Below are 56,673 nucleotides of genomic sequence, written 5' to 3'. Positions count from 1 at the left end.
CGGAGCGGCGCGCCGCGGTTCCAGCTCGCGTCGAACTCCTCGCCGGTGGAGAAGGCCACGCCCACGTAGTGGACGGCCACGGTGTCCCCGGCCTTCGCGACCGGGCCGTCGCCCTCCCAGATGTCCTTGATCTCCAGCTCGGCCGGCGGCTCGCCGCCCGGGAAGTCGACCTCGGGCTTGTCGATGCTCACGTACATGCTCCTTGTGCTGGTGCGGGCAACCCGCACAGTCTTACAGAACCGCCAGGATGTCCAAGGTGAAGACCAGCGTGGAGTTGGCCGGGATGCCGCCCTGGGCCTGGCTGCCGTAGGCCAGATCGGGCGGCGTCACCAGCATCACGCGGCTGCCGACCTTCTTGCCGGCCAGGCCCTGCTGCCAGCCCTTGATGAGCTGCGCCAGCGGGAAGGCGGCGAGCTGGCCGTTCTTGTAGGTGGAGTCGAACTCCTTGCCGCCGTCCCACAGCACGCCCTTGTACTGCAGCAGCAGGGTGTCGGTGGCCTTGACCGCGGCGCCGTCGCCCTCCAGCACGTAGGCGGAGACGAGCTTGGTGGGCGGCTTGACGCCCTTGGGCACGGTGACCGAGGGGGCGCTGCCGTCGGTGTTGACGCCGACCTTGGGGAGGTTGGCGTCGTTCTGCGGGACGGCCTTGCCGTTGGCGGAGCTCTTGATGTTGAAGCGGTTCAGGATGTCCACCACGAACACCAGGGTGTCGGTGCCCTTGATGCCCGCCTGGGCGTTGCCCGAGCTGCCGTAGCCGAGGGACGGCGGGATGGCCAGCTCCACCCGGCTGTGCACCTTCTGGCCGACCAGGCCCTGGTCCCAGCCCGGGATGACCTTCCCCTCGCCGATCACGTTGGTGTACGGGCCGCGGCCGAAGGAGGTGTCGAAGACCTTGGCGGTGTCCCAGATCTGGCCGAGGTAGTTCACCTGGACGTAGTCGCCGGCCGCGATCGCCGGGCCGTCGCCCTGGATGACCGTCTTGACGGCAAGATCCTTCGAAGGAGTGACGGTGCCCTTGGCCACGGTGGGCTTCTCGTTGAACTTCGTGCCCGCGGTGATGGCCGGGACGGGCCCGCTGACGATCGTCGGCTTGGGCGTCGCGGAGGACGTGGGCGTGGCGCCGGACGGCGAGGGGGACGACGCCGAGTCGCTCTTCTTGTCACTGCTGCCGCAGCCTGCGGCGGTCAGCATGAGCGCGGGCACGGCGAGCAGTACGGAGCGTCGGCGCACGGTGTTCCTCAGGGGTTCGTCGGGTGTGGGGCTGGCGGGTCGGGAGTGCCGCCCCACACCCTACGGTGTGCCGTACGCCGCCCCGGTCACATCCCGGCGATCAGCTTCTCCACGCGGTCGTCCACCGAGCGGAACGGGTCCTTGCACAGAACGGTGCGCTGTGCCTGGTCGTTGAGCTTGAGGTGCACCCAGTCGACGGTGAAGTCACGCCGCTGCTCCTGGGCCCGCCGGATGAAGTCCCCGCGCAGCCGCGCCCTGGTGGTCTGCGGCGGCACGGACTTGGCCTCGAAGATCTTCAGGTCGCTGCAGATCCGCTTGGCCTGGCCCTTGCGCTCCAGCAGGTAGTACAGCCCGCGGCGGCGGTGGATGTCGTGGTAGGCGAGGTCGATCTGGGCGACCCGCGGGTGGGACATGGTGATGTTGTCCCGGTTGCGGTAGCGCTCGATGAGCTGGTACTTCATCACCCAGTCGATCTCGGTGCCGATCTTGTCCAGGTCGCCGCTGCCGATGGCCTCGAGGCTGCGGCCCCACAGCTCCAGCACCTGGTCGATGACGCCGCTGCGGATGCCGCGGCGCTCACAGAACTCCACCGCCTTGGTGTAGTACTCCTCCTGGATCTCCAGGGCGGAGGCCTCACGGCCCGAGGCCAGCCGGACCTTGCGGCGGCCGGTGATGTCGTGGCTGACCTCGCGGATGGCCCGGATCGGGTTCTCCAGCGTGAGGTCGCGCATGACGGTGCCGGCCTCGATCATCCGCAGCACCAGGTCGGTCGCGCCGACCTTGAGCAGCATGGTGGTCTCGGACATGTTGGAGTCGCCGACGATCACGTGCAGCCGGCGGTAGCGCTCGGCGTCGGCGTGCGGCTCGTCGCGGGTGTTGATGATCGGCCTGGACCGGGTGGTGGCGGAGCTGACGCCCTCCCAGATGTGCTCGGCGCGCTGGCTCACGCAGTAGACGGCGCCGCGGGGGGTCTGCAGGACCTTGCCCGCGCCGCACAGCAGTTGCCGGGTGACGAGGAACGGAATGAGGATGTCGGCCAGCCGGGAGAATTCACCGTGCCGGGCCACGAGGTAATTCTCGTGGCATCCGTACGAGTTGCCCGCGGAGTCGGTGTTGTTCTTGAACAGGTAGACGTCGCCGGCGATGCCTTCTTCGTGGAGCCGCCGTTCGGCGTCCACCAGAAGGCCTTCGAGGATGCGTTCCCCGGCCTTGTCGTGCGTGACGAGTTCGGTGACGTTGTCGCACTCGGGAGTGGCGTACTCCGGGTGCGAGCCCACGTCGAGGTAGAGGCGGGCCCCATTGCGCAGGAAGACGTTGCTGCTGCGGCCCCATGACACGACACGGCGGAAGAGGTACCGCGCCACCTCGTCAGGGGACAGACGCCGCTGTCCCCTGAACGTGCATGTGACGCCGTACTCGTTCTCCAGCCCGAAAATGCGGCGGTCCATGTCTGAACATTACGCCTGATGCGTGGTACTGAAACGGGGTTCGACCGTACGGATTCGATCTTTTTCCGAGCCTGCCGTGAGGTTTGGAACCGTCAGGATTCGGCTGGTGCACAGCAGTACCAGCAGGGCCGCCGCGCCACCGCCCGCGGCCGTGGCGAAGGCCGCCGCGGGGCCCGCGTGCTGGGCCGCGACGCCCGCCACGGCGGTGCCCAGCGCCGCGCCGACCCCGACCGCGGTCACCACCCAGGAGAACGCCTCCGTCACGGTGCCGGCCGGGGCGTGCCGGTCGACCACCAGGAAGGCGCAGGCGAGCGCGGGGGCCAGGAACAGCCCGGAGAGCGCGGCCAGCGGCAGCATCAGGGCCGGGCCGGGCACCAGGACCAGCGGCGGGTAGCAGAGGGCCAGACCGACGGACAGCACCCGAAGCCGCCGTTCGGGTACTCCGGTCCACACCCGGGCGCCGTAGCAGAGGCCGCCGGTCAGCGCGCCGGCGCCGTTGGCGGCCAGCACGTACGCGGCGACCGGGCCGCCGCCGTGCGCGTCGCCGTAGGCGACCGCGGCCAGCGAGACGGCGCCCAGCGCGATGCCGACGAAGAGGCAGGCGCCCAGCAGCACCGCCAGCCCGCGGGAGCGCAGCGCGCCGAGCCAGTGCGGTTCCCGCGGCTCGGCCCGCCAGGCCCGGGACGGCCGCGCGGTGACCACCACCAGCGTGCCTGCCACGCCGAGCAGGCCGGTGAGGACGACGGCGGCCGCGTGGGAGGCGGCGGCCGCGGCGGCGGTCACCAGCAGCGGCCCGACCGCGAACATCACCTCCTGGGCGGCGGCGTCCAGGGCGTACGCCTTCTGCACCCGTTCGCCGTCGCCCAGCACGTCGGGCCACAGCGCCCGAAGACCGCCCTCCAGGGGCGGTGTGGCCGTCCCGGCCAGCAGGACGGCCAGGACCGCCACCGGCAGCGGGGAGGGGCCGGCGGCGGCCAGCAGGGTGAATCCGGCGGCCGACAGCAGGGCGGCGGCGGTCATCACCCGGGGCTGCCCGCGCTTGTCGACCGCCCGGCCGAGCAGCGGCTGCCCGACGGCGACGGCGAGCCCGTACAGGGCCGACAGGGTGCCGGCCAGGCCGTACCCGGCGCCCTGGGAGCGCAGGAACAGCACGATGGCCAGGGCGGCCATGGCGTTGGGCAGCCGGCCCAGCAGGGTGCCGCCGAGCAGCCGCGCGGCGTACGGCGTGCGCAGCATGTCCCCGTATCCGCTCGCCATGGCCCCTCCGCCGGTCAGTGTTACGTATAACGTGAGTGGGTCATACGTACCATGGCCGCAGCTCACGGGTCCACCCGCGGGACCGCGGCGGAGCGGGAGACACCGCGGTCCGGCCGGGCGCCGGCACGGCACGGGTGGGCGGTGGGCGGTGGCCGGGGCCGGGGCGTCAGACTGGGGCGGCGGAAGCCGGGGCATCAGGATCCGGCGGTGGTGCGGCAGTGATGTGGCAGAGGTGCGGCAGAGGCACGGCAGAGGCGGAGGACGTCGGTGACGGTTGCGGTGGTTGCGGCGTGACCGGTGCGGCGCGGCCCACCTCGCGCGACGTGGCGCGTGCCGCCGGGGTGTCGCAGGCGACGGTGTCCCTGGTGCTGGGCGGCAAGTGGCGCGGGCGCGTCTCCGAACGCACCGCGCTCGCCGTGCGGGCCACCGCCGACGAGCTCGGCTACCGGCCCAACCTGGCGGCGCGCAGCCTGCGGCTGGGCCGCACCAGGACCGCCCTGCTGGTGGTCCCGGCGCTGACCAACGAGTACTTCGCCCGGATCTACGCGGGCGTGGCGGGCGTGGCCGCCGAGCACGGCTTCGGCGTGGTGCTCTACCCCTCGCCGGAGGGCATCGGGCCGGCCCGCGACCCGTTCGGCTCGGCCCGGGCCGCCATCGACGGCGTGATCGCCTCCTCGATGGCCGCCGACGCGCTGGCCGGCATCGGCGACGGCGGCCGGGCCGGCGGGCTGCCGCTGGTGATGCTGGACAGCGATCCCGCGCCGGCAGGCGGTCCGCCCACCGTGAATCTGGCGGTCGGCGACGGCATCCGGCAGATGACCCGCCATCTCCTGGCGCTCGGGCACCGGCGGATCACGCATCTCGCGGCCGACGTCGGCACCTGGACGTTCCGCGCCCGGGCGGAGGCGGTGGCCGCCGAGCTGGCCGGCGTGCCGGGAGCCGTCCTGGCGACGGAGCGGTGCGCGCTGGACATCGCCGCGGCGCGGGCGGCCGGCATGCGGGCGCTGACGGCGCCGGGCCCGCGGCCCACCGCGCTGCTGTGCGACGGCGACATGCTCGCCGCGGGTGCCTGCAAGGCCGCCCGGGGCCTGGGGCTGCGCGTCCCGGCCGACCTGTCGGTGTCGGGCTTCGACGACCTGGCGCTGGCCGCCGCGCTGGACCCGGAACTCACCTCGGTCCGGCTGCCCGCGGAAGAGGTCGGTGCGGCCGGCATGCGGGCGCTGCTGGAGCTGCTGGACGGCGGCTCGCCCCGCCCGGCCGAGCTGCCCGTCGAACTCGTGGTCCGGGGCAGCACCGCTCCCCCGGCGCACCCGCGCCCCTGACGGGAGCCGCTCGGCGGAGCGGCACCGTCAGGGGCGCGGGTGGTGTCAGGCCCGGTCGGCAGCCGGAGCCGGCCGGTGCTGCGGCCTACTCCTCGTCGTCCGCCGCGTCGTCCGCGGGCGGCGTGTCGTCGGTGGGGGCGGTGGCCGCGCCGGTCCCGCCGGCGGAGTCCGTCTCCAGCAGACGCGAGAGCTGGCGGCCCAGGACCCGCTTGAACTTGCGCTGCTGCGGCCGGGTGCGGTCGAGCACCGCGACCTCGAGCTGCTCGGCGGTCAGCTGCCGGTCGCTGCCGTTGTTGTCGCGGCTCAGCGACTCCACGGCCAGCGCCAGCGCCTCGGCCAGCGTCATGCCGTCGCGGTGCCGCTGGTCCAGGTAGCTGCCGATCTGGTCGGAGTTGCCGCCGACCGCGACCGCGCCGTGCTCGTCCACGATGGAGCCGTCGTGCGGCAGGCGGTAGATCTGGTCGTCCTCGGGGGCGGCCCCCACCTCGGCGACGATCAGCTCCACCTCGTACGGTTTCTCGCCGACGCTGGAGAAGATGGTGCCCAGCGTCTGGGCGTATACGTTGGCCAGGCCGCGGGCCGTGACGTCCTCGCGGTCGTAGGTGAAACCGCGCAGGTCGGCGTAGCGCACGCCGCCGATCCGCAGGTTCTCGAACTCGTTGTACTTGCCGACCGCGGCGAACGCGATCCGGTCGTAGATCTCGCTGACCTTGTGCAGCGCCCGGGAGGGGTTCTCCGCGACGAACACGATGCCGTCCGCGTACTGCAGCACGACGACGCTGCGGCCGCGGGCGATGCCCTTGCGGGCGTACTCGGCGCGGTCCGCCATGGCCTGCTGCGGCGAGACGTAAAAGGGCGTGGACACCGGCTAACCGTGCCTTTCTGCTGGCGCTGAGGGAGACGGGAGATGCGGTGCGTGACCGCCTGTCACGTGGCGGGCCGTCACAGCACCTGCGCCTGCGGTCCGTCCGGCCGTTCCAGGCGCCCGTCCAGCACCGAGTGGGCGATCTCGGAGACCTCGGCCTCACTGAGCCTGCGGAAGCCGTCCTCGGTGATCACCGAGACGATCGGGAAGATCTTGCGGGTCAGGTCGGGGCCGCCGGTGGCCGCGTCGTCGTCCGCCGCGTCGTAGAGGGCCTGGACCACGGCGGTCACCATCTGACGCTCGGTGAGGTCGTGCCGGTAGAGCTTCTTCAGGGAACCGCGGGCGTAGACCGAGCCGGAGCCGGTGGCCGCGAAGCCCAGCTCCTCGCTGCGGCCGCCGGTCACGTCGTAGGAGAAGATCCGGCCCTTCTCGCGATCGGTGTCGTAGCCGGCGAACATCGGCACCACGGCCAGGCCCTGCAGGGCCATGCCGAGGTTGCCGCGGATCATGGTGGACAGCCGGTTGGCCTTGCCCTCCAGGGAGAGCGTGGCGCCCTCGATCTTCTCGTAGTGCTCCAGCTCGAGCTGGAACAGCTTGACCATCTCCACCGCGAGGCCCGCGGTGCCGGCGATGCCCACCGCGGAGTACTCGTCGGCCGGGAAGACCTTCTCGATGTCGCGCTGGGCGATGACGTTGCCCATCGTGGCGCGGCGGTCACCCGCGAGCACCACGCCCCCGGCGAACGTGGCGGCCACGATGGTCGTGCCGTGCGGGAGTTCGACCGCGCCCTTCACGGGCGGCAGCGTGCGGTTCCCCGGCAGCAGCTCGGGCGAGTGGTCGCCCAGGAAGTCGAGGAACGAGGACGAGCCGGGCGTCAGGAAGGCGGCCGGCAGACGCCCGGTGGTGCTGCGAGTGTTGGCTTCCACGCGATTCCTTCCACACGATCATGGGAGTCGGTACGGACCCTACCCGCCGCCCGGAAATCCATCCGCCCCGCGGTCCGTGGGGCTGCGGGGCGGCTGGAGGGGTGAGCGGCTACTCGCCGCCCTTCTGGACGAACGAGCGGACGAAGTCCTCCGCGTTCTCCTCGAGGACGTCGTCGATCTCGTCCAGGACGGAGTCCACGTCGTCCGAGAGCTTCTCGTGGCGTTCCTTGAGGTCGGCGGCCGCCTGGTCGTCCTGCTGGACCTCCTCGACCTCTTCGGTGGAACGCGTCGCCTTCTGCTGTCCGCCGTCGGTGTCCTTCGTAGCCATGTCCCTCACCCCGCTCGTTTCGTGCGCTCGGTTACCTGCCGTACATGAGTCCGTGCTCCCGGTACAAGATCAGACCCTACAAGCACGGTCCGACATCGGCGCTCGATTACCTCAACGTACGACTGCCACTGGGTTGTTTCCCGATTCCGGGCCGTTTCAGCCGCGGGTCAGCCCCCGGACAGGATCCGGACCAGCTCCTCGGCGGTGCGGCAGCGGTCGAGCAGCTCCTTGACGTGGTTGCGGGTGCCCCGCAGCGGCTCCAGCGTGGGCACGCGCTGCAGCGAGTCACGGCCGGGCAGGTCGAAGATGACCGAGTCCCAGGAGGCCGCCGCGACGTCGTCCGCGTACTGCTCGAGGCAGCGGCCGCGGAAGTACGCCCTGGTGTCCTCCGGAGGCTCCTGGACGGCCCGCAGGACCTCCGGCTCGTCCAGCAGCCGCCGGATGCGGCCGCGGGCCACCAGGCGGTTGTACAGGCCCTTGTCGGGCCGCACGTCGGCGTACTGCAGGTCCACCAGGTGCAGCCGCGCGGCGTCCCAGCCCAGGCCGTCCCGGCGCCGGTAGCCCTCCAGCACCTCCCGCTTGGCGATCCAGTCCAGCTCGCCGGCCAGGCTCATCGGGTCGTTCTCCAGGCGGTTCAGCACGTCCTCCCAGCGGGTGAGGACGTCCCTGGTCTGCGCGTCCGCGTCCGCGCCGTACCGCTCCTCGGTGTACTTGCGGGCGAGCTCGAAGTACTCCATCTGGAGTTGTACCGCGGTGAGGGTGCGGCCGTTACGCAGCGTGATGAGCTGGTGCAGGGTCGGGTCGTGGGAGACCTCGTGCAGGGTCCGCACCGGCTGGTCCACGGCCAGGTCGACCTTGATGAAGCCGTCCTCGATCATGGACAGCACCAGCGCGGTGGTGCCGAGCTTGAGGTAGGTCGAGATCTCGGAGAGGTTGGCGTCCCCGATGATCACGTGCAGGCGCCGGTACTTCTCGGCGTCGGAGTGGGGTTCGTCGCGGGTGTTGATGATGGGCCGCTTGAGGGTGGTCTCCAGGCCGACCTCGACCTCGAAGTAGTCCGCCCGCTGGCTGATCTGGAACCCGTCCTCGTGGCCGTCCTGGCCGATGCCGACGCGGCCGGCGCCGGTCACCACCTGCCGGGAGACGAAGAACGGCGTCAGGTGCCGCACGATGTCCGAGAAGGGGGTCTCCCGCTTCATCAGGTAGTTCTCGTGCGTGCCGTAGGACGCGCCCTTGTTGTCGGTGTTGTTCTTGTACAGGTGGATCGGCTGGGCGCCGGGCAGCTGGGACGCCCGCAGCGCCGCCTCGGCCATGATCCGCTCCCCCGCCTTGTCCCACAGCACCGCGTCCCGCGGGTTGGTGATCTCCGGCGAGGAGTACTCGGGGTGCGCGTGGTCGACGTAGAGCCGGGCACCGTTGGTGAGGATGACGTTGGCCAGGCCGATGTCCTCGTCGGTGAGCTGGGTGGAGTCCGCCGCCTCCCGGGCGAGATCGAAGCCGCGGGCGTCCCGCAGCGGGTTCTCCTCCTCGAAGTCCCAGCGGGCCCGGCGGGCCCGGTGCATCGCCGCCGCGTACGCGTTGACGATCTGGGACGAGGTGAGCATGGCATTGGCGTTGGGGTGGCCGGGGACGGAGATCCCGTACTCCGTCTCGATGCCCATTACTCGCCGTACGGTCATGCGGCCCTCCTTGCCCGGCTCCGGCCCCTCCGGGCCGGAAAACACACCGGCTGCGGGCACCCGTCTGTGGGGCCCCGCAGCCGGAGGGTAGTGCTTACAGATACTGTCCGGTGTTCGCCACGGTGTCGATGGAGCGCCCCGTGTCGGCTCCCTGCTTTCCGGTGACCAGGGTGCGGATGAACACGATCCGTTCGCCCTTCTTACCGGAGATCCTCGCCCAGTCGTCGGGATTGGTGGTGTTCGGCAGGTCCTCGTTCTCCTTGAACTCGTCGACGCAGGCCGCGAGCAGGTGGGAGACGCGCATGCCGCGCTGGCTGTGGTCCAGGAAGTCCTTGATCGCCATCTTCTTGGCCCGGTCCACGATGTTCTGGATCATGGCTCCGGAGTTGAAGTCCTTGAAGTACAGGACCTCCTTGTCACCGTTGGCGTAGGTGACCTCCAGGAACCGGTTCTCCTCGGTCTCGGAGTACATCCGCTCCACCACGGACTGGATCATGGCGTCCACCGTGGCCGCCGTGGACCCGCCGTGCTCGGCGAGGTCCTCGCTGTGCAGCGGGAGCGTGTCGAGCAGGTACTTGGAGAAGATGTCCTTGGCCGCCTCGGCGTCCGGACGCTCGATCTTGATCTTCACGTCGAGCCGGCCGGGCCGCAGGATCGCCGGGTCGATCATGTCCTCGCGGTTGGAGGCGCCGATGACGATGACGTTCTCCAGGCCCTCGACGCCGTCGATCTCGGCGAGCAGCTGCGGAACGATGGTGTTCTCCACGTCCGAGCTGACGCCGCTGCCGCGGGTGCGGAACAGCGACTCCATCTCGTCGAAGAAGACGATGACCGGGGTGCCCTCGCTGGCCTTCTCCCGGGCCCGCTGGAAGACCAGGCGGATCTGCCGCTCGGTCTCGCCGACGTACTTGTTGAGCAGCTCCGGGCCCTTGATGTTGAGGAAGTAGCTCTTGCCCTGCGGCTGCCCGGTCACCTCGGCGACCTTCTTGGCCAGGGAGTTGGCCACCGCCTTGGCGATCAGCGTCTTGCCGCATCCGGGCGGGCCGTACAGCAGCACACCCTTGGGCGGCCGCAGTTCGTACTCGCGGAACAGTTCGGCGTGCAGGTACGGGAGTTCGACCGCGTCCCGGATCTGTTCGATCTGGTTGCCCAGGCCGCCGATCTGCCGGTAGTCGATGTCCGGCACCTCTTCCAGGACGAGTTCCTCGACCTCGCTCTTGGGCACGCGCTCGTACACGTATCCCGAGCGGGGTTCGAGCAGCAGTGCGTCACCGGCGCGCAGCGGGATCTGGCGCAGCGGCTCGGCGAGCCGGACCACGCGCTCCTCGTCGGTGTGCCCGATGACCAGGGCGCGCTCGCCGTCCTCCAGGATCTCCTTGAGGGTGACGATGTCGCCGATGCTCTCGAACTCCATGGCCTCGACCACGTTGAGCGCTTCGTTGAGCATCAGCTCCTGGCCGCGCCGCAGCTCGTCGAGCTCGACGGACGGGCTGACGTTCACCCGGAGCTTGCGCCCGCCGGTGAAGATGTCCGCCGTCCCGTCGTCGTTGCCCTGCAGGAACACGCCGAAGCCGGCGGGCGGCTGCGCGAGCCGGTCGACCTCTTCCTTGAGGGCCACGATCTGGTCGCGGGCCTCGCGGAGGGTGTTCGCCAGCCGTTCGTTCTGCGCGGAGACGCCCGCCAGATTGGTCTGCAGCTCGACGATCCGCTCCTCGAGAATCCTCGTGTGCCGCGGAGAGTCGGCGAGCTTGCGTCGCAGGACGGCGATCTCCTGCTCAAGAAAGGCGACCTGGCCCATGGGATCTTCCGATCCACGGGCGGGTCGGCCGCCACGGTTGATGTCGTCGTCGTGGGCCGCCACGGTCCTCACCTCCTCCAAGGGGAGCTGGACGTTCCCAGACCCTACCTGGGCTGGTAGGGGTTGAAACCCCTAGATCACAAAGACGATCGCGGTGTGTCCGATCTTCACCCTTGCGCACGTCCCTCCGCCACTGAGATACCCGCCGATCTCCATCCGAAAGCCGCCGGTTGTATCGTCGTTTGCGTCAACAGCCGTCGGGGGCTGTTGCTTCCCGAAGACTTTCCCGATTACTTCCCGAACGACGAACGCAGGGATGGGGTTCCGTGAGCAACGAGACGGCCGAGGCGCTCGAGGTCTGGATCGACCAGGACCTGTGCACCGGCGACGGGATCTGTGTCCAGTACGCGCCCGAGGTCTTCGAGCTGGACATCGACGGGCTGGCCTATGTGAAGGGGCCCGCCGCGGAGGGCGAGGAGGCGGAGCTTCTGCAGTCCCCTGGTGCCACGGTACCCGTACCACTGGCACTCGTGCGGGACGTGGCGGACTCCGCCAAGGACTGCCCGGGCGACTGCATCCACGTGCGGCGCAGGGCCGATCACGTCGAGGTCTACGGCCCCGACGCGGAGTAGCCGCGCCGGTCAGACGCTGTTGGCCGCGGGCCCCGGCAGGGCCACGTAGCGGCCGTCGCGCCACTCCCAGGAGTAGCCGCGCTGCAGGTCCGGGCAGCAGCGCGGGACCGTCGCGCCGGAGAAGCCGAGGACGGTCGCCCTGACGGTGCGGCCCTCCAGCCGGAAGTCGCTGATCTCGCGGTCGTCCTTGGGGTTCACCAGCATCTGCGCGACCTTGGGCGCCGCGCCCGCGGTGGTCGCCGAGGACAGGATGTAGACGCCGCTCGGCGGGGTACCCGTCTCCGAGTGGCAGCGCACCACCGCGACGGTCTCCGGCCGGCCGTCGCCGTCCAGGTCCCCGGAGACGTGCTCGACGACGTCGACCCCCGCGCCGGGCGGGCAGTCCATCGGGTACGCGGCCGCCTTGGGGTCCGGGGCGGGCACCGGGCGGGCGGGCCGCTGGGTGGCGGTGGGTCCGGGGGTGGCCGCGGCGCCCGTCACCGAGGCGTCGGCGGGCTGCACCAGGGCCACCACGCCCACGACGGCCCCGAGGGCGGCGGCCGTCGTCAGCCAGTGCACCGTGCGGCTGTGGGTGTGCGGGAGGGCCGGGCCTGCGGAGGGCTGCACGCGCCTGTCTCCTGGGGTTGCGATCTGCGGGGGTGGCCAGCATGGTGCCACACATCACACGCGGCGGGAACGGCGGGGGCGGGTCCGTTCCGCGGCGATCACGCCGGCGCTCCCCGCGGACGCACGACCGCGCCGCCGCCGGTGCCCGTGAAGGGGCAAACCGGCGGCGGCGCGGTGAAGTTGGCCGGAATTCTCCGCAGGCGATCACGCTGTGATCGCGGCGGGCTCAGCGCTCGGCGGTGGAGCCCCCGCTTCCGCTTCCGGGGCCGGCGTAGTCCTCGCCGTACGCGCCCTTGGCGGGCCGGCGGCGGCGCAGCGGCGGCTCGACGCCGTCGGCGAGACGCCGGGCGGTGAGCAGGAAGCCGGTGTGCCCGATCATGCGGTGGTCGGGGCGGACGGCCAGGCCCTCGACGTGCCAGGTGCGGACCATGGTCTCCCAGGCCGCCGGCTCGTTGAAGGTGCCGTGCTCGCGGATCGCCTCGACGGTGCGCGCGAGCTGGGTGGTGGTGGCCACGTAGGCGCAGAGGATGCCGCCGGGCACCAGCGCCTTGGAGACGGCCTCCAGGCACTCCCAGGGCGCCAGCATGTCGAGGATGACGCGGTCGACGTCGGTGTCCGAGAGGTTGTCCTGGAGGTCGCCGACGGTGAGCTGCCAGGCCGGGTGCGGGCCGCCGAAGTAGCGCTCGACGTTCTGGGTGGCGATCTCGGCGAAGTCGGCCCGGCGCTCGTAGCTGTGCAGCATCCCCTGGTCGCCGATCGCCCGCAGCAGGAAGCTGCTCAGCGATCCCGAGCCCACCCCCGCCTCGACGACGCGCGCGCCGGGGAAGATGTCGGCCATCGCCAGGATCTGCCCCGCGTCCTTGGGGTAGACCACGGCGGCACCGCGGGGCATGGACAGGACGTAGTCGGGGAGCAGGGGGCGCAGCGCGAGGTAGGCGACGTTTCCCGTGGTTCGGACCACACTGCCCTCGGGGGCACCGATCAGCTCGTCGTGCGGGAAAGCGCCCTTGTGGGTGTGGAACTGCTTTCCGGCTTCGAGCGTGAAGGTGTAGTGGCGTCCCTTGGGGTCGGTGAGCTGGACCTGGTCCCCGACTTTGAAGGGCCCGCGACGGCGGGCGGCACCAGTCGGTTCGGACATGCGTCGAGTCTAGTGGCTCGAACGGGGGTGCCCGTCCCGCGGGCCGGGGGCCTCAGGCCCGGGACATCGCGGCCAGGAACGCCCGCTCCACGTCGGCGGTGGACAGCACCCCGTAGATCTCCCCGGTCGGCTCGACGACCAGGTACTCGGTGGACGGCGTCGCCCGCAGCCGGTCCAGCAGGTCCTCTCCGGCCAGTTCCGTGGACACCCGCATGCCGGGCGTGAGGTCCTGGGCGAGGCCGCTGACCGCGACCCAGGGCCTGCGGTGCTCGGGCACGGTGACGATCGCGGACTCCCGGACCAGGGCCGTGGGGTCGCCCCGGCCGTCGACCACGACCAGGGCGCGGGCGCCGGCCTCGTTGGCCCGGCGCAGCGCCTCGGACAGCGGGGTGTCGGAGGCCACCGGCACGGCCCGGCGGGTCAGGGTGCGGGCCTGCAGCCCGGGCAGCCGCTCGCGCAGCCGGGCCATCCGCAGGCTGTTGCCGGCGCCGGTCCAGATGATGGCGGCCAGGATCGCCGCCAGCAGCGCGTCGGTCAGCGAGTCGGAGCTGCTGCTGCCGTCGATGCCGCCGCGGTAGGACAGCAGCGGCAGCCCGATCAGCACCGCGAGGGCGAGGGCGCGGCCGACCCAGGCGGCCGCGACGGTGCCGGTCATCGCCCGGCCGCTGATCTTCCACACCACGGCCCGCAGCATCCGGCCGCCGTCCAGCGGCAGCCCGGGCAGGAAGTTGAAGATCGCGACGATGAGGTTGCTGACCATGAGGCCGGCCAGCAGCACCCCGGGCACCGTCCCGGACTCCACCAGCTGCATGCCGCCCCAGAAGATCGCCGCCAGCACCAGCGACAGCAGCGGCCCGACGAAGGCCAGCACGAACTCGCGGCCGGGGCTGTCGGACTCCTTCTCGATCTCCGAGACGCCGCCGAAGAACTGGAGCTGGATCCGGCGCACCGGCAGCTTGAAGCGCAGCGCGGCGACGGTGTGGGCGAGCTCGTGGACCAGCACCGAGGCGTAGAAGGCCACCGCGAAGAAGAGCGAGACCAGGTAGCGGACGCTGCCCAGCTCGGGCAGCACGGTGTCCAGCTGCCCGCCGAAGACCCAGGTGATCAGCGCGGCCACCAGGAACCAGCTGGGCGCGACGTAGATGGGCACGCCGAAGAAGCGCCCCATCAGGATGCCGCCGCCCGGCTCCCTCGGGGGCCCGGCGGAGGTGCCGTTGCCGGCCCGGCCCGGAGGGCTGCTGTTGTCCGACGGCGGCCGACCGCTCTCGCTCACTGGTTCCCCTCGTTCGACGCAGTCCCCCGCACCGATCATGCGGCACGAGGGGCTCTGCGACCATGCTATTGCCCTGGCCATCGGACGACGCGGGCACCGTCGGCCCGCCGCGCCGCGCCGCCCCCGGCCGGGCCGCCGGGCGTCGCTGTCAGTGCCAGGCAATAGGGTCGGGCCATGGAGATCCCCGCCCAGAGCAGCCCGCCGGACGAGCCCGGCCGGCCGGCCCGGCAGACCCCGTCGCGGCCGCCGTCGTCGCTGTCGCCCTCGCGGGCCGCGGACTTCATGCGCTGCCCGCTGCTGTACCGGCTGCGGGTGATCGACCGGCTGCCGGAGAAGCCCAGCGAGGCGGCCACCCGCGGCACGGTGGTGCATGCGGTGCTGGAGCGGCTCTTCGACGCGCCCGCGGCCGAGCGGACCGCGGACCGGGCCCGGTCGATGGTGGCCGGCGAGTGGGAGCGGCTGCGCGCGGCCCGGCCCGAGCTGGACGGGCTCTTCACGGCCGCCGAGGGCGCGGCCGACCCGGCGGCGCTGGCGGCCTGGCTGCAGAGCGCCGAGCGACTGGTGGAGCGCTGGTTCGCGCTGGAGGACCCGACGCGTCTGGAGCCCGCGGAGCGCGAGCTGTACGTGGAGACGGTGCTGGAGTCCGGGCTGACGCTGCGCGGCTACGTGGACCGGCTGGACGTCGCCCCCGCCACCGGCGACCTGCGGGTGGTGGACTACAAGACCGGCAAGGCGCCGCGGCCGGAGTACGCCGAGGAACCGCTGTTCCAGATGAAGTTCTACGCGCTGGTGCTGTGGCGGCTGCGCGGTGTGGTGCCCCGGCGGCTGCAGCTGGTCTACCTCGGCAGCGGGGACCTGCTGACGTACGACCCGACGGAGACCGACCTGCTGCGCACCGAGCGCAAGCTGCTGGCGCTGTGGCAGGCGATCACCGAGGCGACCGGCAGCGGTGAGTGGCGGCCGAAGCGCGGCCCCCTGTGCGGCTGGTGCGACCACCAGGCGTTCTGTCCCGAATTCGGCGGGACTCCCCCGCCGTACCCGCTGGCGGAAAATCCGGGACTCCTGCCCGTCGTGGGCGAGAATGGCTCGGTCTAGCAAAGGAGTACCCGTGGCTATTCGCGTCCTGCTGGTGGACGATCAGCCCCTGTTGCGCACCGGGTTCCGGATGATCCTGGAGGCGGAGCCGGACCTGGCGGTGGTGGGCGAGGCCGGTGACGGCCAGCAGGCGCTGGACCAGGTGCGGGCGCTGCAGCCCGACGTGGTCCTGATGGACATCCGGATGCCCCGGATGGACGGGGTCGAGGCGACCCGGCAGATCACCGGTCCCGACCGCTCGGGCCCGGCGAAGGTCCTGGTGCTCACCACCTTCGACCTCGACGAGTACGTGGTGGAGGCGCTGCGGGCCGGGGCGAGCGGCTTCCTGCTGAAGGACGCACCGGCCGCGGAGCTGGTCCAGGCGATCCGGGTGGTCGCCGCGGGCGAGGCCATGCTGGCCCCCAGCATCACCCGCCGGCTGCTGGACAAGTACGCGGGGCGGCTGCCGTCCGGCGAGGAGGCGGTGCCGCAGCCGCTGAACGCGCTGACCGAACGCGAGGTCGAGGTGCTCAAACTCGTGGCCCGCGGACTGTCGAACGCGGAGATCGCCGCCGAGCTGTTCGTCAGCGAGACGACGGTGAAGACCCACGTCGGCCATGTGCTGACCAAGCTGGCGCTGCGCGACCGGGTGCAGGCGGCGGTGTACGCGTACGAGAGCGGCCTGGTGCGGCCCGGCGCGAGCTGAGGGCCGGACCCGCCTGCGCGGACCCGGCCCCCGGCCGGTCAGTTCGTCGGGACGCCCCGGCCCAGCTCCCAGAACTGGGTGGTCGAGGAGGCGTTCAGCGCCCACTCGGTGCCGGTGATGTCACTGCGCGCGGCGATGTACTGCTTGCCCTGCCACAGCGGCAGCACGGGGATCTGCTGGGCGATGATCTGCTGCGCCCGCTCGAAGTCGCCGACCGCGCCGCTGCGTTCGGTCTTCTGCCGGGTGCCGGGGATGATCTGGTCCCGCAGCTCCTTGTTGACGTAGGCGAGGTTGAGGAAGTCGTCCGCGCCGAAGAACGGCGCGATGTAGTTGTCCGGGTCGGGGAAGTCCGGGAACCAGCCCATGCCGAACACCTGGTACTTGTGCGCCCGGTACGCCGCCTTGTAGCCGCTCCAGTCGGACACGCCCTGCAGGGAGACCCGGAACAGGCCGCCGGACTCCAGCTGCTCCTTGAGCAGGGTGAACTCCGGTGCGGTCGCCTCACCGTAGTGGTTGGTGGTGTACGACAGCGTCAGCGGCACCGGGGTGCTGATGCCGGCCTGCGCCAGGACCGAACGGGCCCTCGCCAGATTGGGCTCGTCGCCGTACTTGTTGAAGAACGCGTTGGTGTGCCCGGTGATGCCCTGCGGGACGAGCGAGTACAGCGGGGTGGTGGTCCGCTGGTACACGTCGTGCGTGAGGCTCTGCCGGTTCACCAGTTCGGCTATCGCGGTGCGGACCGCGAGCTTCTTCACGGTGGGGTCGGCGGTGTTGAAGACCAGGTACCGGATCTCGGTGCCGGGCGCCTCGGTCAGCTTGATCGACGGGTCGGCGCCGTCGGCCAGCTCGTTGATCTGCGCCGGCGCCATGGTCCGGCTCATCACGTCGATGGAGCCGGACTTGAGGGCCTTCATCATCGCCGCCGAGGAGGTGAAGAAGCGCAGCTCGATCTTGCTGTTGTTGATCGTCACCGAGCCCTTGTACTTGGGGTTCCGGGTGAAGATCGCGCTCTTGCCCGCGTCGAAGGACGCCAGGGTGTACGGCCCGGAGCCCAGCACGCTGTAGCCGGTGTGGACCGCGGTGGCCCCGTACACCCGGCTGTCGACGATGTCGGCGGCCGGGGTGGCCAGCTTGAACGGGAAGGTCGAGTCCGGCCCGGACAGGTGGAAGACGACCGTCGAGGAGTCGGGCGTCTCCACCTTGTCCACGTTGCTCAGCAGGCTCGCCGGGCCGTTGGGGTCGTTGATCTTCAGCTGGCGGTCGACCGAGAACTTGACGTCCGCCGAGGTGATCTTGTCCCCGTTGGAGAACATGAGGCCGCTGCGCAGCGTGCAGCGGTACTGCTCGCCCTGACTGTCCGTGAAGTGGCACTCCTTCGCGGCCTCGGGCTCGGGGTCGGTGCCGCTGCGCGGCAGGCGCAGCAGCGTCTGGTACGTGTTGTTGAAGATGTTCCAGCTGCCGATGTCGTATCCGGTCGCCGGATCGAACGGCGCCGGGTTCTCCTTCGACATCTGGAACGTGTCCGTCGTACCGACCACGATGGCCCTGCCGCCGTCACCACTGCCGCTGCCGGATCCGCATCCGGCGAGAGGCAGTGCCGCCAGGCCCATCACGGCCGGCAGGGCGAGCAGCTTACGGTTCATCCTCGATGATCTCCTTGTCGGTGTGGATCACCCGCTCACACCACGGCCGAGCTCCCAGAACTGCGTGGTGGTGGAGGAGTTGAGTGCCCACTCGACGCCGGTGATGTCACTGCGCGCGGCGATGTACTGCTTGCCCTGCCACAGCGGCAGCATCGGCACGTCCTGGGCGATGATGTTCTGAGTCTGTTCGAAGTCCGGGCCGGCGTTGCTGCGCGCCGCCATGCCACGGGTCTGCGGGAGCAGTGTGTCCTGGATCTCGCTGCTCTGGTAGGGCAGGTTGAGGAAGTTGTCCTTGTCGAAGAACGGCGCGATGTAGTTGTCCGGGTCCGGGAAGTCCGGAAGCCAGCTGATCGCGAAGATCTGGTACTTGCGCTGCGAGGCCGCCTTCAGGAAGGCGTTCCACTGCTCGCTCTTGGCCGTCACGTCGAACAGCCCGGTGGCGTTGAGCTGCTGGGCGATCGCCTCGGCCTCCGGCTGGTTCATCGTGCCGCCGTTGTCGCGGCGGTAGTTGATGGTCAGCGGAACCTTGCTGGTGATCCCCGCGTTGTGCAGCTTCTTCTGCGCGGCGGCGACGTTCGGGGCGCCGTAGACGTTGTAGAACGAGTTGATGTGGCTGGAGATGCCCTGCGGGACCACCGAGTACAGCGGGTCGGCGGTGCGCTTGTACACGTTCTTGGTGATCGCCTGGCGGTCCAGGACCATCGCCATGGCCTGGCGGACGGCCTTGGTCTTCAGGTCCGGCGAGGCGGTGTTGAGGAACAGGTAGCGGGCCTCGCCGCCGGGCGCCTCGGTGAGCTTGATGTTCTGGTCGGTGCTGGACTGCAGTTCCTTGATCTGGTCCGGAGCCAGCTGCCGGGACATCACGTCGATGGTGCCGGACTTCAGGGCGGACTCCATCTTTTGGGAGTCCGCGAACATCCGCAGATCGACCTTGCTGTTGTTGAGCTTGATCGAACCCTGGTAGTTGGGGTTCTTGACGAACTCGCCGGTCTCGAACGAGCCGTCCTTGGAGGCGGTGTAGGACTTGAGCACGTAGGGGCCGGAGCCTATGAGCTTCCAGCCGTCGTACGGCTTGCTCATGTCGTAGACCTTGCTGTCCATGATCGCGGCGGCCGGGGTGGCCAGCTTGGCGGGGAACGTCGCGTCCGGCGCCTTGAGCTGGAAGACCACGGTCCGGTCGTCGGGGGTGTTCACCGCCTTCACGCCCGATATCAGGGACGCCGGGCCGGCCGACCAGTTGATCTTCCGCATCCGGTCGATGGAGAACTTCACGTCCGCCGAGGTGATCTTGTCACCGTTGGAGAACTTCAGGTTGTCCCGCAGCGTGCACTGGTACGTCAGCGTCGCGGAGTCCGTGTAGTGGCAGTCGGACGCTGCGTCGGGCGAAGGCGTGGTGCTGCTGCGCGGGTAGCTCAGCAGCATCTGGAAGGTGTTGTAGAAGATGTTCCAGGTCGCGCTGTCGTACGAGGTCGCCGGATCGAGCGGAGCCGGGTTGTCCTTGGTCATCTCGATGCTGTCGGTGGTGCCCACGACGATGGGTTTGCCACTGTCGCCGCTCCCTCCGCCGGAGCCGCCGCACCCGCTGATCAGGGGTGTCAAAACGCCCAGCAGGGCGGGCAGCACCAGAAGCCTGCGATTCATCGTCGTTGTTCTCCTCTTGCTCCTGCTCAAGTGCTGTTGGCCCCCGTGGTGCCGCACGCAGCCCAACTGGCCGCCCGCACACCGGAGTCCGGGGCTGGCTGAAGGCCGGGAAGGCTGACGCGCGCGGCTTTCGGTTGCCTGGCCGCGCGGGGGTCACCGCAGGTATTCCAGCACACTCCGCGCGCACGCTTCGGCGACGATACCGAGATTGCGTGTGAACAGCACCAACGGGATGCCAAAGTTCAGGAAGTGACTGCTGGGAAATTCCCGGCGAACACGCTCAGTGAAGAGCTGTGTTCAAAGAGCGTAGAAAAGGGATGCTCAGCTCCTCCAGCGACCGCAGCACCGTACGGCCGGGCGCCGGCTCGATCGGGACGACCGAGGGGACGGCCACCACGCGGCAGCCGGCGGCCTCCGCGGACGCCACTCCGGTGAGGGTGTCCTCGACCACCACACAGGCCGCGGGATCGGCCCCCAGACGCGCCGCGGCGGTCAGATAGGGGTCCGGGTGCGGCTTGGTACGCGGCACCTCGTCACCGGCCAGCGTGAACGCGAAGTGCTCCGCGCCGAGCGAGCCCAGCATCGCGTCGATGGTCCTGCGGTGCGACGCGGAGACCAGCGCGGTGGGGATGCCGTGGGCGGACAGCTCGGTGAGCAGCCGCAGGGCGCCGGGCATCAGCGGGGCGCCGCGCACGACGAGCTGCTCGAACCGCAGGTCGACGGCCAGCGACAGCTCCGCCAGGGTCGCGGTGGTGCCGGTGGCGGCGATCAGATGCCCGAGGCTGCGGGACATCGGGCCGCCCACGACGACCGCCCGGTGGGCCTCGTCGAGCACATGGCCCAGTTCGGCGAAGACCTCGGTCTCCGCCGCCCACCACAGCCCCTCGGTGTCCACCAGGGTGCCGTCCAGGTCCAGCAGCACCGCCTGCGGTACGGGCCCCTGCTCCAGGCGGGTGCCGGCGACGGGGATGCTGCTGGTCATACGCCCCACTCCTCGACTCGGTCCTCCCGGCTCCGCACCGTGCACGTGCCCGCCCCTGGGGGGCACAGAGGCCGGTCGCCGCGCCCCGCTGACCGCGGGACGGCGACCGGCCTCTGCCGGATCTGCCAGTGTACGTCGGGAGGCCTCACGGCGCCGGGCACGGCCTCGCGCGCCCGGGCCGCCCGGAGCCGCCCGGGCTAACGGGCGTTGAAGTACTTGGCCTCGGGGTGGTGGATGACGATGGCGTCGGTGGACTGCTCGGGGTGCAGCTGGAACTCCTCGGACAGCTTCACGCCGATCCGCTCCGGCTCCAGCAGCTCGGCGATCTTCGCCCGGTCCTCCAGGTCCGGGCAGGCGCCGTAGCCCAGCGAGAAGCGGGCGCCGCGGTACTTCAGCGCGAACATGTCCTCGACGTCCTCGGGGTCCTGGCCGCCGAAGCCCAGCTCGGCGCGGACCCGGGCGTGCCAGTACTCCGCCAGTGCCTCGGCGAGCTGCACCGACAGGCCGTGCAGCTCCAGGTAGTCCCGGTAGGAGTCGGAGGCGAACAGCTCGTTGGCGGCCTCCGAGATCCGCGAGCCGACGGTGACCACCTGGAAGCCGACGACGTCGGTCTCGCCGGACTCCTCGGGCCGGAAGAAGTCGGCCAGGCAGAGCCGGCGGCCCCGGCGCTGCCGCGGGAAGGTGAACCGGACCCGCTCGGAGCCGTCCTCGTGCAGCACGATGAGGTCGTCGCCCTTGGACACGCACGGGAAGTAGCCGTAGGTGACGGCGGCCTCCAGCAGGTTCTCCGACTGCAGCCGGGTGAGCAGCCCGCGCAGCCGCGGCCGGCCCTCGGACTCCACCAGCTCCTCGTAGGAGGGCCCGCCGGCCCGGGACTGCTTCAGGCCCCACTGGCCCTTGAAGAGGGCTCCCTCGTCCAGCCAGGAGGCGTAGTCGGCGAGCTGGATGCCCTTGACCACCCGGCTGCCCCAGAACGGCGGCTCGGGCACCGGGTTGTCGGTGGCGACGTCGGAGCGGACCGGGCCGTCCTCGGTCTCCTGCTCGGGCTCGGGCTGGGGGCGGTGGGCGACCCGGCGGGCCTTCAGCTCCGGCAGCGCCGCTCCGGGCACGCCCCGCTTGACGCCGATCAGGGCGTCCATCAGCCGGAGGCCCTCGAAGGCGTCGCGGGCGTACCGCACCTCGCCCAGGTAGATCTCGTGCAGGTCCTGCTCGACGTAGGCGCGGGTCAGCGCGGCGCCGCCGAGGATCACCGGGTAGTCCGCGGCCAGGCCGCGCTGGTTGAGCTCCTCCAGGTTCTCCTTCATCACCACGGTGGACTTCACCAGCAGACCGGACATGCCGATCACGTCGGCCTTGTGCTCGTCGGCCGCTTCCAGGATCGCCGAGACCGGCTGCTTGATCCCCAGGTTCACGACGTTGTAGCCGTTGTTGGACAGGATGATGTCCACCAGGTTCTTGCCGATGTCGTGGACGTCGCCGCGCACCGTGGCGAGCACGATCGTGCCCTTGCCGCCGCTGTCGTCGGACTTCTCCATGTGCGGTTCGAGGTAGGCGACCGCGGACTTCATGACCTCGGCGGACTGCAGCACGAACGGGAGCTGCATCTGCCCGGACCCGAAGAGCTCCCCGACGACCTTCATGCCGGACAGCAGGGTGTCGTTGACGATGTCCAGGGCGGGGCGGTCGGCCAGCGCCGCGTCCAGGTCGGCCTCCAGGCCGTTCTTCTCACCGTCGATGATCCGCCGCTGGAGCCGCTCCTCCAGCGGCAGCGCGGCCAGTTCCTCGGCCTTGCCGGCCTTGACCGAGGTGCTGTCGACGCCCTCGAAGAGCTCCATCAGCTTCTGCAGCGGGTCGTAGCCCTCGCGCCGCTTGTCGTAGACCAGGTCGTACGCGGTCTGCCGCTGCTCCTCGGGGATGCGCGCGATGGGCAGGATCTTCGCGGCGTGCACGATGGCCGAGTCCAGTCCGGCCTTCACGCACTCGTCCAGGAAGACCGAGTTGAGCACCACCCGGGCGGCCGGGTTCAGGCCGAAGGAGATGTTCGACAGGCCGAGGGTGGTCTGCACGTCGGGGTGGCGGCGCTTGAGCTCGCGGATCGCCTCGATGGTGGCCACGCCGTCCTTGCGGGACTCCTCCTGGCCGGTGCAGATGGTGAACGTCAGGCAGTCGATGAGGATGTCCTCCTCGCGGATGCCCCAGTTCCCCGTCAGGTCGTCGATCAGCCGCTCGGCGATCTCGACCTTCTTCTCGGCGGTGCGGGCCTGGCCCTCCTCGTCGATGGTCAGCGCGATCAGCGCCGCGCCGTGCTCGGCGGCGAGCTGCGTGACGCGGGCGAACCGCGACTCCGGGCCGTCGCCGTCCTCGTAGTTGACCGAGTTGAGCACGGCCCGGCCGCCGAGCTTCTCCAGGCCGGCGCGCAGCACGTCGACCTCGGTGGAGTCCAGCACGATCGGCAGGGTGGAGGCGGTGGCCAGCCGGCCCGCGACCTCGGCCATGTCGGCCACGCCGTCCCGGCCCACGTAGTCCACGCACAGGTCCAGCAGGTGGGCGCCCTCGCGGATCTGCTCGCGGGCCAGCTCGACGCAGTCCTCCCAGCGCCCGGCCAGCATCGCCTCGCGGAACTTCTTGGAGCCGTTGGCGTTGGTGCGCTCGCCGATGGCCAGGTACGAGGTGTCCTGCCGGAACGGCACCGTCTGGTAGAGCGACGCGGCGCCGGGCTCGGGGCGCGGACTGCGCGGGGTCAGGTCGTGCCCGCCGACGCGCTCGACGATCTGCCGCAGGTGCTCGGGGGTGCTGCCGCAGCAGCCGCCGACCAGGGACAGCCCGTACTCGCGGGTGAAGACCTCCTGCGCGTCCGCGAGCTCGCCCGGGGTCAGCGGGTAGTGGGCGCCGTCCTTGGTGAGCACCGGCAGGCCGGCGTTCGGCATGCAGGTCAGCGGGATCCGCGAGTGGCGGGTCAGGTAGCGCAGGTGCTCGCTCATCTCGGCCGGGCCGGTCGAGCAGTTCAGGCCGATCAGGTCGATGCCCAGCGGTTCCAGCGCGGTCAGTGCCGCGCCGATCTCCGAGCCGAGGAGCATGGTGCCCGTGGTCTCGACGGCCACCGAGCAGATCAGCGGCAGGTCCACGCCGGCGGCGGCCATCGCCCGGCGGGAACCGATCAGCGCGGCCTTGACCTGCAGCAGGTCCTGCATGGTCTCCACGACCAGCGCGTCCGCGCCGCCCGCGATCAGACCGGCCGCGTTGGCCTCGTAGCCGTCGCGCAACGTCGCGTAGGGGATGTGGCCGAGCGTCGGCAGCTTGGTGCCGGGGCCGATCGAGCCGAGCACCCAGCGGTCGCGGCCGTCGGCGGCGAAGCCGTCGGCCACCTCGCGGGCCAGGCGGGCGCCCGCCTCGGCGAGCTCGTGGATGCGGTCGGCGCTGTCGTACTCGCTCAGCGCCGAGTGGTTGGCGCCGAAGGTGTTGGTCTCCACACAGTCCACGCCGGCCTCGAAGTACGCCTCGTGGACGGAGCGCACGATGTCGGGCCGGGTGACGTTCAGGATCTCGTTGCAGCCTTCGAGCTGCTGGAAGTCGTCCAGCGTGGGCTCCTGCGCCTGGAGCATGGTGCCCATGGCGCCGTCGGCGACGACGACGCGTGAGGCGAGTGCCTGGCGCAGCGCGGCCGCTCGGGCGTTGCTGGCGGCGGGCGCGGAGGACTGAGGGGACGGCGAGGCCATGGAGATGCTCCCTGGGGTGCGACGGCTGTCGGCTATGCGCACACCCTGCCGGTGACCCGCTGGGGCCGCCCGCGGAAGGAGGGCGCACCCCGTCAGCCTAGCTGGCCGCCCCCGCACCCCTCGAAGCCATTCCACAGGGCGGACGGGTGGTGCAAGACTCGTCTCTGCCATGATGTGGGTCGACAATGTCGACCGGGCGTCGCGAAGGCGCGGCGCCCGTCCAGGACCCCCGGGAGGGTGCGCGATGCCAGGTCCGATCCAGTCCCTGGAGCGCGCCGCGGCCATCCTGCGGCTGCTGGCCGGGGGTGAGCGGCGGCTCGGGCTGTCCGACGTGGCGTCGTCGCTGGGCCTGGCCAAGGGCACCACCCACGGCATCCTGCGCACCCTGCAGCAGGAGGGCTTCGTGGAGCAGGACCCGGTGTCGGGCAAGTACCAGCTCGGGGCCGAGCTGCTGCGCCTGGGCAACAGCTACCTGGACGTCCACGAGCTGCGGGCCCGCGCCCTGGTGTGGACCGACGACCTGGCCAGGTCCAGCGGCGAGGCCGCCTACCTGGGGGTGCTGCACCAGCAGGGGGTGCTGATCGTGCACCACGTCTTCCGGCCCGACGACAGCCGGCAGGTGCTGGAGGTCGGGGCGATGCAGCCGCTGCACTGCACCGCGCTGGGCAAGGTGCTCTCGGCGTTCGACCCGGTGGCGCACAGCGAGGCGGCCGAGGCGGAGTGGACCGCGCTGACCGCGCGCACGCTCACCGACCCGGCGCTCTTCGAGGAGGAGCTGGCCCTGGTCCGCGCCCGCGGCTGGGGCGCGGACCTGGAGGAGACCTGGGACGGCGTGGCGTCGGTGGCGGCGCCGGTCTACGACCGCCGGCGGATGCCGGTCGGCGCGGTGGGCGTCACCGGCGCCGTCGAGCGGGTCTGCGACGCCGAGGGTGTCAGATCACGCCTGGTGGCGGCGGTGCGGGACTGCGCCAGGGCGGTCTCCCGCGACCTGGGCGCGGGCCGGTTCTGACCCGCTCCCGCCCCTGCTCCTCCCCCTGTTTCCGCCGCTGCCGCGGCCCCTTCGCCGGGCCCGCCGGAGCCCTGGCGCGCCGCATCGGGACGGCGGTCCGCGGAGTAATCGGTCACAACCCTCTTGACCCCGTCACCCCAGGAAGTAAAACTCTCGCCCAGCGGTCGACAATGTCGAACACCGGACGGGACACGGAGTCGCCGCCATCTGGACTAAGACAAGGGAGTCGCAGTGTCCAACGGCCACATCGTCATCGGCGAGATCTTCGGAACCGCCGTACTCATCCTGCTCGGCGGCGGAGTCTGCGCGGCCGTGACGCTCAAGAAGTCCAAGGCGAAGGACGCGGGCTGGGTCGCGATCACCTTCGGCTGGGGCTTCGGCGTGCTGGGCGGGGCCTACATCGCCAACGGCTACTCCGGCGGTCATCTCAACCCCGCGGTCACCCTGGCGATCGCGATCAAGACCGGCGAGTGGGGCAAGGTCCCCTACTACCTCATCGGCCAGTTCGCCGGTGCCATGATCGGCGCGTTTCTGGTGTGGGTGGTGTACATGGGTCAGTTCAAGGCCCACCTGACCGACGCCGAGGTCGTCACCGGACACGACGTGGACCCCGCGGGGCCGGTCACCCGCGACGAGTCGCTGCCCGGCGGACCGGTGCTCGGTGTCTTCTCCACCGGTCCCGAGATCCGCAACCCGGTGCAGAACCTGCTCACCGAGATCATCGCCACCGCCGTGCTCGCCCTCTTCATCCTCACCCAGGGCATGACGCAGGGCCTGGCCCTCAACGGCCTCGGCATCCTGCTGACCGCCCTGCTCGTCGTCGGCATCGGCCTGTCGCTCGGCGGCCCCACCGGCTACGCGATCAACCCGGCCCGCGACCTCGGCCCGCGTATCGTGCACGCCCTGCTGCCGCTGCCGAACAAGGGCGGCTCCGACTGGAGCTACGCCTGGATACCGGTCGTCGGCCCGCTGGCCGGCGCCGCCCTCGCCGGCGGCCTGTACCGCCTGTTCTTCACCTGATGGGCTCGACCCCACCGCGCCCCACCCCCCGCCAGGAACCGCAGACCTCCGAGGAGCACCCCGTGACCGAGAGCACGACCCGGACCAGCTCGCACGGCAGCGGCCCGTTCATCGCCGCCATCGACCAGGGCACCACGTCCAGCCGCTGCATCCTCTTCGACCGCGACGGCCGGATCGTCGCGGTGGACCAGAAGGAGCACGAGCAGATCTTCCCCAAGCCCGGCTGGGTGGAGCACGACGCGGCCGAGATCTGGACGAACGTCCAGGAGGTGGTGGCCGGCGCGATCGGCAAGGCCGCCCAGGACGTCCCCGGCTTCACCCCGGCCGACGTCAAGGCGATCGGCATCACCAACCAGCGCGAGACGACCGTGCTGTGGGACCGCCACACCGGTGAACCGGTGCACAACGCGATCGTCTGGCAGGACACCCGCACCGACGCGCTCTGCCGGGAGCTGGGCCGCAACGTCGGCCAGGACCGCTTCCGCCGCGAGACCGGCCTCCCCCTGGCCTCCTACTTCGCCGGACCGAAGATCCGCTGGCTGCTGGACAACGTGGACGGCCTGCGCGAGCGCGCCGAGGCCGGCGACATCCTCTTCGGCACCATGGACTCCTGGGTCATCTGGAACCTCACCGGCGGCGTGGACGGCGGCGTGCACGTGACGGATGTCACGAACGCCTCGCGCACCCTGCTGATGAACCTGCACACCCTGAACTGGGACGAGAAGATCCTCGCCTCCATCGGGGTGCCCGCGGCGGTGCTGCCGGAGATCCGCTCGTCGTCCGAGGTGTACGGCAGCACCGGGATCGGCGGCCTGAACGACGTGCCGGTGGCCTCGGCGCTGGGCGACCAGCAGGCCGCGCTGTTCGGCCAGACCTGCTTCGCCGAGGGCGAGGCGAAGTCCACCTACGGCACCGGCACGTTCATGCTGATGAACACCGGTGGCACCCCGGTGAACTCCTACAACGGCCTCATCACCACCGTCGGCTACCGGGTGGGTGACGAAGCTCCCGTCTACGCCCTGGAAGGATCCATCGCCGTTACGGGTTCACTAGTGCAGTGGATGCGTGACCAAATGGGACTTATCAGTACGGCTGCCGAGATCGAGACCCTCGCCTCGTCCGTGGAGGACAACGGCGGGGCGTACTTCGTTCCCGCGTTCTCCGGTCTGTTCGCCCCCTACTGGCGTGACGACGCCCGCGGGGTGATCGCCGGGCTGACCCGGTACGTCACCAAGGCCCACATCGCCCGCGCCGTCCTGGAGGCGACCGCCTGGCAGACCCGGGAGATCGCCGACGCGATGACCAAGGACTCGGGCGTCGAGCTGACCGCGCTGAAGGTCGACGGCGGCATGACGTCCAACAACCTGCTCATGCAGACCCTGGCGGACTTCCTCGACGCGCCCGTGGTGCGTCCGATGGTCGCCGAGACCACCTGCCTGGGCGCGGCCTACGCGGCCGGTCTGGCGGTCGGCTTCTGGCCGGACACCGACGCGCTGCGGGCCAACTGGAAGCGGGCCGCGGAATGGACCCCGCGTATGGACGCGGCCGACCGCGACCGCGAGTACAAGAACTGGCTCAAGGCCGTCCAGCGGACCATGGGCTGGATCGAAGAGGAGCACTGAGTAAGCCATGACCACCCTGCAGAGCGTGCCCGCGCTGGGCACGCACCCCACTTCCGGCGCCAACCCCGGGCGGGCCGAGACCCGCGACCTGCTCGGCCGAGCGACCTACGACCTGCTGGTCGTCGGCGGCGGAATCCTCGGCATCACCACCGCCTGGCACGCCGCGCAGTCGGGGCTGCGGGTGGCCATGGTCGAGGCCGGCGACTTCGCCGGCGCCACCTCCTCGGCCTCCTCCAAGCTGCTGCACGGCGGGCTGCGCTACCTGCAGACCGGCGCCGTGAAGCTCGTGGCGGAGAACCACCTCGAGCGGCGCGCCGTCTCCCGGGACGTCGCGCCGCACCTGGCCGCCCCGCTCACCTTCTACCTGCCGGTGTACAAGGGCGGCCCGCACGGCGCGACCAAGCTCGGCGCGGGCGTCTTCGCCTACTCCGCGCTGTCGGCGTTCCGCGACGGCGTGGGCCATGTGATCACCCCGGCGAAGGCCGCCCGGGACGTCCCGGAGTTGCGCACCGACAACCTGCGCGCGGTCGCGGTCTACGAGGACGGGCAGATGAACGACGCCCGCATGGCCGTGATGACGGTGCGGGCCGCCGTGGACGCCGGCGCCACCGTGCTCAACCACGCCGAGGTGACCGGGCTGCGCTTCACCGGCGGCCGGGTGACCGGCGCCGACCTGCGCGACCGCACCGACGGCACCGAGTTCGGCGTCAACGCCCGCCTGGTGCTGAACGCCACCGGCCCCTGGGTGGACCACCTGCGGCGGATGGAGGATCCCACGGCCGCGCCGTCGATCCGGCTGTCGAAGGGCGCCCACCTGGTGCTGCGGCGGACCGCGCCGTGGCGGGCCGCGCTCGCCACGCCCATCGACAAGTACCGCATCACCTTCGCCCTCCCCTGGGAGGACATGCTGCTGCTCGGCACGACCGACGAGGCGTACGAGGGTGACCCGGCCGACGTGGCGGTCACCGAGTCGGACATCGCGCAGATCCTCGACGAGGCCTCGCTGTCCGTCCGCGACGCGCAGCTCTCCCGGGACCTGATGACGTACGCGTTCGCCGGGCTGCGCGTGCTGCCGGGCGGACCGGGCGACACCGCGAAGGCCAAGCGGGAGACCGTGGTCACCGAGGGCCGCGGCGGCATGCTGTCCGTGGCCGGCGGCAAGTGGACGACGTTCCGGCACATCGGCCGCACGGTCATGAACAAGCTGGCGGAACTCCCCGGCCACCCGCTGGCCGAGGACATGGAGCCGATGTCGCAGCTCCCCCGCCACGCCCCGCTGCCGGGCTTCGCGAGCCCCGACGCGGTGACCCACCGGCTGCTGGTCGACGGGGTCGCGCCCGGGCCGCGGATGGCCGCCGACACCGCTCGGCACCTGGCCACCCACTACGGCTCGCTGGCCTTCGACATCGCCCGCCTGGCGAACGAGGACCCGTCGCTGGCCGAGCGGATCCACCCGGACGCGCCGGAGATCTGGGCGCAGGTCGTGTACGCCCGCGACCACGAGTGGGCCTACGACGCGGACGACGTGCTGCGCCGCCGCACCACGCTGACGGTGCGCGGCCTGGACACGCCGGAGGTGCGGGAGCGCACGGCCAAGCTGCTGGGCAACGGCGGCTGACGGTCACGGGAGCCGGGCCGGTGGACGGGGAGCGCCGGCCCGGCTCCGGTGTGCCCGGGCACGTCCGGCCGCGGCGACCGGATGTGCCCGGGCACGCCGGGTCGGGGTGACGGGGTGGGCCGGTTCAGGGCGTCCAGCGCGGGTCGCGGCCCGAGAGGGCGAGGGCGCGTTCCAGGTCGCCGGCGCCGGCCGGGACCTCGACGGGCTCCGCGAACCCCTTGTACTGGCGGTACATCTCGGCCTGCTCGCCGACGACCTCCAGGAGCGCGGCGGCTGTCGCGTCGTCCAGCCGGTACTCCTGGCCGGTGGCGCGGGCCAGGTCCCAGCCGTGCAGGGTCAGTTCGAGGAAGAGCATCCGGCCCATCGCGTCGGCGGGCATGCCGGCGATCTCGCCCTCCCACACCGCGGGGTCGGCCCACGCGGCGACCGAGCGGTCGAGCTGCCCGGCGTAGCCGGCGGCCCAGTCCGGGGCGGCCGTGAAGTCGCGGGTGGGCAGGTCCTCGGGGTGCGGCTCGCGGCGGGCCCGCAGTTCCATGCCGATGCCGGTGTACGCCACGAGGTGGTTGGCCAGGGCGCGGGTGTCGTACTCGGGGCACGGGGTGGGGTCGCCGAGCTGCCCCGGCTTCACGCCGGATGTGATCCGGGCCGCTTCCGCCGCGCCGGCGGCGAGGTGTTCGTGGAATTTCATGGCACCGACGCTAGGGGCGCGGCCGCGCGGGGTCTTGAAGAAACGCGACAGGCCGTTGTCGGAGGGCCGCTCTAGTCTGGCGGCATGAGCGGCACGGCCAGGCACGGCATGGGACGGGGGGTGCTGCGTCCGGACGCGGCGGCGGCCGTGCTGGAGGTACGGCAGCATCCGCCCGCGCCGGAGCTCGCGCCCCTGGTGGAGTTCTACTGGAACCCGCGCTGGGACCTGCGCGGCCGCCCGGACCACGAGCAGAAGGTGCTGGCGTACCCCAACGTCCACCTGGTCCTCGAGCCGCCCGAGCCGCGGGTGTACGGGGTGCAGCGCGGTGTGTTCAGCCGGGTGCTGCGCGGGCGGGGGCAGGTGCTCGGGGTGAAGTTCCGCCCGGGCGCCTTCCGGCCGTTCACGGACGGCCCGGTCGCCGTCCTCGCCGACCGCACGGTCCCCGCGGCCACGCTCTTCGGCCCCGGGGTGGTGGCGCTGAGCACCGCCGTCCTGGAGCTGGACGACCTCGCGAAGATGGCCGCGCTCGCCGACGCGTTTCTGCTCGGCCGGGTGCCGAGGGCCGCCGCGGACCCGAAGGTGGCGCAGGTCGCGGAGCTCGTCGAGCGGATCACGGCCAGTCCCCAGTTGTTCCGCGTCGACCAGCTCGCCCGGGAACTGGAGCTGTCCGTCAGGCAGTTGCAGCGGCTGTTCGCCGACTACGTGGGCGCGTCGCCGAAGTGGGTGCTGCGCAGGGCCCGGCTGCACGAGGCGGCCGCCCGGGCGGACGAGGGCGCGGGCATCGACTGGGCCCGGCTCGCGTCCGACCTCGGCTACGCCGACCAGGCCCATCTGACCCGGGACTTCACCGCGGCCGTCGGTGCGCCGCCCGGGCGCTACGCCTCGGGCTGAGCCGGCCGGAGCGCCACGTGACCGTCAGCAGAGCCGCCGCAGCCCGGTGCCGCCGAGCCGAGGCGCGTCCCCACCCGCGGCGGCACTTGCCGGCCGCCCGCGCGGACACGTCCGCTACAGCGTGGACCGCAGCCACTGCTCGACGCTGGCGACGTGCACGGTGGCCCAGGAGCGGGCCGCCTCGGCGTCGCGGTCGCGCAGGGCGCTCAGGATGGCACGATGTTCCAGGAGGGTGCGGCTGACCGCGTCCTCCTGGGTCAGGCCGCGCCAGACGCGGGCCCGCGTGGTGGGCCCGGACAGGCCGTCGAGCAGCGAGCACAGCACCGAGTTGCCGGAGCCCTGCACGATGCCACGGTGGAACTCCAGGTCGGAGGCGACCAGTTCCTCCACCGAGGGCTGCGGGCCCAGCGCGTCGAGCTTGCCCTCCAGCGCGTCGAGTTCCTCGACCGGGATGCGGATCGCCGCCATCGCGGTCGCCGCGGGCTCCAGGATGCGGCGCACCGCGAGGAACTCCAGCACCGTGTCGTCGCGGTGGAAGTCGACGACGAAGCTCAGCGCCTCCAGCAGCAGTTGCGGGTCGAGGCTGGTGACGTAGGTGCCGTCGCCCTGACGGACGTCGAGGATGCGGATGAGCGACAGGGCGCGCACGGCCTCGCGCAGCGAGTTCCGGGACAGGCCCAGCTCGGCGGCCAGCTCGCTCTCCCTGGGCAGCCGGTCGCCCGGGCGCAGCGCCCCGGAGACGATCATCTCCTTGATCTTCTCGATCGCCTCGTCGGTGACCGCCATCAGCGCCTCCCCTGGTCCAGGTCTCGTGGCGCCTCCGCCAGACCTCCGATGTCTTGCCCTCGGTCCATTATGACCCAGCCCCGGCCCGCGCCGGGCGGGCATCGGCCGGGAGCCCGTACACGCGGACGGCGGTGCCGCCGAACACCGCGTCGCGCTCGGCGGCGCCCAGCGCGGCGACCGCCTGCTCGGCGAGGGCGAACACGTCCGCGTACCGCCCGGCCAGCGTCGCCACCGGCCAGTCCGAGCCGAACATCACCCGCTCGGGGCCGAAGGCGTCCAGGACGTGCCGGGCGTACGGCAGGACGTCCTGCGGCCGCCAGCCCTCCCAGTCGGCCTCGGTGATCAGGCCGGACAGCTTGCAGCTCACGTTGGGCAGCGCGGCGAGCGCCGTGATCTGCCCGGCCCACGGCTCCCAGCCGCCGGCCGCGATCGGCGGTTTGGCACAGTGGTCGAGTACGAAGGGCACCTCGGGCAGCGCCCGTGCGGTGTCCAGGGCCGCCGCCAGCTGCACCGGTGTGACCAGCAGGTCGTAGACCAGCCCGGCGGCGGCCACGGCCCGCAGCCCGGTGTGCGCCTCGGGCCGGGTCAGCCACCGCGGGTCGGGCTCGTCCTGCACCTGGTGCCGGATGCCCACCAGCGGGCCGCGGAGGCCGGCGAGCACCTCGGGCAGCGCGGGGTCGGTGAGGTCGGCCCAGCCGACCACACCGGCCACCAGCCCGTCCGACTCCGCGGCGATGTCCAGCAGTTCGCGGGTCTCCGGCAGCGAGGAGCTGGACTGGACGACCACGGTCGCGTCGATGCCGTGGGCGGCGAGCAGCGGGCGCAGCTCGTCCAGCCGGAAGGTGCGGGCGATCGGGTCGAGCGCGGGACCGGTCAGCCAGGGCTGGGGACGCCGGTCCAGGTCCCACAGGTGGTGGTGGGCGTCGATGCGCAACGGTTCACTCCCCGGCGTTGGTGGCGGCGGCCGACAGCGGCAGCGGCACGTCCTCGTCCAGCAGCCCGTGGGCGACGAGCGCGTGCCACATGTCGTCCGGGATGTCGTGGGCGAACATCGCCGCGTTGTCCCGGACCTCGGCCTCGCCCGCCGCGCCCACGACGGCGGAGACGACGGACGGGTGGCCGAACGGGAAGCGCAGCGCCGCGGCGCGCAGCGGCACCCCGAACTCGCCGCACACCGCCGCCATGCGCTGGGCACGGCGCAGCAACTCCTCCGGTGCGGCAGTGTAGTTGTAGGGGGCGCCGGGCCGCGGGTCGGCCAGCACACCCGAGTTGTAGACGCCGCCGACGACCACCTTGGTGCCGCGCTGTTCGCACACCGGCAGCAGGTCGTCCAGCGCGGTGCGCTCCAGCAGCGTCCAGCGGCCGGCGCAGAGCACCACGTCCACGTCGAACGCGGTGACGAGTTCGGCCAGCACCCCGCTGTAGTTCATCCCGAAGCCGATGGCCTTCACGACGCCCTGGTCGCGCAGTTCGGCGAGGGCCGCGAAGCCGCCGTCGTGGATCTCCTCCAGGTGGTCCTCCACGTCGTGCAGGTACACGACGTCCACCGCGTCCACGCCGAGCCGCTCCAGGGAGCCCTCCAGCGCGGCGCGGATGCCGTCGGGGGTGAAGTCCCAGACGCGGGCCCGCCGCGGGGTGTCGGCGAAGCCCTGGCCGTCCGGCTCCTCACCCGGGCCCAGGTCCCGCAGCCGGCGCCCGACCTTGGTGGACAGCACGTACGACGCACGGTCCCGGCCCGCCAGCGCGCGTCCCAGCCGCTCCTCGGACAGGCCGAGTCCGTAGTGCGGCGCGGTGTCGAAGTAGGTGGCGCCGGTGTCGAACGCGGCGGCCACCGCGGCCTCGGCCTCCTCCTCGGTGACGGCGCGGTAGAGGTTGGCCAGGGGGGCGCAGCCGAGGCCGAGCCGGGGCAGTGCCGGTACGGGCATGGGGCGGTCTTCTCCTTGCGTGCCGGGGGTTCCGGGTGCTGGTGTTCCTGTTCGGTGACGGGTGCTCCCCGCCGCGCCCGGGGCCCGGCCTGCGGCCGGGCGTCCGGGGCGCGGTCCTCAGTCCTGTTTCTCGCCGCTGGCGAAGCGGGAGATGATCAGGGCGACGATGATGATGGCACCGTAGAGGAACTTGTCCCACAGCGGCGGCACCCCGCCGAGCGTCGTCACGTTGACCACGAGCTGCAGCGCGATCACGCCGGTGAGGGCCCCGAAGAGGGTGCCCCGGCCGCCGTTGAGGCTGACGCCGCCGATGACGGTGGCGGCGAAGACCTGGAAGATCCAGCCGTCGCCCTGGGTGGAGGACACCGCGCCGTAGTGGCCGACGTAGAGCACACCGGCGAACGCGGCCAGCAGCGAGCCGAGGGCCAGCACGATCCAGGTGATCCGGTCCACCCGGATGCCGGCCGCCCGGGCCGCCTCGGTGTTGCCGCCGATCGCGTACAGCGCCCGTCCGTGCCGCAGGTAGCCCAGCGCGAGGCCGCCGAGCGCGAACAGCACCAGGCAGATCCACACCGCGGCGGGCGCCCCGATCCAGGACGCCTTGCCGAGGTAGGAGAAGGACGCCGGCACCTCGACGATGGACTTGCCCTGCGAGATGCCGTCCTGCAGGCCGCGCAGCATGGTGAGCATGCCGAGGGTGGCGATGAAGCCGTTGACCCGCAGTTTCAGGATCATGAACCCGTTGAAGCCGCCGATCAGCAGGCCGACCACCAGGCAGGCGGGTATCGACATCCAGCCGGGCAGCAGCCCGATGCCGTGGTAGGTGGCGGAGCCGCTGCTCGGCATGACCAGCCACATGGCGACCACCGGGGCCACACCGATGGTGGACTCCAGTGACAGGTCCATCCGGCCGCAGATCAGGATCATCGCCTCGCCGAGCACCAGCAGGCTCAGCTCGCTGGTCTGCTGCAGCACCCCGATGAGGTTGTCTGAGGTGAGGAAGGCGGGCGAGACGATGAAGCCGATCACGCCGAGGACGAAGATCACCGGCAGCAGGGACAGGTCCCGGTAGCGGCCCACCTGGATGCGCGGTACGGGCCGTCTGCCCGCGCCGGGCACGGCGGCGTCGGCGGTCAGCTGGCTGGTGTCGCTCATTCCTCGGCTCCCTTGCCGCCGCCCGAGGGCAGCCCTTCCATCGCCGAGACCAGGTCCCGGTCACTCCATCCGCTGCCGAACTCGGCGATCACCCGCCCGTGGAACAGGGCGATCACCCGGTCGCACACCCGCAGGTCGTCCAGTTCGTCGGAGACGATGACGGCCGCGTCGCCACGTTCGGCGACGCCCCGCACCACGGACAGCAGCGAGTCCTTGGACTTCACGTCGACGCCCGCGGTGGGCCGGATGGCCACCAGGACCCGCGGCTCGCGGGCCAGCGCGCGGGCGATGACGACCTTCTGCTGGTTGCCGCCGGACAGGTCGGAGACCGGCTGCGCGGGCCCCGAGGTCTTGATGTCCAGCGACGCGATCATGCGCTCGGCGAACGTCCGGGTCCTGGACGGCAGGACGGTGCCGTACGGGCCGAGCTGGTCGGTCACCGAGAGGGTGGCGTTCTCCGCGACGCTGCGGCCCAGCACCAGGCCCTGGCGGTGCCGGTCCTCGGGCACGTAGCCGATCCCGGCGTTCAGGGCGTGCGGGACGCTTCCGGGGCGCACCGCCCGGCCGCCGACCAGGGTGCGGCCCGCGGTGGCCTTGCGCAGACCCACCAGGGTCTCGCCGAGCGCGGTGTTGCCGCTGGCGGTGGCCCCGGCCAGGCCCACCACCTCACCGGGACGCACGGCGAAGTCGATCGGGTCGTACACGCCGTCCAGGGCGAGCCCCTCGGCGTGCAGCACCGGCTCCGCGTCGCCGGTGCCGGCCGCCGCACCGGCATGCCAGCCGGCGGCCTGCGGTCCCGCGTCCTCCCCCGTCATCGCCGCCACGAGCTCCGCCTTGCCGAGGTCCGCGACGGGCGCGGTCAGCACATGGCGGGCGTCGCGGTAGACCGTGACGGTGCTGCACAGGTCGTAGACCTCCTGCAGGTGGTGCGATATGAACAGGAACGCCACGCCCTGCCGCTGCAGTTCACGCAGCTTGCCGAACAGCCGCTCGATGCCGGCGGCGTCGAGCTGCGCGGTCGGCTCGTCGAGGATGATGAACCGGGCGCCGAACGACAGCGCCCGCGCGATCTCGACGAACTGCCCCTGCTCGACCGTCAGATCGCCGGCCCGCGCGGCGGGGTCGACATCGACCCCGTACTCGGCCAGCAGGTCGCGGGCCCGCTCCCGCAGCGCCGACCAGCGGATCCGGCCGGACCCGAGCCGGCCGAGGAACAGGTTCTCCGCGACGGTCAGGTCGGGCACCACCATGGACTTCTGGTAGACGCAGGCGACCTTGGACTGCCAGGCCGCGGTGTCCCCGGCGGCCGGCGCCGGGGCCCCCTGGAACGAGACCTGCCCGGCGTCGGGCACGTGCAGCCCGGTCAGCACCGAGACGAGGGTGGACTTGCCCGCGCCGTTGCGCCCGACGAGGGCGTGCGAGTCCCCGGCCTCCACGGTGATGCCCACCCGGTCGAGGGCGAGGGTGGGCCCGAACCGCTTGACGATGCCCTCGGCGTGGACGGCCGGCGGCGGGGCCGTGCCTTTGGTGTCGTTGGTGCCGTTGGTCATCGGGTCAGCTCTTCCCGAGCTGGTTGGCCCACAGCTTGGGGTCGTCCACGTTGTCCTTGGTCACCAGCGGCGCCGGGAGCTGGTCCTCCAGGCCGTTGGGGATCTTGATGATGGTGGAGTCGTGGTCGGTCGGGCCGGGCTGGAAGGTCTTCCCGGCCAGCGCCTCCTTGGCGTAGTACAGCGCGTACTTGGCGTACAGGTCGGCCGGCTGGGAGATGGTGGCGTCGATCTGGCCCGCCTTGATCGCCTTGAACTCCTCGGGGATGCCGTCGTTGGAGATGATCGTGATGTGGCCGGGCGTCCCGGGCGGCTTGAGCAGGTGCTTCTGCTGGAGCAGCGCGAGGGTCGGCTGCAGGAAGACGCCGCCGGCCTGCATGTAGATGCCGTTGATGTCCGGGTCGGAGGCGAGCGTGGTCTGCAGCTTCGCCGAGGCGACGTCGCCCTTCCAGTCGGTGGCCAGCGCGATCACCTTGATCGCCGGGTACTTGCTCTTCATGCAGGACGCGAACGCCTCGGAGCGGTCACGGCCGTTGATGGAGTCCAGCGCGCCCTCGAACTCGACGACCTTGCCCTTGCCCTCGAGCTGCTGGCCGAGGTAGTCGCACGCCTTGGTGCCGTAGGCCCGGTTGTCGGCGCGGACCACCATGTACACCTGCCCCTTGTCCGGGCGGGTGTCCACGCTGATCACCGGGATGTGCTTGCCGGCCAGGGTCTGCAGGGTCGAGGCGATGGCGCCGGTGTCCTGCGGGGCCATCACGATCGCCTTGGCGCCCTGGTCGACGAAGGTCTGCACGTTGGCGACGAGCTTGCCGATGTCGTTCTGCGAGTTGCTGCGCGGCAGCGCGGAGACGACGCCGGACTTGACACCCTGCTCGATGTAGTTCTGGTAGGAGTTCCAGAAGTCGCTGTCGGAGCGCGGCAGGTCGATGCCGACCTTGCCGGAGCCGCCGGCCTTGTCGTCACTGCCTCTGTTGCAGCCGGCGAGAGCGGTGACCGCGAGCAGGGCGGCACAGGCCGCCACGGTCGTCGTGCGCAGTCTCATCAGCGAGACCTGCCTTTCGGGTTCGAGGGTCTGCTCGGTACGTGCGGTACTGGTGCTGATGCGGGTGCGGTGCGGTGGTGCTGCGGTGCTGTCGTGCGGCGGTGCTGTCGGAGCGGTGGAGCGGTGGAGCCGTTCGGGCGGTGGTGCCGTTCGGGCGGTACGCGGTACGGGTGGCGGCGGTCAGCCGGTGGCGGGGCGCAGGCGCAGGCCCTGCATGCCGCCGTCGACCGCCAGCGCGGTGCCCGTCACGCTCGCCGCCGCGGGGCTCGCCAGGTAGGCGATGGCCGCGGCGACCTCGTCGGCGCTGACCAGCCGGCCCATCGGCTGGCGGGCGTCGAGCGCGGCGCGTTCGGCGGCCGGGTCGTCGGCCTGACCGAGCAGCCGGCCGATCCACGGGGTGTCCGCGGTCCCGGGGTTGACGCAGTTGACCCGGACGCCCTCGCGTACGTGGTCGGCCGCCATCGCCAGGGTCAGCGCGAGCACCGCGCCCTTGCTCGCGCTGTACAGGGCGCGCTGCGGCAGCCCGGCGGTGGCGGCGATGGAACAGGTGAGGGTGATGGACGCGCAACCCGGCCGGTCCTGCGCGGACTTGCGCAGGTGCGGCAGCGCGGCGCGAGCGGTGCGGACCATGCCCAGGACGTTGATGTCCAGGACCCGCTGCCACTCGTCGTCCGCGTTGTCCTCGACCGTGCCGATGGCGCCGATCCCGGCGTTGCCCACGACGGCGTGCAGCGCGCCCAGTTCCTCGACGGCCGCGCCGACCGCGGCCCGTACCGCCTCGTCCGAGGTGACGTCGGCGACCAGCGGGACGGTGCCCTCGGGCGCGCCCGTCACGTCGCGGTCGAGGACGGCGACCCGGGCGCCGCGGGCGGTGAGCAGCGCCGCGGTCGCCGCGCCGATGCCGGAGGCGCCTCCGGTGACCAGCGCGGTGAGGCCGGCGAAGTCCTGGGCGAGGGAGGCGGGTGCGGGCGTGGTCATCGGGCCAGCTCCTGTCGTGCGGTCCACACCGGACCGTCGGGGTAGCGGTAGTCGGCGAGGGACTCGGGGACCATACGGGCGGAGAAGCCGGGAGCGTCGGGCGCGCGGTAGCGGCCGTTCTCCACCACGACCGGGTCGGTGAAGTGCTCGTGCAGGTGCGGCACGTACTCGATGATCCGGTTCTCCTGGGTGCCCGAGACGGCCACGAAGTCGAACATCGACAGGTGCTGGACGAGTTCGCACAGTCCCACGCCGCCGGCGTGCGGGCACACCGGGACGCCGAACTTGGCGGCGAGCAGCAGGATCGCGATGTTCTCGTTGAGGCCGCCCACCCGGGCCGCGTCGATCTGCACGAAGTCCACCGCGCCGGCCTGCAGCAGCTGCTTGAACACCACGCGGTTGGCGACGTGTTCACCGGTGGCGACCGGCACCGGCTGGGAGGCGCGCACCGCCGCGTGGGCGAGCACGTCGTCCGGGCTGGTGGGCTCCTCGATCCAGTAGGGCTCGAAGGGCGCGAGGGCGGTCATCCAGGAGACCGCCTCGGCGACGTCCCAGCGCTGGTTGGCGTCCACGGCGATCCGCACGCCGTCGCCGACCGCGTCCCGGGCCAGCCGCAGGCGGCGCAGGTCGTCGTCGAGGTCGGCGCCGACCTTCAGCTTGATCTGGCGGAAGCCCGCGGCGACCGCCTCCTTGGCCAGCCGGGTGAGCTTCTCGTCGGAGTAGCCGAGCCAGCCGGGCTCCGTGGTGTAGGCGGGGTAGCCCTCGCGGCGCAGCAGCGCGGCGCGTTCGGCCTTGCCGGGCTCGGCGCGGCGCAGGATCTCCAGCGCCTCGTCCGGGGTGAGCGCGTCGCTGAGGTAACGGAAGTCGACGAGTCCGACGATCTGCTCGGGCGTCATGGCGGCAAGCAACTCCCAGACCGGGCGGCCGGCCTGGCGGGCGGCCAGGTCCCAGGCGGCGTTGACCACGGCGCCCGCCGCCATGTGCATCACGCCCTTCTCCGGGCCGAGCCAGCGCAGTTGGGAGTCGTGGGTGAGCAGCCGGTAGAAGGCGCCAAGATCGCCCGTGACACTGTCCACCGCGCGCCCGACGACATAAGGTCGCAGTGTTCGGATCGCGGCGGCGACCACGTCGTTGCCGCGCCCGATCGTGAAGCACAGGCCGTACCCCGCGAGGCCGCCGGGAGCGTCGGTACGGAGCACGACGTAGGCGGCCGAGTAGTCGGGATCGGGGTTCATGGCGTCCGAGCCGTCGAGCTGCTCCGAGGTCGGAAAGCGGATGTCGTAGACGTCGACCTCGGTGATGGTCGGACTCATGCACACTCCCGTCGCAAGACATCGGATCTTTTCTTGATGATCCGATGTATAGCGGCGCAGCCCGGGGTTCGTCCAGGGGGAAGCCAGAACTTTGTGGATTACAGATCGGATGTCTCATCCGCCGGTCCCGCGGGTCGTCCGTGGCGTGATCCGTCGCGTCGCCGGTCGTGTCGTCTGCCGTGCGGTCCGTTGCCTCAACCAGCGGGCGCCGTCGCGCCGCCGGGCCATGCGCTGGACGCGGCACGCCGTGACGCTGGCGACCGTGATCGCCGTGCTGGCCGTGGTGGCGGCCGCGACGGCGCTGCGCGCCCAGTACGCCGGCAATCCGGCGGCGGCCGGGCGCAGTCGCGGCCATGACGCGGTGTGGCTGGGCCACGCCTGGGTGGACGGCCGCCGCACCGCCGCCGGCATGGCCTTGCTGCGCTCCCGGGTGCGGGGCACCGGCATCCGTGACCTCTACGTCCACACCGGCCCCCTGGAGCACGACGGCAGCCTCGACCCGAAGCTCTACCCCGCCGCCGCGTCGTTCATCGCCGACGTGCACCGGTCGCTGCCCGGGGTGCGGGTGCAGGCATGGCTCGGCGACGTCGTCGCGGGCGGCGGCAGATCCGGGCTCCGGCTGGGCGACACAGCGGTGCGGGCCCGGCTGCGGGACTCGTGCGCGCAGGTGCTGGACGCCGGGTTCGACGGCGTCCACCTGGACCTGGAACCGGTCCCGTCCGGCGACCGGGACTTCCTGGCACTGCTCGACTCCGTCCACGACCTGACCGAGGAGCGCGGTGTCCCGCTGTCCGTCGCGGTGCCGCAGATCGACCCGCTGCCCGGCCTGCACGCCGTCGCCCATCTGCCCTTCAGCCACCCCAAGTGGTGGGCGCAGGCGTACTTCGGGCAGGTCGCCCGCCGGGTGGACCAGATCGCCGTGATGGCCTACGACACCGCGATGCCCGCGAAGTCGCTGTTCGGCGGGTACGTCGCCCAGCAGACCGGGCTGGCGCTGGCCGCCACCCCGCACAGCACCGATCTGATCATCGGCCTGCCCGGCTACCACACCGAGAACATGGGCCACCACGCCTACGCCGAGACGGTGGACGCCGCGGTGCGCGGCGCCCGGGTCGCCCTGGCCCGGCACGACCGGGGCCGCCGCATGTTCGGCCTGTCGCTCTACATCGACTTCGGCAGTACCACCGGAGCCCGCGGTTCCGACGGAGCCACGACCGGCGACTGGGCCGCCTACCGCAGCGGTTGGGGCACGGGGGGCGGTACGCCGTAGGCTGGTCCCGCACGTCAGGAACAGCACAGCTGCCGGCACGGGGACGGCATCGCCGCCCCCTCCGGCCTGGAGAAGGAGGCGCTGGGTGATCGAGCTCGAGGGCGTTCCCGAGCTGATCGACCCGGTCATGGTGGCCGCGTTCGAGGGCTGGAACGACGCCGGGGACGCAGCATCCACGGCGGTCGGCCATCTGGACCGGGAGTTCAAGGGCGAGGTCTTCGCCGCGCTCGACGCTGAGGACTACTACGACTTCCAGGTCAACCGGCCCACGGTGTGGATGGACGGCGGCACCCGCCGCATCACCTGGCCGACGACCCGGTTGTCCGTGGCGCGGATCCAGACGCCCAAGCCGCGCGACCTGGTGCTGGTGCGCGGCATCGAACCGAGCATGCGGTGGCGCTCGTTCTGCAACGAGATCCTGGGCTTCGCGCACGAACTGGGCGTCGAGATGGTGGTCGTGCTCGGGGCGCTGCTCGGCGACACCCCGCACACCCGGCCGGTCCCCGTCACCGGGGTCACCTCCGACGCGGACCTGGCCACCGCCCTCAACCTGGAGGAGTCGCGGTACGAGGGGCCGACCGGCATCGTCGGCATCCTGCAGGAGGCGTGCACCCATGCCGGGATCCCGGCGGTGAGCCTGTGGGCCGCGGTGCCGCACTACGTCTCCCAGCCGCCGAACCCGAAGGCCACGCTGGCGCTGCTCAACCGGCTGGAGGACCTGCTGGACCTGCGGATCCCGCAGGGCGAGCTGCCGGAGGACGCCCGGGCCTGGCAGGTCGGCGTGGACCAGCTCGCCGCCGAGGACAGCGAGGTCGCGGAGTACGTCCAGACGCTGGAGGAGGCGCGGGACACCGCGGAGCTGCCGGAGGCCTCGGGCGAGGCCATCGCCAAGGAGTTCGAGCGGTACCTGCGGCGGCGGGACCCGCAGGCGGGCGGGTCCGCGGGGGGCTACGCCAGCGAGGGCGAGGACGGCGTCCCCCGCTTCCGCCCGCCGCGCGACGAGGAGGACGGCCCGGACGCGCCGCCCGCGGACGGCGACCCGGACGGCGACTCGAACGACGGCTCGGACAGCGACCCGGACGAGTAGCCGGCGCCCTCCCCCGCCCGGTCGGCGGCGCACGCGCCGCGGCGCCCGGGCAGGGGAGGAACGCCGGGGAGAAGCAGGGTCAGACCGCCACGCCCAGCAGGGCGTCGGCGGTGCGGGAGACGAGTCCGGGAGCGCCGGTGTCGGCGCCCCCGCCGGCGGCCTGCGCCTCGGCCCAGGCGTCGATCGCCCGCAGCGCCCGCGGCGCGTCCAGGTCGTCGGCCAGCGCCGCCCGCACCTCGGCCAGCACGCCCTCCGCGGGTGGCCCGTCGGGCCGCGACACCGCCGCCCGCCAGCGGCCGAGCCGCTCCACCGCCTCGGCCAGCACCGCGTCGGTCCACTCCCAGTCCGCCCGGTAGTGGTGCGCCAGCAGCGCCAGCCGGATCGCCGCCGGGTCGACGCCGTCGCGGCGCAGCGCGGAGACGAAGACCAGGTTGCCCTTGGACTTGGACATCTTCTCGCCGTCCAGGGCGACCATCCCGGCGTGCACGTACGCCTTCGCGAACGGGAACTCGCCGGTCAGCACCTGCGCGTGCGACGCGCCCATCTCGTGGTGCGGGAAGGCCAGGTCGGACCCGCCGCCCTGGACGTCGAAGCCCATGCCGAGGTGGTCCAGGGCGATCGCCACGCACTCGATGTGCCAGCCGGGGCGTCCCGGGCCGAGCGACCCGCCGTCCCAGCTCGGCTCGCCCTCGCGGGCGCCCAGCCACAGGATCGGGTCCAGCGGGTTCTTCTTGCCCGGGCGGTCCGGGTCGCCGCCGCGCTCGGCGGACAGCACCCGCATCGCGGCGGCGTCCAGCCGCGCCACGGTGCCGAAGTGGCGGTCGGACTCCACCGAGAAGTACACGTCGCCGTCGAGCTCGTAGGCGGCGCCGGCCTCCCGCAGCCGCTCGATCAGCGGCACGATGCCCGGTATCGCCTCGACCGCGCCGATGTAGTGGGCGGGCGGCAGCATCCGCAGCGCCGTCATGTCCTCGCGGAACAGCGCGGTCTCGCGCTCGGCCAGCGCCGTCCAGTCGTCACCGGTGGCCACCGCGCGCTCCAGCAGCGGATCGTCGACGTCGGTGACGTTCTGGACGTAGTGGACCTGGCGCTTCGTGTCGAGCCACACGCGCTGGACGAGGTCGAACGCGGTGTAGGTGGCGGCGTGCCCCATGTGGGTGGCGTCGTACGGGGTGATCCCGCAGACGTAGATCCGTGCCACGGGGCCGGGGTCGAGGGTCACCCGTCCACCGGTCGAGGTGTCGTGGAGACTCAGGGGGCGTCCGGTGCCGGGAAGGGCGGGGACGTCGGAAGCGGGCCAGGCATGCATGTCATGAGATTAACCGGACGGCCGTCCGTCAAAACGGCGGGGCCGGGCAGCGCGCCGCCCCCGGGCGCCTGCTCAGACCGGTGGCCACGGGATGGAGGGCCACTGGCCGCCCGGGGCGGGGTGCACGCCGGTCTCCCGCAGGCGGCGGACCCGTTGGCGCAGGGCGTCGGTCTCGGCGGCCGTCAGCAGTTCCGCCAGCCGCTCCCCCAGGGCGCCGTCCAGCGCCGCCGCGAGGCGTTCCAGCACCGGCACGGCCTCGGCGGGCAGCGGTTCGCCGGCCCAGCCCCACAGCAGGGTGCGGAGCTTGTCCTCGGTGTGGAACGTCACGCCGTGGTCGATGCCGTAGAGGCGGCCGTCGGGCGCGGGCAGCAGATGGCCGCCCTTGCGGTCCGCGTTGTTGATCACGGCGTCGAGGACGGCGAGGCGGCGCAGGCGTATGTCGTCGGCGTGCACGAGCAGGACCGTGCGGCCGTCGCCGGTCTCGGCCTCGACGACCGCCTTCCAGCCCGGGGCCGGCTCCAGCTCCTCGGAGAGCGCGAGCAGCGGCCCGGGCCCGGCCTGCCCCTCGGGGGACACACCGTCCCCGTCATCGTCGTGGCCGTCCCTGCCGTCGGCGTCGTCGGTGTCTCCGTCGTCTGTGCCGTCGGCGTCGTCGGTGTCTCCGTCGTCTGTGCCGTCGGCGTCGTCAGGCCCGGCGAGGATCTCCCCGTCGCCCGCGACGTCGATCCAGAGCTGGACCATGCCCTCGCCGTAGGGGCCGTCGCGCAGCACGGTGGGCGGGATCAGCCCCCAGCCGGTGGCCTCGGAGATCAGATAGGCCGCGACCTCGCGCTGGGCCAGGGTGCCGTCGGGGAAGTCCCACAGCGGGCGCTCTCCGGCGACCGGCTTGTACACACACGTCACCGAGCGGCCGTCGAGGACCGCCTCGCAGTACAGCACGGCGTTGGACGCCTCGCGGACCTGCCCGCGCACGGTCAGCTCACCGTGCAGCAGGACATGGGTGCCGTCGGGCGCCGACGGGCCTGCGCCCCTCGCCCCGGACCGCCCGGACGCGTGGGCCGCGGCCTCCGTGGTCCCGGGCGCGGCCGGGATCAGGCCGACCTCCGGTACCCGTTCTGACGCGGGCATACGTGTCCTTCCGGGTCCAGGGGCAGGCTGCACAGCGGGCACGGCGGGCGGCCCGCGGAGACCACGTCGAGGGCGCGCTTGGCGAAGGAGCGGGCCTGGGCGCCGGTGAGCAGCACGCGCAGCAGCGGCGGGCCGTTCTCGTCGTCCTGGAGCATCTCCTCCTCGGCCGCCTCCAGGTCCTCCTCGTCGTCACCGACGAGTTCGACCAGGGCCTGCGCCTCGATGACCATCCGCTCGTGGGCGCCGTCCCAGGCCAGGGCCATGGTGCCGACCCGGAACTCCTCCTCCACCGGCACGTCCAGCGGTGCGGTGTCGGAGAGTTCGCTCGGGGCCACGGCGGGCACCGCCGCGCTCCCGCCGCTGCGCCGCACCACCTCGTCCAGCAGCTCGTCGACACGCTCCGCCAGCGCGGCCACCTGGGTCTTCTCCAGGGCGACGCTGGTGGTCCGCCCGGACGCGGTGGCCTGCAGGTAGAACGTCCGCTGGCCGGGTTGGCCGACGGTCCCGGCCACGAAACGGTCGGGATGTTCGTAGAAGAAGACCTGACGGGGCACTTCTTGCTCCGTTTGCTTGTCCGATCGGGCTGCTGTACCGGTCACCCACCCTACTGCGGAAGCTGATCAACGGGTGCCGGTGGAGCCCCCGACCACCGCGTCGTCGGCGGCGGCCGGGGCCGGTCCCGGTGCGGGGGCGAGGGTGCTGAGGTCCCCGGTGTCGCCGAGGCGCAGCAGGAACGGGCGGTGCGGGGTGTAGCGGATCACCGTCACCGAGCACGGGTCGGTGCTGATCCGCTGGAAGAGGTCGAGGTGCATCCCGAGGGCGTCCGCGGCGAGGGACTTGATGATGTCGCCGTGCGAGCACATCAGATAGGTGGCGTCCGGGCCGTGCGCGTCCTCGATGCGCCGGTTCCAGTCGCGGACCGCGTCGACGGCGCGGGCCTGCATGGCCCGCAGCGACTCGCCCTCCTCGCCCGGGAAGACGGCGGCGGAGGGGTGGCGCTGCACGGTCGCCCAGAGCGGCTCCTCGGCCAGCTCGCTGAGCTTGCGGCCGGTCCAGTCGCCGTAGTGGCACTCGCCGATCCGCTCCTCGGTGTGCGGCGTCAGCTCCGGGCGGGTGTCCAGCAGGGGTTTGACGGTCTCCTGGCACCGCTGCAGCGGGCTGGAGACGACGGCGGCCAGGGGTACGGCGGCGAGGCGGGCGGCGAGCGCGGTCGCCTGGGCCCGGCCGGTGTCGTCCAAGGCGACACCGGGGCTCCAGCCGGCCAGGACTCCTTCGGCGTTGGCGGTCGAACGGCCGTGCCGGACGAGGATGACGGTGGGCATGTCCGCCACCGTAACCCTTTGCGGGCGCGGACGTTGTGCTGGGTGACGGCCGTGGCGGGGAAGACACCCCCGAGCCCCCACCACGGCCGCGGAATTCCCGCGATTCCCGGTGCTTCCGGCGACTCCCGCATGGTCCTTGCCGTCCCGCCCGCTGGGTAAGGTGACGGGGGGCCGAGGGGGCCCGGGAGTCGGGATCGCGAAGCGGGTGGAGATGTTCGGCAAGGCGACGAGGAGCCGACCGCGAACTGCGTCCGGGACGGGTGCCGCCGGAGCGGACTGGTCGCCCTACGACCGCCTGGACGACGCCGCCCGGGTGTACTTCCTGCACGCCGACATCGCGCTGGACGCCATCGCCGGCGTGCTGGGCCGCCGCCGGGTGCGCGGCTTCACGCTGGAGCGCGTGGTGGACCTGACGGAGGCCGGCACCTCGGTGTGGCAGGAGGCGGCGGTCTGCGACGGCCGCCGGCTGATCCTGTGGCACAGCGAGGAACTGGCCGACGACAAGGCGCCGGGCGGCACCGTGCTGGACTCCTCCGTGCAGGTGCTGCCGCTGGACTCCATCGGCCATGTGGGCATGCGCACCCTGGTCGGCCGCGACGAGCGCGGCGGACGCATCGACCGCGGCGTCTACGTGGTGCTGGCCACCGCCACCCCGCACGAACTGAGCGCGGTCACGGCCGACCCGGACTCGCCGCTGCCGGTGACGTCGGCCAAGTTCCGCCCGGAGGCCTTCCGGTTCAGCAAGTCGCTGGACGACGGCGGCCCGGGCCAGATAGCCCGGCTGATCGACTTCGGCCGCCTGCTCGGACGGCTCGTCCCGGGCTGAGCCCGCCATCCGGGACCCACCCGGCGCCGACACGCGGCACCCGGCCCGCCGACATCCCGCACCCGGCACCCGGCACCCGGACGAAACCGAGCACCGGGGCGAACGGGCGGGCGGCACCCCCACCTCTCAGGCCAGGCCCGCCAGTTCCAGCGCCTCGACACCCGCGCGCAGGCCCGCGATCCGCTCGTCGAGCGTGAAGCCGGCCGGGCTCAGGTTGAGCGTGGTGACGCCCGCCTCGGCGTACTCCCGCATACGGTCGGCGATCCGCTGCACCGGGCCGAGCAGGCAGGTGGAGTCGATGAGGTCCTGCGGCACCGCGGCCGCCGCGCCGTCCTTGTCGCCGGCCAGGTACCTGTCCTGGATCTCGGCGGCCTGCTTCTCGTAACCCATGCGCTGCGCGAGCTGGTTGTAGAAGTTCTGCTTGCGGCTGCCCATACCGCCCACGTACAGCGCGGTGTACGGGCGGAAGACGTCGGCGAGCGCGGAGACGTCCTCGCCCAGGGCCAGCGGCAGCGTGGGGCTGACGTCGAAGCCGTCCAGCGTCAGTCCGGCCTTCGCGCGACCGGCCCGGATGTGGCGCAGCGCGGTGTCCTCGAGGTGCGCGGCGGACGGGAAGATGAGCAGGGCGCCGTCGGCGATCTCGCCGGTCTGCTCCAGGTTCCTGGGGCCGATCGCCGCGATGTACAGCGGGATGTGCTCGCGGGTGGGGTGGACGGTCAGCTTGATCGGCTTGCCCGGACCGCCGGGCAGCGGCAGGGTCCAGTGCTCGCCCTCGTAGCTCAGCCGCTCGCGGGCCATCGCCTTGCGGACGATCTCGACGTACTCGCGGGTGCGCGACAGCGGCTTGTCGAACTTGACGCCGTACCAGCCTTCTGACACCTGCGGGCCGGACACCCCGAGGCCGAGCCGGAAGCGGCCGCCGGACAGCGAGTCGAGGGTCGCGGCCGTCATCGCGGTCATCGCCGGGGTGCGGGCCGGGATCTGGAAGATGGCCGAGCCGACGTCGATCCGCTCGGTCTGCGCGGCGACCCAGGACAGCACGGTGGGGCCGTCGGAGCCGTACGCCTCGGCGGCCCAGCAGACCGCGTACCCGAGGCGGTCCGCCTCCTGGGCGACGGCCAGGTTGTCCGCGTCCATCCCGGCACCCCAGTAACCGAGGTTGATCCCGAGCCGCATGCCGCTCCCCTTTTCGTACTCATCGGTAACGTCGTTGTCCCCCCGGACTGTAGCGTCCGCGCGGCATCACGACGCCTGTCAGGTACGTCACTGCCGCCCATTCGGCCAGTACGGGCGCTAGCCTCAGCGGTCATGGAGCAAAGGCACCTCGGCCGGACCGGGTTGCGCGTGTCCCGGCTCGGGCTCGGCACGCTCACCTGGGGCCGGAACACCGGCGAACGCGACGCCGCCGACCTGTTGAAGGCGTTCTGGGACGCGGGCGGCACGCTGGTCGACACCGCCGACGTCTACGCCGACGGGGGTGCCGAGTACCTGCTCGGGCGGCTCCTGGAGGACCTGGTGCCGCGCTCCGACCTGGTGATCGCCACCAAGGCGGGCAGCGTGCCCGACCCCGACCGGCGCTTCGACGCCTCGCGCGGGCATCTGCTGTCCGCGCTCGACGCGTCGCTGCAGCGGCTGGGCACCGACTACGTCGACCTGTGGCAGGTGCACGCCTTCGACCCGGGCACCCCGCTGGAGGAGACGCTGCAGGCGCTCGACATCGCGGTCAGCTCCGGCCGCGCCCGCTACGTCGGCGTCTCCAACTTCTGCGGCTGGCAGCTCTCCAAGGCCGCGACCTGGCAGCTCGCCTCCCCCGGCCGCACCGCGCTGGCCAGCACCCAGATGGAGTACTCGCTGCTGCAGCGCGGCGTGGAGCGGGAGGTGCTGCCGGCCGCGGTCGACCTCGGCGTCGGACTGCTGCCGTCGTCCCCGCTGGGCCGCGGCGTGCTGACGGGCAAGTACCGGCACACCACGCCCGGGGACTCGCGCGGCGGGTCCGAGGACATGGCCGCGTTCGTCGCGCCCTACCTCGACGAGACGGCCCGCCTCATCGTGGACGCGCTGGCCATAGCGGCCGACGGCCTGGCCGTCTCCCCGCTCCAGGTCGCCCTCGCGTGGGTGCGCGACCGCCCCGGCGTCGTCGCCCCCATCCTCGGCGCGCGCAACGCCGCCCAGCTCACGGCGGCGCTGTCAGTGGAGACCCTTAGTCTTCCCGAAGAGATCAATCTGGCGCTCGACGACGTCTCGGCGCCGCTGCACCGCTACCCGGACCACGACTGGAGCACCCTCTGAGCCGCGGCCGGCCGCTCCACGGAAGGCTTTCGCTGTGACCGACACGATCCCCCCGTCCGGGGAGGGCGCCCGCCCCTCGTCCGATCCCGCCGAGGGAGGCACCGGCCCTGTGTCCGCGCGCGAGCAGGGCGACGCCGGGGACTCCGGTGCGCGGCGGCAGGGCGGCGCGGAGTCCGGCGGCCGTCCGGCCGGGACCGGACAGGGATCTGGGCAGGGGTCTGGGCAGGGGCCCGGGCAGGGCTCCGGCGGCGGTGCCGGGGACCTGGCGGCGCTGGCCGCAGCGGTCCGGTCGATCGAGCGCGGGGAGAACCCGTCCGCGCCCGCGCCGCGCGGGGACGCCGCCGAGGCCCGGCGCAGGCGGCGCGAGGCGATGGCGGCGGAGATCGCCGAGACGCAGGCCGCGGAAGCCGGCGGCGAGGAGGCAACGGCGGGCGAGGGCGCGGCCGCCGAGAGCCCGGCCGGGAGTGCCGAGCGCCCCCGGCCCGAGCGGCGGCCGCGGGCCGGGCGCCCGGCCGCGGAGGCCGATCCGGCCGCGGTCGAGGCGGTGCGGGAGGTGCTCACGGCGGGCGGTGCGCCGGAGTCGCTGGCGGTGGCGGCCGTGCGGGCCCTCGGCGAGGCGGCGGCCGAGTCACTGCGGGCCGACCCCTGGGGCGTGCTGGCGCTGGACGGCGTCCGGGTGGAGCAGGCCGACGCCTTCGCCCGCGCGCTGCTCGGCGCCGCGTGCGGCCCCGGGGACGACCGCCGGGCCCGCGCCCTCATCGGCCATCTGCTGGAGCGGGCCGCCGCGGCCGGGCACACCGCGCTGGCCGCCGACGCCCTCAAGGCGGAGCTGGCGCGCAACGCCCTGCCCGACCCGGACGCCGCCGTGGCCACGGCCGTCGAGGAGGGCCACGTCCTGGTGTTCCGGGACACCACCAAGGACTCCGCCGCGGCCGGCGAGGACGCCACGGACGCCGGGTTCGACGCGACCGACGGGGACGGCGGGGAGGGCGACGGCCCCGACGTGCCGGTGCTGCTCGGTCTGGACCGCTACGCCCTGGCCGAGGAGAGTTTCGCCGACGGCTGCGTGCGTCTGCTGCGCACCCTGGACGCGGGCGGCGCCGACGGCAGCGACGCCGGCGAGGCGGAGGGGCCCGCCGGCCCGGACTGGTCCCGGGCGGCCGCCGCGGCCCCCTCGCCGTCCGCGGCCGAGCTGATCCGCGCGGTGGCCGGCAGCGGACTGGTGCTGCACACCGGCGGGGAGGCGGCCCGCGCCGAACCCGCGGCGCTGGTCGCCGCCGCACGCGCGGCGGGCCTGCGCGCGTACGCCGCGGCCGCCACCGAGAACGGCCGCCGGCGGCTGGCCGAGGCGGTCGGCGAGGACGCCGCGGTGACGGTCGAGGGGCTGCTGGACGGCGGCCAGGGGCCGGGCCGGGCGCCGGACGGCGCCCTGGCGCTGGACGTGCTGGCGGTGCTCGACGCCCCCCAGCTCTCCGTGGTGGAGGCCGCCGACCTGGTCGAGGCGGTGCCGGACGGCGCCCGGCTGGTTCTGAGCGGTGACGTGCACGTCCTGTGGTCGGCCGGTCCCGGCTGTGCCTTCGCCGATCTGCTGGGCGCCCGGATCTGCCCGCGGGTGGCCTCCCGCACCCCCGACCCCGGCCCGATCGGTGAGCTGGTCTCGTGTGTCGGCGAGGGCGAACTCACGCCGGTGGACGCGCCGGACAAGGAGGTCGTGGTGGTGCCGGTCCGCGACCCCCGCGAGGCCGTGCACCGCGCGGTCCAGCTCGTGGCCGACTCGGTGCCGCGCGCCTTCGGCCTGGAGGCCGGGCAGACCCAGGTGATCACCGTCGGGCACGGCGGCCCGGTCGGCACCCGGGCGCTGAACGCGGCGCTGAAGGAACGGCTGAACCCCGGTCCAGGCCGGTTCGGCGGCTTCGACCCCGGCGATCGGGTGGTGTACGTGCCGGCCGCGGGCCGGGCGCTGCCGGGCACGGTGGCCGGCGCGGAGCCCGGGGGGCTGCGGCTGGAGTGCGACGGGGGTCCCGTCCTGGTGCCGCGCGACGACGTGGCGGGCACCGTGCGCCACGGCTGGGCGGTCACCGGCCACCAGGCGGCGGGAATGCGCTGGCCGGCGGTCGTGGTCGTCGTCCCGGGCGACGCCGGCCCGCTGCTGACCCGTCCCTGGGTCTACACCGCCTTCGGCCGCGGCGAGCGGCACCTGTCGGTCGTGCAGGGCGCCGACCAGGGGCTGGCGGCGGCGGTCGCGGGCGCCACGGCCAGGCCGCGCACCACGCGACTGGTCCCGGTGCTCAAGGAACTCACCGCGGACGGCTGAGCGGGAAGGGGTGGCCGCGGACCGCACCCGCGGCCACCCGGTCCGGCGCCGGTCAGTCGGGGTCGAGAACGCCCAGGTCGTCGTCGAAGACCGTGCTCATGTCGAACCGGCAGATCACCAGCTGCGGATCCACCTCGTCGAACGGAGCGTCCAGCCACTCCCCCGGCTCGGCCGGCTCGACGGCCGCCACCCACAGCGTGGCGTCGCCCTCCTCCAGGCCGAACTCCTTGTGCCGCTGGGCGACTTCGTCCGCCTCGTACTCGCCGAAGATCACTCCGAGCGCCGCGTTGACCGAGGCGTCGGGGATCGTCTCGCCGTCGCTCGCCCGCCGGGCCTGCGCGAAGAGCCGGTCGGGCTCGGCGATCGTGTAGTCGCGGCGGATCAGCACGCTGACCGCCTCGGGGTCGGACGGGCCGCCGTACTCCGGCATACCGCCGCCCGAGGGCACCTCGAACGGGGTCACCTCGTCGTAGGTGTCGTACAGCAACTCGTCATAGCTCTCCGCCGCCGCGGCCAGCGCCTCGAACGCCTCGTAGACAGCGGGGTCGTCCTCACCGACACGGTTCTCGACCGCGTCGAGGTGGCGGTCGAGGGCGGCCTTGACCGCCGCTACGGCGGCACGGACCTCCGCCACGCTGGGCTGCACGTCATCAGACATGGTGCAGACGCTATCCGCACCGGGGCCTTGCCCGCACAATAGATGCGATGCCGGAATACGAATTCAGAGAGATGTACGTGCCGCGGGAGGTCTCCCGCAAGGACGCGGCACGTCTGCTGACCGACGAAGCCGAGTACAGGCACTGGGAACTCGACCGCGTCCGGCTGTATCCGGACGGGAGCCGGCGGGTGCGGCTGCGGCGCCGCATCATCCGCCAGCCACGTGCGACCTGGTGACCCCCACAACGACGACCGACACGACGGCCGACACGACGACCGGGCGGCCGCCGCGGGCCGCCCGGTCGTGTGCGCCCCGGTGCGGGGCGTCTCGGCGCGGGGGCGTCGCCGCCCCCTGAGGCCGCGTCTCAGCGCCGGGCGGCCTGCCCGCGGCGGTAGAGCACCGCGCCGCCGAGCAGCAGAGCGCCGGCGAGCGCCGCGGTGAGCCCCAGACCCTCGGATCCCGTCTCGGCGAGGGCGGCCGTACGGGTCCCCGTCTCCCGGACGGTGTTGGTGTCGGGGGTGCCCGTCTGCGGGCTGTCCGGGGTGGCCGGGGTGCCGGTGGTGCCGGGGGTGTCCGGCGTACCGGGACCGGCCGGGGTCGAGGGGGTCCCGGGGGTGGCCGGGTTGCCCTCGTCGACGCCGCAGGCGTCGCCGAACGTGGGGTTCAGCAGCGCCACCACGTCGACTCCGACGCCGCACACGTTGGCGGGGATGTCCACCGGGGCCTGGATCAGGTTCCCGGAGCCCACGCCCGCCGAACCGCCGGTGTGGCCGGTGGCCACCGAACCGCCGCCGTGCGCGGACGGACCGCTGCCGCCCGACGAGACGTCGGCGCAGTGGTTGCCCAGCGCCGGGTTTAGCGCCCCGATGACGTTGACCGTGTCGCCGCACAGGTTCACCGGCACGTGCACCGGGAGCTGTACCGCGTTGCCCGAGACGACGCCCGGCGAACCGTCCGCCGTCCCCGCAGCCCCCGCGTCCGCGTGGGCGAGACCGCCGGTGGCCGCCAGCGCGCCACCTGTGGCGACCACGGTGAGCAGGCCCTTCCTTGCGACCTGTCGCATGTCCTCATCCTGCTTTCGAATCAACCGGAGCGCCCGTCACACCCGTGCCAGTCCCCCGGAAAGGCGAGTGGCCCCGGGGTGCCCTTGCGGCGCCCGGGGCCGACCCGACCCGGCCGATACGCGGCCGGCGGGGGAACTAGTCGGCCACGCAGCCGTCGCCGAAGGCGGGGTTCAGCAGCCCGATGACGTCGACGGTGTCACCGCACAGGTTCACCGGCACGTGCACCGGGACCTCGACGACGTTCCCGGACAGGACGCCCGGGGACTGGACCGCGGCACCCTCAGCGCCGGAGCTGGCGACAGCCAGGCCCGCGCCGGCGAGAACCAGACCGCCCGTGGCAGCCGCGACAGCGGCAACCTTCTTGATCATTGTCTTCCTCCTCATGGGACACGTGTGGTCCCAGCCGCGGACCACACACGTCGTAACGAGGAGGGGGAAACGGGGCTACGAGCGAACTGGATCATTCACCCGTACCGGCGAAGAAGGCCGCCGGCACGGGTACATACGGCCGAATGTCAGCAGTTGTCGAGGAAACGATCGAGTACGCGCACACCGAAGCGCAGGCCGTCGACCGGCACCCGCTCGTCCACGCCGTGGAACATCCCGGCGAAGTCCAGCTCCGGCGGGAGCTGCAGCGGCGCGAAGCCGAAGCAGCGGATGCCCAGGTCGTCGAAGGACTTGGCGTCGGTGCCGCCGGAGAGCATGTACGGCACGGCGTGCGCGATGGGGTCCTCGGCCTTCAGCGCGGAGCGCATCGCCTCGACCAGCGGGCCGTCGAAGTCCGTCTCCAGCGCCTTGTCGGTGTGCAGCGTCTCGCGCTTCACCCGCGGGCCCAGGACGCGGTCCAGGTCGGCGAGGAACTCCTCCTCGTGGCCCGGCAGGTAGCGGCCGTCGACGTGCGCGGTGGCCTGGCCGGGGATGACGTTCACCTTGTAGCCGGCGCCGAGCATCGTGGGGGCGGCGGTGTTGCGCAGCGTCGTGCCGATCATGCGGGCGATGCCGCCGAGCCGGGTGAGGGTGGTCTCCATGTCCTCCGGGTCGAGTTCGACGCCGAACGCGTCGGACAGCTCGTCCAGGAAGCCGCGCACCGACTTGGTGACCCGCACCGGGAACTCGTGGCGGCCGAGCCGGCCGACGGCCTCGCACAGCTCGGTGATGGCGTTGTCCTTGTTGGTCATCGAGCCGTGGCCGGCGGTGCCGTCCACGGTGAGCCGCATCCAGTGCATGCCCTTCTCGGCGGTCTCGATGAGGTAGAGCCGCAGGTTCTCGTTGACGGTGAACGAGAAGCCGCCGACCTCGCCGATGGCCTCGTCGACCCCCTCGAACAGGCCGGGGTGCCGGTCGACCAGGTGGCGCGCGCCGAAGGTGCCGCCTGCCTCCTCGTCCGCCAGGAAGGCCACGACGACGTCCCGCGGCGGCTTGCGGCCGCTGCGCAGCCGGTCGCGCAGGACGGCGAGCGTCATGGCGTCCATGTCCTTCATGTCGACCGCGCCGCGGCCCCACACGCAGCCGTCGGCGACCTCGCCGGAGAAGGGGTGGCGGGTCCAGTCGTCGGCGTTGGCCGGCACGACGTCCAGATGCCCGTGGATGAGCAGCGCGGGCCGCGAGCGGTCCTCGCCCTCGATCCGTGCGACGGTGGAGGCCCGGCCCGGGTGCGACTCGAAGATCTCCGGTTCCAGCCCGACCTCGGCGAGCTTCCCGGCCACGTACTCGGCGGCCGCCCGCTCACCCGGCCCCGAGTGGTCGCCGTAGTTGCTCGTGTCGATCCGGATCAGCTCGCTGCACAGGTCGACGACCTCGTCCTCGCCCCTGACCACCGCGCTCGTCGGCTCGCTCACCCTGATTCCTCCTCCGTGCCACTGCCCGATCCCCCCATCCTCCCCCGAGCCCCGCCCGAGCCCAAGGGGCACCACGACGGACCGTGATCGACGGGCCTGGATCTTTGCTATGGTTTACCTCGTCGCCACGACCTCGCAGCCGCGGTGACACACCCGGTCCGGGTGGCGGAATGGCAGACGCGCTAGCTTGAGGTGCTAGTGCCCTTTATCGGGCGTGGGGGTTCAAGTCCCCCCTCGGACACACATCCTTGAATTCCCCGCATCCCCCCTGCTCCTCTCGGCAGGTGACGGTCGCCGGCGGCACAGGCCCCGAAGTCCCTTTCGACGCGGGCGCGTTCACATCCTCTGTCCCGCACCAGGGCGTCCCCGGAGGGTCGCGGAGCTCCGACGGCGCGGAGGATCGGACGGGCCGGCAGGTCCGGCAGCCGCCTCCCGGGCAACCGCGGCACCGCCAACGGTTTCACCAGGCGTAGACGCGCCGCATGATCTCGCCGGAGATGTCGGCGCCCTCGGGGGTGTGCATCACCATGACGGGCAGCCCGTCGGGGTCGCGGCCCTCGACCACCGTGATGTCCTCCACGCCGGTGGTCTCGACCAGCGCCGACCGCTCCTCCAGATAGTGCTCGCAGCGCCGCAGCTCGGCCATGTCGTGGACCGCCCAGCAGGAGTACTGGACGCCGACGGCGCCGAGGGCGTGTTCGCCACGCGGCCCGATGGCGCGCAGCACGACCGCCCCTGACGAACCGGGGCCGGAGAGCACCAGCGCGGTGCTCTCCCGGGTGACGACCGACAGCCGCAGCAGGCCGCAGTAGAACTCGGCGGACTGCTGCAGATCGCGGACGAACACGACGACCGCCGCGAGCCGCGGCCCCGCCGCAGGCGCTCCCGCGGTGGCGGCCCCGTCCGCGGAGGCGGTCGTCTGCGGTGACCCGTGCGCTGCAGCCGGTGGCTCGGCCTCGGGCGGCATGGTTCTCCTTGCGTCGTCTGCCGTGATCCCCCGCCTCGTCCTCACCGTAGCGGGAACGGGGGTCGGCTGCTCCCCGGACGACGGCACCGCGACTCAGGCCGGAACGAAGACCGCGGCCTCCTCGCCCGGCCCGAGGTCGGCCAGCCGCACCCGGGTGCCGTTGGGCAGGGGCTCGATGGCCTGCGCCTCCACGGTCGCCGGTACGGTGAAGCCCTCGTCGAGGGCCACGAAGCAGGTCTGCCGTATCCGGTGCACGAGGTCCTGGGTCCGCACCACCCGGGTCGTCCAGCCGATGGCGCCGCTACCCTGGCTGCGCTCCTCAACCAGCTCCGAGGATCCGCACACCCGGCACAGCGTCCTGGAGTGCTCGGTCGCCGACCGGCACCAGACGCAGCGGCGGAAGTGCAGGGCGTCGGTCTCCTGGCCGGTGGCCTCGCCGGGGACAGCGGTCAGTTCCTGGGGTTCCAGCGTCTGGGGCACGTTCTCTTCTCCTGTCATGCGTCCGCACACACTTGACGTCCGAGAAGATAAGGCACTCAGTGCCGGTACACAAGGCACTGAGTGCCTTGAATCGCGCGGCCCGGTTGCCGCCCTCCGGGCGCGGCGGCGCGTGGCGAACACCACATCACCCGGCAACGAATGACACTGAGTACCGTCGGGTAGGGTACTCAGTACCATCATGGACACCCGGTGCTTTCCCTGGGCACCGCGCGGACCGGACCGCAGCTCGGAGAAGGAGT

General features: G+C 72.4%; 51 protein-coding genes and 1 tRNA gene (1 of these 52 only partly in view). 16 read left to right on the top strand and 36 right to left on the bottom strand.

Going from position 1 to position 56,673, the window contains the following annotated elements:
• The 4 genes from K7862_RS23170 to K7862_RS23155 all read right to left on the bottom strand — a co-directional run.
• Nucleotides 1–191, bottom strand: the 5' portion of a protein-coding gene (locus tag K7862_RS23170; protein WP_222965615.1) for an FKBP-type peptidyl-prolyl cis-trans isomerase. It extends 181 nt beyond the left edge of the window; 191 of the gene's 372 nt are visible here — the first part of the coding sequence; its start codon is at nt 189–191; its stop codon lies beyond the left edge, outside the window.
• A gap of 40 nt (nt 192–231) precedes the next feature.
• Complete coding sequence (locus tag K7862_RS23165; RefSeq protein WP_222965613.1) at nt 232–1,230, bottom strand: FKBP-type peptidyl-prolyl cis-trans isomerase; 999 nt, start codon at nt 1,228–1,230, stop codon at nt 232–234.
• An 86-nt stretch (nt 1,231–1,316) separates the two neighbouring features.
• A complete protein-coding gene (gene pafA / locus K7862_RS23160) occupies nt 1,317–2,678 on the bottom strand; it encodes a Pup--protein ligase (protein WP_222965611.1) in 1,362 nt (453 codons plus the stop codon).
• A 9-nt stretch (nt 2,679–2,687) separates the two neighbouring features.
• Nucleotides 2,688–3,935 carry an MFS transporter gene (locus K7862_RS23155; protein WP_222965609.1) on the bottom strand — a complete coding sequence of 416 codons (1,248 nt, stop codon included), beginning with the start codon at nt 3,933–3,935 and terminating at the stop codon, nt 2,688–2,690.
• A 290-nt stretch (nt 3,936–4,225) separates the two neighbouring features.
• On the opposite strand from K7862_RS23155, the gene K7862_RS23150 reads away from it, so the two are divergent.
• Complete coding sequence (locus K7862_RS23150; RefSeq protein WP_308012132.1) at nt 4,226–5,257, top strand: LacI family DNA-binding transcriptional regulator; 1,032 nt, start codon at nt 4,226–4,228, stop codon at nt 5,255–5,257.
• Nucleotides 5,258–5,342: 85 nt separating this feature from the next.
• Here K7862_RS23150 and prcA read toward each other — a convergent pair whose 3' ends face one another.
• The 5 genes from prcA to arc form a co-directional block, all read right to left on the bottom strand.
• Nucleotides 5,343–6,122: a proteasome subunit alpha gene (gene prcA / locus K7862_RS23145; protein WP_222965605.1), complete on the bottom strand. Its 780-nt coding sequence runs from the start codon at nt 6,120–6,122 to the stop codon at nt 5,343–5,345.
• Nucleotides 6,123–6,199: 77 nt separating this feature from the next.
• Nucleotides 6,200–7,048, bottom strand: a complete 849-nt coding sequence (gene prcB / locus K7862_RS23140; RefSeq protein WP_222965603.1) for a proteasome subunit beta — start codon at nt 7,046–7,048, stop codon at nt 6,200–6,202.
• 109 nt (nt 7,049–7,157) lie between these two features.
• Nucleotides 7,158–7,376, bottom strand: a complete 219-nt coding sequence (locus K7862_RS23135) for a ubiquitin-like protein Pup (RefSeq protein ID WP_222965601.1) — start codon at nt 7,374–7,376, stop codon at nt 7,158–7,160.
• Nucleotides 7,377–7,543: 167 nt separating this feature from the next.
• On the bottom strand, nt 7,544–9,055 hold the full coding sequence (dop, locus tag K7862_RS23130) for a depupylase/deamidase Dop (RefSeq protein WP_222965599.1): 1,512 nt from the start codon (nt 9,053–9,055) through the stop codon (nt 7,544–7,546).
• Between the two features lie 94 nt (nt 9,056–9,149).
• On the bottom strand, nt 9,150–10,916 hold the full coding sequence (gene arc, locus K7862_RS23125; RefSeq protein ID WP_222965597.1) for a proteasome ATPase: 1,767 nt from the start codon (nt 10,914–10,916) through the stop codon (nt 9,150–9,152).
• A 263-nt stretch (nt 10,917–11,179) separates the two neighbouring features.
• Here arc and K7862_RS23120 point away from each other — a divergent pair, with 263 nt between their 5' ends.
• On the top strand, nt 11,180–11,485 hold the full coding sequence (locus tag K7862_RS23120; protein ID WP_222965595.1) for a ferredoxin: 306 nt from the start codon (nt 11,180–11,182) through the stop codon (nt 11,483–11,485).
• Nucleotides 11,486–11,494: 9 nt separating this feature from the next.
• Here the strand turns inward: K7862_RS23120 and K7862_RS23115 are convergent, their stop codons facing one another.
• The 3 genes from K7862_RS23115 to K7862_RS23105 form a co-directional block, all read right to left on the bottom strand.
• The gene (locus K7862_RS23115) at nt 11,495–12,091 is read right to left on the bottom strand and encodes a hypothetical protein (RefSeq protein ID WP_222965593.1); all 597 of its coding nucleotides are present in this window, start codon (nt 12,089–12,091) and stop codon (nt 11,495–11,497) included.
• Nucleotides 12,092–12,317: 226 nt separating this feature from the next.
• A complete protein-coding gene (locus K7862_RS23110; protein WP_222965591.1) occupies nt 12,318–13,229 on the bottom strand; it encodes a tRNA (adenine-N1)-methyltransferase in 912 nt (303 codons plus the stop codon).
• Between the two features lie 52 nt (nt 13,230–13,281).
• Nucleotides 13,282–14,541, bottom strand: a complete 1,260-nt coding sequence (locus tag K7862_RS23105; protein ID WP_222965648.1) for a site-2 protease family protein — start codon at nt 14,539–14,541, stop codon at nt 13,282–13,284.
• A gap of 243 nt (nt 14,542–14,784) precedes the next feature.
• Here K7862_RS23105 and K7862_RS23100 point away from each other — a divergent pair, with 243 nt between their 5' ends.
• Together K7862_RS23100 and K7862_RS23095 are read left to right on the top strand one after the other, a co-directional pair.
• Nucleotides 14,785–15,597, top strand: coding sequence for a RecB family exonuclease (locus K7862_RS23100; RefSeq protein ID WP_262413657.1), 813 nt, complete (start codon nt 14,785–14,787; stop codon nt 15,595–15,597).
• 13 nt (nt 15,598–15,610) lie between these two features.
• Complete coding sequence (locus K7862_RS23095) at nt 15,611–16,282, top strand: response regulator (RefSeq protein WP_222965587.1); 672 nt, start codon at nt 15,611–15,613, stop codon at nt 16,280–16,282.
• A gap of 38 nt (nt 16,283–16,320) precedes the next feature.
• On the opposite strand, the gene K7862_RS23090 is transcribed toward K7862_RS23095, so the two are convergent.
• The 4 genes from K7862_RS23090 to metH all read right to left on the bottom strand — a co-directional run bounded on the left by K7862_RS23090 (nt 16,321) and on the right by metH (nt 24,264).
• A complete protein-coding gene (locus K7862_RS23090; protein WP_222965585.1) occupies nt 16,321–17,925 on the bottom strand; it encodes an ABC transporter substrate-binding protein in 1,605 nt (534 codons plus the stop codon).
• 27 nt (nt 17,926–17,952) lie between these two features.
• Nucleotides 17,953–19,566: an ABC transporter substrate-binding protein gene (locus tag K7862_RS23085; protein WP_222965583.1), complete on the bottom strand. Its 1,614-nt coding sequence runs from the start codon at nt 19,564–19,566 to the stop codon at nt 17,953–17,955.
• Nucleotides 19,567–19,846: 280 nt separating this feature from the next.
• Entirely contained in the window at nt 19,847–20,548 is a 702-nt protein-coding gene (locus K7862_RS23080; protein ID WP_222965581.1) for an HAD family hydrolase, read from the bottom strand.
• 197 nt (nt 20,549–20,745) lie between these two features.
• Nucleotides 20,746–24,264: a methionine synthase gene (gene metH, locus K7862_RS23075; RefSeq protein ID WP_222965579.1), complete on the bottom strand. Its 3,519-nt coding sequence runs from the start codon at nt 24,262–24,264 to the stop codon at nt 20,746–20,748.
• Nucleotides 24,265–24,508: 244 nt separating this feature from the next.
• On the opposite strand from metH, the gene K7862_RS23070 reads away from it, so the two are divergent.
• The 4 genes from K7862_RS23070 to K7862_RS23055 all read left to right on the top strand — a co-directional run bounded on the left by K7862_RS23070 (nt 24,509) and on the right by K7862_RS23055 (nt 29,533).
• Nucleotides 24,509–25,273: an IclR family transcriptional regulator gene (locus tag K7862_RS23070; protein WP_222965578.1), complete on the top strand. Its 765-nt coding sequence runs from the start codon at nt 24,509–24,511 to the stop codon at nt 25,271–25,273.
• Nucleotides 25,274–25,504: 231 nt separating this feature from the next.
• Nucleotides 25,505–26,293 carry an MIP/aquaporin family protein gene (locus K7862_RS23065; protein ID WP_222965576.1) on the top strand — a complete coding sequence of 263 codons (789 nt, stop codon included), beginning with the start codon at nt 25,505–25,507 and terminating at the stop codon, nt 26,291–26,293.
• Nucleotides 26,294–26,355: 62 nt separating this feature from the next.
• Nucleotides 26,356–27,915 (top strand): glycerol kinase GlpK, encoded by a 1,560-nt coding sequence (gene glpK / locus K7862_RS23060; RefSeq protein WP_222965574.1) that lies wholly within the window; start codon nt 26,356–26,358, stop codon nt 27,913–27,915.
• Nucleotides 27,916–27,922: 7 nt separating this feature from the next.
• On the top strand, nt 27,923–29,533 hold the full coding sequence (locus K7862_RS23055) for a glycerol-3-phosphate dehydrogenase/oxidase (protein ID WP_222965572.1): 1,611 nt from the start codon (nt 27,923–27,925) through the stop codon (nt 29,531–29,533).
• 124 nt (nt 29,534–29,657) lie between these two features.
• Here K7862_RS23055 and K7862_RS23050 read toward each other — a convergent pair whose 3' ends face one another.
• Nucleotides 29,658–30,221, bottom strand: a complete 564-nt coding sequence (locus K7862_RS23050) for a TIGR03086 family metal-binding protein (RefSeq protein ID WP_222965570.1) — start codon at nt 30,219–30,221, stop codon at nt 29,658–29,660.
• Nucleotides 30,222–30,305: 84 nt separating this feature from the next.
• Here K7862_RS23050 and K7862_RS23045 point away from each other — a divergent pair, with 84 nt between their 5' ends.
• Nucleotides 30,306–31,112 (top strand): helix-turn-helix domain-containing protein, encoded by an 807-nt coding sequence (locus tag K7862_RS23045; protein ID WP_222965568.1) that lies wholly within the window; start codon nt 30,306–30,308, stop codon nt 31,110–31,112.
• A gap of 114 nt (nt 31,113–31,226) precedes the next feature.
• On the opposite strand, the gene K7862_RS23040 is transcribed toward K7862_RS23045, so the two are convergent.
• From K7862_RS23040 to K7862_RS23005, 8 genes are all read right to left on the bottom strand, one after another.
• The gene (locus K7862_RS23040; protein ID WP_222965566.1) at nt 31,227–31,898 is read right to left on the bottom strand and encodes a FadR/GntR family transcriptional regulator; all 672 of its coding nucleotides are present in this window, start codon (nt 31,896–31,898) and stop codon (nt 31,227–31,229) included.
• Between the two features lie 67 nt (nt 31,899–31,965).
• Nucleotides 31,966–32,832, bottom strand: a complete 867-nt coding sequence (locus K7862_RS23035) for an amidohydrolase family protein (RefSeq protein WP_222965564.1) — start codon at nt 32,830–32,832, stop codon at nt 31,966–31,968.
• A 4-nt stretch (nt 32,833–32,836) separates the two neighbouring features.
• Nucleotides 32,837–33,823 (bottom strand): aldo/keto reductase, encoded by a 987-nt coding sequence (locus K7862_RS23030; RefSeq protein ID WP_222965562.1) that lies wholly within the window; start codon nt 33,821–33,823, stop codon nt 32,837–32,839.
• 117 nt (nt 33,824–33,940) lie between these two features.
• Nucleotides 33,941–34,978, bottom strand: a complete 1,038-nt coding sequence (locus K7862_RS23025; protein WP_222965560.1) for an ABC transporter permease — start codon at nt 34,976–34,978, stop codon at nt 33,941–33,943.
• Nucleotides 34,975–36,528 (bottom strand): sugar ABC transporter ATP-binding protein, encoded by a 1,554-nt coding sequence (locus K7862_RS23020; protein ID WP_222965558.1) that lies wholly within the window; start codon nt 36,526–36,528, stop codon nt 34,975–34,977. The genes K7862_RS23025 and K7862_RS23020 overlap by 4 nt, the downstream gene beginning before the upstream one ends.
• A gap of 4 nt (nt 36,529–36,532) precedes the next feature.
• Nucleotides 36,533–37,570, bottom strand: coding sequence for a sugar ABC transporter substrate-binding protein (locus K7862_RS23015; RefSeq protein WP_222965556.1), 1,038 nt, complete (start codon nt 37,568–37,570; stop codon nt 36,533–36,535).
• Nucleotides 37,571–37,750: 180 nt separating this feature from the next.
• A complete protein-coding gene (locus K7862_RS23010) occupies nt 37,751–38,548 on the bottom strand; it encodes an SDR family NAD(P)-dependent oxidoreductase (RefSeq protein WP_222965554.1) in 798 nt (265 codons plus the stop codon).
• On the bottom strand, nt 38,545–39,861 hold the full coding sequence (locus tag K7862_RS23005; protein WP_222965552.1) for an enolase C-terminal domain-like protein: 1,317 nt from the start codon (nt 39,859–39,861) through the stop codon (nt 38,545–38,547). Before K7862_RS23005 ends, K7862_RS23010 begins: the two co-directional genes overlap by 4 nt.
• Nucleotides 39,862–40,108: 247 nt before the next feature.
• Between K7862_RS23005 and K7862_RS23000 the strand changes: the two genes are divergently transcribed.
• On the top strand, nt 40,109–41,131 hold the full coding sequence (locus tag K7862_RS23000) for a glycoside hydrolase family 18 protein (RefSeq protein WP_222965550.1): 1,023 nt from the start codon (nt 40,109–40,111) through the stop codon (nt 41,129–41,131).
• Nucleotides 41,132–41,216: 85 nt separating this feature from the next.
• Nucleotides 41,217–42,218 carry a PAC2 family protein gene (locus K7862_RS22995; protein ID WP_222965548.1) on the top strand — a complete coding sequence of 334 codons (1,002 nt, stop codon included), beginning with the start codon at nt 41,217–41,219 and terminating at the stop codon, nt 42,216–42,218.
• A 79-nt stretch (nt 42,219–42,297) separates the two neighbouring features.
• Here the strand turns inward: K7862_RS22995 and mshC are convergent, their stop codons facing one another.
• The 4 genes from mshC to K7862_RS22975 all read right to left on the bottom strand — a co-directional run bounded on the left by mshC (nt 42,298) and on the right by K7862_RS22975 (nt 45,977).
• Nucleotides 42,298–43,527 (bottom strand): cysteine--1-D-myo-inosityl 2-amino-2-deoxy-alpha-D-glucopyranoside ligase, encoded by a 1,230-nt coding sequence (gene mshC, locus K7862_RS22990; protein ID WP_222965546.1) that lies wholly within the window; start codon nt 43,525–43,527, stop codon nt 42,298–42,300.
• Nucleotides 43,528–43,599: 72 nt separating this feature from the next.
• Nucleotides 43,600–44,655: an SCO1664 family protein gene (locus K7862_RS22985; RefSeq protein WP_222965544.1), complete on the bottom strand. Its 1,056-nt coding sequence runs from the start codon at nt 44,653–44,655 to the stop codon at nt 43,600–43,602.
• On the bottom strand, nt 44,619–45,209 hold the full coding sequence (locus K7862_RS22980) for a DUF3090 domain-containing protein (RefSeq protein ID WP_222965542.1): 591 nt from the start codon (nt 45,207–45,209) through the stop codon (nt 44,619–44,621). The genes K7862_RS22985 and K7862_RS22980 overlap by 37 nt, the downstream gene beginning before the upstream one ends.
• Before the next feature lie 66 nt (nt 45,210–45,275).
• On the bottom strand, nt 45,276–45,977 hold the full coding sequence (locus K7862_RS22975) for a histidine phosphatase family protein (protein ID WP_222965540.1): 702 nt from the start codon (nt 45,975–45,977) through the stop codon (nt 45,276–45,278).
• Between the two features lie 211 nt (nt 45,978–46,188).
• Here K7862_RS22975 and K7862_RS22970 point away from each other — a divergent pair, with 211 nt between their 5' ends.
• Nucleotides 46,189–46,803: a hypothetical protein gene (locus tag K7862_RS22970; RefSeq protein ID WP_222965646.1), complete on the top strand. Its 615-nt coding sequence runs from the start codon at nt 46,189–46,191 to the stop codon at nt 46,801–46,803.
• Nucleotides 46,804–46,929: 126 nt separating this feature from the next.
• Here K7862_RS22970 and K7862_RS22965 read toward each other — a convergent pair whose 3' ends face one another.
• Nucleotides 46,930–47,979, bottom strand: a complete 1,050-nt coding sequence (locus K7862_RS22965) for an LLM class F420-dependent oxidoreductase (protein ID WP_222965538.1) — start codon at nt 47,977–47,979, stop codon at nt 46,930–46,932.
• A 132-nt stretch (nt 47,980–48,111) separates the two neighbouring features.
• Here K7862_RS22965 and K7862_RS22960 point away from each other — a divergent pair, with 132 nt between their 5' ends.
• Together K7862_RS22960 and K7862_RS22955 are read left to right on the top strand one after the other, a co-directional pair.
• Nucleotides 48,112–49,092, top strand: coding sequence for an aldo/keto reductase (locus tag K7862_RS22960; protein ID WP_222965536.1), 981 nt, complete (start codon nt 48,112–48,114; stop codon nt 49,090–49,092).
• Between the two features lie 34 nt (nt 49,093–49,126).
• Entirely contained in the window at nt 49,127–51,406 is a 2,280-nt protein-coding gene (locus K7862_RS22955; protein WP_222965534.1) for a helix-hairpin-helix domain-containing protein, read from the top strand.
• Nucleotides 51,407–51,458: 52 nt separating this feature from the next.
• Here the strand turns inward: K7862_RS22955 and K7862_RS22950 are convergent, their stop codons facing one another.
• Nucleotides 51,459–52,064, bottom strand: a complete 606-nt coding sequence (locus tag K7862_RS22950; RefSeq protein WP_222965532.1) for a hypothetical protein — start codon at nt 52,062–52,064, stop codon at nt 51,459–51,461.
• 47 nt (nt 52,065–52,111) lie between these two features.
• On the opposite strand from K7862_RS22950, the gene K7862_RS22945 reads away from it, so the two are divergent.
• On the top strand, nt 52,112–52,300 hold the full coding sequence (locus K7862_RS22945) for a DUF5703 family protein (RefSeq protein WP_222965530.1): 189 nt from the start codon (nt 52,112–52,114) through the stop codon (nt 52,298–52,300).
• A 128-nt stretch (nt 52,301–52,428) separates the two neighbouring features.
• On the opposite strand, the gene K7862_RS22940 is transcribed toward K7862_RS22945, so the two are convergent.
• The 3 genes from K7862_RS22940 to K7862_RS22930 all read right to left on the bottom strand — a co-directional run bounded on the left by K7862_RS22940 (nt 52,429) and on the right by K7862_RS22930 (nt 54,966).
• Complete coding sequence (locus tag K7862_RS22940; RefSeq protein ID WP_222965528.1) at nt 52,429–53,127, bottom strand: chaplin; 699 nt, start codon at nt 53,125–53,127, stop codon at nt 52,429–52,431.
• Between the two features lie 136 nt (nt 53,128–53,263).
• On the bottom strand, nt 53,264–53,497 hold the full coding sequence (locus K7862_RS22935) for a chaplin (protein WP_222965527.1): 234 nt from the start codon (nt 53,495–53,497) through the stop codon (nt 53,264–53,266).
• Nucleotides 53,498–53,643: 146 nt separating this feature from the next.
• Nucleotides 53,644–54,966 carry a M20/M25/M40 family metallo-hydrolase gene (locus K7862_RS22930; RefSeq protein WP_222965524.1) on the bottom strand — a complete coding sequence of 441 codons (1,323 nt, stop codon included), beginning with the start codon at nt 54,964–54,966 and terminating at the stop codon, nt 53,644–53,646.
• A 156-nt stretch (nt 54,967–55,122) separates the two neighbouring features.
• On the opposite strand from K7862_RS22930, the gene K7862_RS22925 reads away from it, so the two are divergent.
• Nucleotides 55,123–55,207: transfer RNA gene (locus K7862_RS22925), tRNA-Leu, on the top strand.
• A gap of 219 nt (nt 55,208–55,426) precedes the next feature.
• Here K7862_RS22925 and K7862_RS22920 read toward each other — a convergent pair.
• Complete coding sequence (locus K7862_RS22920; RefSeq protein WP_222965522.1) at nt 55,427–55,933, bottom strand: VOC family protein; 507 nt, start codon at nt 55,931–55,933, stop codon at nt 55,427–55,429.
• A 93-nt stretch (nt 55,934–56,026) separates the two neighbouring features.
• On the bottom strand, nt 56,027–56,413 hold the full coding sequence (locus tag K7862_RS22915) for a PhlB family protein (RefSeq protein ID WP_222965521.1): 387 nt from the start codon (nt 56,411–56,413) through the stop codon (nt 56,027–56,029).
• Nucleotides 56,414–56,673: the final 260 nt, after the last annotated feature.

This window comes from Actinacidiphila acidipaludis, from assembly GCF_019890725.1.
GTDB lineage: Bacteria > Actinomycetota > Actinomycetes > Streptomycetales > Streptomycetaceae > Actinacidiphila > Actinacidiphila acidipaludis.
This window is presented reverse-complemented; position numbering and strand designations above follow the sequence as displayed.

Coding starts and splice junctions, on each gene's coding strand:
- K7862_RS23085 (WP_222965583.1), bottom strand. CDS start 19,566: ATGAATCGCAGGCTTCTGGTGCTGCCCGCCCTGCTGGGCGTTTTGACA.
- K7862_RS23135 (WP_222965601.1), bottom strand. CDS start 7,376: ATGGCTACGAAGGACACCGACGGCGGACAGCAGAAGGCGACGCGTTCC.
- K7862_RS23015 (WP_222965556.1), bottom strand. CDS start 37,570: ATGAGACTGCGCACGACGACCGTGGCGGCCTGTGCCGCCCTGCTCGCG.
- K7862_RS22960 (WP_222965536.1), top strand. CDS start 48,112: ATGGAGCAAAGGCACCTCGGCCGGACCGGGTTGCGCGTGTCCCGGCTC.
- dop (WP_222965599.1), bottom strand. CDS start 9,055: ATGACCGTACGGCGAGTAATGGGCATCGAGACGGAGTACGGGATCTCC.
- K7862_RS23055 (WP_222965572.1), top strand. CDS start 27,923: ATGACCACCCTGCAGAGCGTGCCCGCGCTGGGCACGCACCCCACTTCC.
- K7862_RS22970 (WP_222965646.1), top strand. CDS start 46,189: ATGTTCGGCAAGGCGACGAGGAGCCGACCGCGAACTGCGTCCGGGACG.
- K7862_RS23070 (WP_222965578.1), top strand. CDS start 24,509: ATGCCAGGTCCGATCCAGTCCCTGGAGCGCGCCGCGGCCATCCTGCGG.
- K7862_RS23040 (WP_222965566.1), bottom strand. CDS start 31,898: ATGGCGGTCACCGACGAGGCGATCGAGAAGATCAAGGAGATGATCGTC.
- K7862_RS22945 (WP_222965530.1), top strand. CDS start 52,112: ATGCCGGAATACGAATTCAGAGAGATGTACGTGCCGCGGGAGGTCTCC.
- K7862_RS23005 (WP_222965552.1), bottom strand. CDS start 39,861: ATGAGTCCGACCATCACCGAGGTCGACGTCTACGACATCCGCTTTCCG.
- K7862_RS23030 (WP_222965562.1), bottom strand. CDS start 33,823: ATGCCCGTACCGGCACTGCCCCGGCTCGGCCTCGGCTGCGCCCCCCTG.
- K7862_RS22950 (WP_222965532.1), bottom strand. CDS start 52,064: ATGTCTGATGACGTGCAGCCCAGCGTGGCGGAGGTCCGTGCCGCCGTA.
- K7862_RS23105 (WP_222965648.1), bottom strand. CDS start 14,541: ATGATCGGTGCGGGGGACTGCGTCGAACGAGGGGAACCAGTGAGCGAG.
- K7862_RS22940 (WP_222965528.1), bottom strand. CDS start 53,127: ATGCGACAGGTCGCAAGGAAGGGCCTGCTCACCGTGGTCGCCACAGGT.
- K7862_RS22985 (WP_222965544.1), bottom strand. CDS start 44,655: ATGCCCGCGTCAGAACGGGTACCGGAGGTCGGCCTGATCCCGGCCGCG.
- K7862_RS22920 (WP_222965522.1), bottom strand. CDS start 55,933: ATGCCGCCCGAGGCCGAGCCACCGGCTGCAGCGCACGGGTCACCGCAG.
- mshC (WP_222965546.1), bottom strand. CDS start 43,527: ATGCATGCCTGGCCCGCTTCCGACGTCCCCGCCCTTCCCGGCACCGGA.
- K7862_RS23110 (WP_222965591.1), bottom strand. CDS start 13,229: ATGTCCGAACCGACTGGTGCCGCCCGCCGTCGCGGGCCCTTCAAAGTC.
- pafA (WP_222965611.1), bottom strand. CDS start 2,678: ATGGACCGCCGCATTTTCGGGCTGGAGAACGAGTACGGCGTCACATGC.
- K7862_RS23155 (WP_222965609.1), bottom strand. CDS start 3,935: ATGGCGAGCGGATACGGGGACATGCTGCGCACGCCGTACGCCGCGCGG.
- K7862_RS23090 (WP_222965585.1), bottom strand. CDS start 17,925: ATGAACCGTAAGCTGCTCGCCCTGCCGGCCGTGATGGGCCTGGCGGCA.
- K7862_RS22935 (WP_222965527.1), bottom strand. CDS start 53,497: ATGATCAAGAAGGTTGCCGCTGTCGCGGCTGCCACGGGCGGTCTGGTT.
- K7862_RS23045 (WP_222965568.1), top strand. CDS start 30,306: ATGAGCGGCACGGCCAGGCACGGCATGGGACGGGGGGTGCTGCGTCCG.
- K7862_RS23010 (WP_222965554.1), bottom strand. CDS start 38,548: ATGACCACGCCCGCACCCGCCTCCCTCGCCCAGGACTTCGCCGGCCTC.
- K7862_RS22965 (WP_222965538.1), bottom strand. CDS start 47,979: ATGCGGCTCGGGATCAACCTCGGTTACTGGGGTGCCGGGATGGACGCG.
- metH (WP_222965579.1), bottom strand. CDS start 24,264: ATGGCCTCGCCGTCCCCTCAGTCCTCCGCGCCCGCCGCCAGCAACGCC.
- K7862_RS23020 (WP_222965558.1), bottom strand. CDS start 36,528: ATGACCAACGGCACCAACGACACCAAAGGCACGGCCCCGCCGCCGGCC.
- K7862_RS23050 (WP_222965570.1), bottom strand. CDS start 30,221: ATGAAATTCCACGAACACCTCGCCGCCGGCGCGGCGGAAGCGGCCCGG.
- K7862_RS22975 (WP_222965540.1), bottom strand. CDS start 45,977: ATGCCCACCGTCATCCTCGTCCGGCACGGCCGTTCGACCGCCAACGCC.
- K7862_RS23025 (WP_222965560.1), bottom strand. CDS start 34,978: ATGAGCGACACCAGCCAGCTGACCGCCGACGCCGCCGTGCCCGGCGCG.
- K7862_RS23080 (WP_222965581.1), bottom strand. CDS start 20,548: ATGACCAGCAGCATCCCCGTCGCCGGCACCCGCCTGGAGCAGGGGCCC.
- K7862_RS23100 (WP_262413657.1), top strand. CDS start 14,785: ATGCGCTGCCCGCTGCTGTACCGGCTGCGGGTGATCGACCGGCTGCCG.